This window comes from Flavobacterium pectinovorum (assembly GCF_006438875.1).
Classification (GTDB): domain Bacteria; phylum Bacteroidota; class Bacteroidia; order Flavobacteriales; family Flavobacteriaceae; genus Flavobacterium; species Flavobacterium pectinovorum_A.
Genome location: NZ_RCZH01000015.1, coordinates 1 through 57671 on the forward strand (window position 1 = coordinate 1; position 57671 = coordinate 57671).

The 57671-nt window shown below is 34.0% G+C and carries 34 protein-coding genes and 3 pseudogenes (1 of these 37 running past the window's edge); 4 read left to right on the plus strand and 33 right to left on the minus strand.

Annotated features, from left to right (window positions below):
- The 9 genes and pseudogenes from EAH81_RS19840 to EAH81_RS27755 all read right to left on the minus strand — a co-directional run.
- Positions 1-1859, minus strand: a pseudogene (locus tag EAH81_RS19840) (hypothetical protein); the annotation flags it as partial.
- Between the two features lie 586 nt (positions 1860-2445).
- Positions 2446-4302, minus strand: a complete 1857-nt coding sequence (locus tag EAH81_RS19845) for a hypothetical protein (protein ID WP_140510451.1) — start codon at positions 4300-4302, stop codon at positions 2446-2448.
- Positions 4303-4445: 143 nt separating this feature from the next.
- Entirely contained in the window at positions 4446-4799 is a 354-nt protein-coding gene (locus EAH81_RS19850; RefSeq protein WP_140510453.1) for a hypothetical protein, read from the minus strand.
- Between the two features lie 532 nt (positions 4800-5331).
- Positions 5332-5763, minus strand: a complete 432-nt coding sequence (locus EAH81_RS27890; RefSeq protein WP_241676601.1) for an IS3 family transposase — start codon at positions 5761-5763, stop codon at positions 5332-5334.
- A gap of 78 nt (positions 5764-5841) precedes the next feature.
- Entirely contained in the window at positions 5842-6012 is a 171-nt protein-coding gene (locus tag EAH81_RS28145; RefSeq protein ID WP_410501113.1) for an IS3 family transposase, read from the minus strand.
- Between the two features lie 197 nt (positions 6013-6209).
- Entirely contained in the window at positions 6210-6506 is a 297-nt protein-coding gene (locus EAH81_RS27895; RefSeq protein WP_241676602.1) for a transposase, read from the minus strand.
- 69 nt (positions 6507-6575) lie between these two features.
- Positions 6576-7391 carry a hypothetical protein gene (locus tag EAH81_RS19860; RefSeq protein ID WP_140510455.1) on the minus strand — a complete coding sequence of 272 codons (816 nt, stop codon included), beginning with the start codon at positions 7389-7391 and terminating at the stop codon, positions 6576-6578.
- A 4-nt stretch (positions 7392-7395) separates the two neighbouring features.
- Positions 7396-7992, minus strand: a complete 597-nt coding sequence (locus EAH81_RS19865) for a hypothetical protein (protein WP_140510458.1) — start codon at positions 7990-7992, stop codon at positions 7396-7398.
- Between the two features lie 460 nt (positions 7993-8452).
- Positions 8453-8578 (minus strand): annotated as a pseudogene (locus EAH81_RS27755) (ATP-binding protein); the annotation flags it as partial.
- Between the two features lie 408 nt (positions 8579-8986).
- On the opposite strand from EAH81_RS27755, the gene EAH81_RS19875 reads away from it, so the two are divergent.
- Positions 8987-12103 (plus strand): non-ribosomal peptide synthetase, encoded by a 3117-nt coding sequence (locus EAH81_RS19875; protein ID WP_140510461.1) that lies wholly within the window; start codon positions 8987-8989, stop codon positions 12101-12103.
- Between the two features lie 244 nt (positions 12104-12347).
- On the opposite strand, the pseudogene EAH81_RS19880 reads toward EAH81_RS19875, so the two are convergent.
- The 5 genes and pseudogenes from EAH81_RS19880 to EAH81_RS28075 form a co-directional block, all read right to left on the minus strand.
- Positions 12348-13025: pseudogene (locus EAH81_RS19880) on the minus strand (IS1 family transposase).
- A 601-nt stretch (positions 13026-13626) separates the two neighbouring features.
- Positions 13627-14445, minus strand: coding sequence for a class I SAM-dependent methyltransferase (locus EAH81_RS19885; RefSeq protein WP_140510463.1), 819 nt, complete (start codon positions 14443-14445; stop codon positions 13627-13629).
- A gap of 40 nt (positions 14446-14485) precedes the next feature.
- Positions 14486-14926 (minus strand): SufE family protein, encoded by a 441-nt coding sequence (locus EAH81_RS19890; protein ID WP_140510465.1) that lies wholly within the window; start codon positions 14924-14926, stop codon positions 14486-14488.
- 23 nt (positions 14927-14949) lie between these two features.
- Positions 14950-16200, minus strand: coding sequence for an aminotransferase class V-fold PLP-dependent enzyme (locus EAH81_RS19895; protein ID WP_140510468.1), 1251 nt, complete (start codon positions 16198-16200; stop codon positions 14950-14952).
- Positions 16201-16953: 753 nt separating this feature from the next.
- Entirely contained in the window at positions 16954-17187 is a 234-nt protein-coding gene (locus tag EAH81_RS28075) for an IS1-like element transposase (protein ID WP_317130506.1), read from the minus strand.
- A gap of 720 nt (positions 17188-17907) precedes the next feature.
- Here EAH81_RS28075 and EAH81_RS19905 point away from each other — a divergent pair.
- Both EAH81_RS19905 and EAH81_RS19910 read left to right on the plus strand, forming a co-directional pair.
- Positions 17908-18375 carry an N-acetyltransferase gene (locus tag EAH81_RS19905; protein WP_140510470.1) on the plus strand — a complete coding sequence of 156 codons (468 nt, stop codon included), beginning with the start codon at positions 17908-17910 and terminating at the stop codon, positions 18373-18375.
- Positions 18372-18896 carry a hypothetical protein gene (locus EAH81_RS19910; protein ID WP_140510472.1) on the plus strand — a complete coding sequence of 175 codons (525 nt, stop codon included), beginning with the start codon at positions 18372-18374 and terminating at the stop codon, positions 18894-18896. Before EAH81_RS19905 ends, EAH81_RS19910 begins: the two co-directional genes overlap by 4 nt.
- Positions 18897-19448: 552 nt before the next feature.
- On the opposite strand, the gene EAH81_RS19915 is transcribed toward EAH81_RS19910, so the two are convergent.
- The 8 genes from EAH81_RS19915 to EAH81_RS19950 form a co-directional block, all read right to left on the minus strand.
- Complete coding sequence (locus tag EAH81_RS19915; protein WP_140510474.1) at positions 19449-20948, minus strand: aminotransferase class V-fold PLP-dependent enzyme; 1500 nt, start codon at positions 20946-20948, stop codon at positions 19449-19451.
- Between the two features lie 20 nt (positions 20949-20968).
- On the minus strand, positions 20969-22972 hold the full coding sequence (locus EAH81_RS19920) for a protein-disulfide reductase DsbD family protein (RefSeq protein ID WP_140510476.1): 2004 nt from the start codon (positions 22970-22972) through the stop codon (positions 20969-20971).
- A gap of 430 nt (positions 22973-23402) precedes the next feature.
- Positions 23403-26234, minus strand: a complete 2832-nt coding sequence (locus EAH81_RS19925; RefSeq protein WP_140510479.1) for a M16 family metallopeptidase — start codon at positions 26232-26234, stop codon at positions 23403-23405.
- A gap of 138 nt (positions 26235-26372) precedes the next feature.
- Positions 26373-27506, minus strand: a complete 1134-nt coding sequence (locus tag EAH81_RS19930) for a TlpA disulfide reductase family protein (RefSeq protein ID WP_140510481.1) — start codon at positions 27504-27506, stop codon at positions 26373-26375.
- 31 nt (positions 27507-27537) lie between these two features.
- The gene (locus EAH81_RS19935; protein WP_140510483.1) at positions 27538-28731 is read right to left on the minus strand and encodes a TlpA disulfide reductase family protein; all 1194 of its coding nucleotides are present in this window, start codon (positions 28729-28731) and stop codon (positions 27538-27540) included.
- A gap of 62 nt (positions 28732-28793) precedes the next feature.
- The gene (locus EAH81_RS19940) at positions 28794-30200 is read right to left on the minus strand and encodes a RagB/SusD family nutrient uptake outer membrane protein (RefSeq protein ID WP_140510485.1); all 1407 of its coding nucleotides are present in this window, start codon (positions 30198-30200) and stop codon (positions 28794-28796) included.
- A gap of 17 nt (positions 30201-30217) precedes the next feature.
- Complete coding sequence (locus EAH81_RS19945) at positions 30218-33796, minus strand: SusC/RagA family TonB-linked outer membrane protein (protein WP_140510487.1); 3579 nt, start codon at positions 33794-33796, stop codon at positions 30218-30220.
- Between the two features lie 213 nt (positions 33797-34009).
- Complete coding sequence (locus tag EAH81_RS19950; protein ID WP_140510489.1) at positions 34010-35161, minus strand: FecR family protein; 1152 nt, start codon at positions 35159-35161, stop codon at positions 34010-34012.
- A 291-nt stretch (positions 35162-35452) separates the two neighbouring features.
- Between EAH81_RS19950 and EAH81_RS19955 the strand changes: the two genes are divergently transcribed.
- Positions 35453-36055: an RNA polymerase sigma factor gene (locus tag EAH81_RS19955; protein WP_140510491.1), complete on the plus strand. Its 603-nt coding sequence runs from the start codon at positions 35453-35455 to the stop codon at positions 36053-36055.
- Between the two features lie 322 nt (positions 36056-36377).
- On the opposite strand, the gene EAH81_RS19960 is transcribed toward EAH81_RS19955, so the two are convergent.
- The 11 genes from EAH81_RS19960 to EAH81_RS20010 all read right to left on the minus strand — a co-directional run.
- Complete coding sequence (locus EAH81_RS19960) at positions 36378-37397, minus strand: LacI family DNA-binding transcriptional regulator (RefSeq protein ID WP_140510493.1); 1020 nt, start codon at positions 37395-37397, stop codon at positions 36378-36380.
- 199 nt (positions 37398-37596) lie between these two features.
- Complete coding sequence (locus EAH81_RS19965; protein WP_140510495.1) at positions 37597-38649, minus strand: sialidase family protein; 1053 nt, start codon at positions 38647-38649, stop codon at positions 37597-37599.
- A gap of 90 nt (positions 38650-38739) precedes the next feature.
- The gene (locus EAH81_RS19970; RefSeq protein WP_140510498.1) at positions 38740-40326 is read right to left on the minus strand and encodes a SusD/RagB family nutrient-binding outer membrane lipoprotein; all 1587 of its coding nucleotides are present in this window, start codon (positions 40324-40326) and stop codon (positions 38740-38742) included.
- 17 nt (positions 40327-40343) lie between these two features.
- Positions 40344-43439 (minus strand): SusC/RagA family TonB-linked outer membrane protein, encoded by a 3096-nt coding sequence (locus EAH81_RS19975; protein ID WP_140510501.1) that lies wholly within the window; start codon positions 43437-43439, stop codon positions 40344-40346.
- 261 nt (positions 43440-43700) lie between these two features.
- Positions 43701-46361 carry a glycoside hydrolase family 3 protein gene (locus EAH81_RS19980; RefSeq protein ID WP_140510504.1) on the minus strand — a complete coding sequence of 887 codons (2661 nt, stop codon included), beginning with the start codon at positions 46359-46361 and terminating at the stop codon, positions 43701-43703.
- Between the two features lie 13 nt (positions 46362-46374).
- Positions 46375-48621 (minus strand): GH92 family glycosyl hydrolase, encoded by a 2247-nt coding sequence (locus EAH81_RS19985; RefSeq protein WP_140510506.1) that lies wholly within the window; start codon positions 48619-48621, stop codon positions 46375-46377.
- Positions 48622-48625: 4 nt separating this feature from the next.
- Positions 48626-50110, minus strand: a complete 1485-nt coding sequence (locus tag EAH81_RS19990) for an alpha-L-fucosidase (protein WP_140510508.1) — start codon at positions 50108-50110, stop codon at positions 48626-48628.
- A gap of 532 nt (positions 50111-50642) precedes the next feature.
- Positions 50643-52961, minus strand: coding sequence for a family 20 glycosylhydrolase (locus EAH81_RS19995; RefSeq protein ID WP_140510510.1), 2319 nt, complete (start codon positions 52959-52961; stop codon positions 50643-50645).
- Between the two features lie 5 nt (positions 52962-52966).
- A complete protein-coding gene (locus EAH81_RS20000; protein WP_140510513.1) occupies positions 52967-56113 on the minus strand; it encodes a glycoside hydrolase family 2 TIM barrel-domain containing protein in 3147 nt (1048 codons plus the stop codon).
- 296 nt (positions 56114-56409) lie between these two features.
- The gene (locus EAH81_RS20005; RefSeq protein ID WP_140510515.1) at positions 56410-57489 is read right to left on the minus strand and encodes a putative glycoside hydrolase; all 1080 of its coding nucleotides are present in this window, start codon (positions 57487-57489) and stop codon (positions 56410-56412) included.
- A 6-nt stretch (positions 57490-57495) separates the two neighbouring features.
- Positions 57496-57671 carry the end of a carbohydrate-binding family 9-like protein gene (locus tag EAH81_RS20010; RefSeq protein WP_140510517.1) on the minus strand. The gene runs 895 nt beyond the window's last position, so 176 of the gene's 1071 nt are visible here — the last part of the coding sequence; the start codon falls outside the window, past its right edge; its stop codon occupies positions 57496-57498.

Genomic DNA, 57671 nt, shown 5'->3' on the forward strand with positions numbered 1-57671 from the left:
ACATTGGCATCTAAAATTTTAACTGTTGTCACAGCACCGTCGGCAAGTTTAGAAGTCACGATTCCCAAATCTTTTACTAAAAAAGGACTGGCTGTTGTACCTAATCCGGAGATGGTCACCTGATCGGCAATGGCTCCAAAACTGTCTTTGTCAATCCAGGTTACTGCGCCTGTGGCATCGGTAACCAAAACTGTATTGTTTGTTCCCGGTGCTATTTTTCCAGTGGTTACATTGGCATCAGCAATCTTTGCTGTTGTCACATTGGCATCTAAAATTTTAACTGTTGTCACAGCACCGTCGGCAAGTTTAGAAGTCACGATTCCCAAATCTTTTACTAAAAAAGGACTGGCTGTTGTACCTAATCCGGAGATGGTCACCTGATCGGCAATGGCTCCAAAACTGTCTTTGTCAATCCAGGTTACTGCGCCTGTGGCATCGGTAACCAAAACTGTATTGTTTGTTCCCGGTGCTATTTTTCCAGTGGTTACATTGGCATCAGCAATCTTTGCTGTTGTCACATTGGCATCTAAAATTTTCGCTGTAGTTATTGTATTCGGAGCAATAACATTTGCATTAGCAGCACCTATAACGTCGCCACCTAAATTTATGTTTGCCGCATTTGCAATTAACTCACCATTTGTATTTATAGTTACACTTGGATTTATTGCTGATTCTTTTACAACACCTAAAGTTGTGCCATTTGCTATATTTACACCAACAATAGGGTTAGTAGGAATTGTATTATCAACCACAATAGCTCCTGCACCTGTAACACTTCCAATTTTGTTGTTGAATATTGCAAAGTCAGTGTTTTTTAGAGAACCTGTTGTTGTTGCATCGGCTGTTGCTATTTCTACTTTAACATTACCCGTTGTTGGTGCAATGGTCAGACCGTTACTATTAATACCTGTACTTACTGAAGTAACTGGCGCTAAATCCACAATAGATATAGTTTTTAATACACCCGATGTTGGATCGCTTACTACTATGTTGTCAATTGGAGTTCCAATATTTGATAAGCCAGATATTGCTATTGTATTCCCAGCTGTAGCAATTGTTGTATTACTCGTTAAAGTACCTCCAAGTCCTATTGTTTTAGATGCATCAACTGTCAAACCATTTCCGGTTTTGACTGATTCACCAACTAAATCAACTAAATTAAGTACCGTTGGAATTGTTCCTTTTTCAGCATTATAGGTTAAGGTTTTTGCTATTGGATCGTAAATAAAACTTGTTTTAGTCTCTGCATCACCTACTAAATCGACCAAATTTAATGATGTTGTGACACCTCTCTCGTCTTGGTAATTTAAAGTCTTTGCTATTGCATCGTAAGCAAATTTGGTAAGGGTTTCATTCTTACTGACAAGATCTAAATTTACCGAATTATTTACTCCTTTCTCGTCTTGGTAAATCAGTGTATTGAGAACAGGATCATAGATCAATGTAGTTAACGTTTCATTTGCTTTAACCAGATTTGAAATACTTATAACTTGTGTATTTCCCGCTTGATCGATGTAAGTAAATTGATTGCTTAGTGGATTCCAAATAACAGTATTATTTACAATATTCGCATTTGACATCAATCTTAACCATTTGTTATCTAGCCAATAATAGTAACCAGGCGTAATATCTGCTACAGAGGCTGTATTAAAAACCAGTAAACTATTTACGTTGCCGTTTAGAATTGTAGTAACATCCGTTGAACCAGTTAAATTAATTCTGGGAATTAATACACCTTTATCACTGGCTACAACTTCTAATTGGGAAGAAGCATTTGGCATTGGAGTTCCAATACCTACCTGAGAATAAGCTGCATAACTACCTAAAAATAAAAACAAGGAGAGTAATTTATTCTTCATAAGATCAATTATTAGGGTTATAAAACAATATTTATAATAAATAAAAAGTAATAAAAAGAGGATAATCAATTTTTGAATTAAAAATATCTTGATCTATCTCTGAAAAGGACTAAAAATATAAAATATTTAATGTATAGATTATATATGTTAAGAGTTGGGGATACTCTGCAAAAAAATCAAATAAAAACTCATTGTGATCTTAATAATTATTTTTTTGTAATTTTTAAGATATGTTTTTAACAAATGTTTAGTAAATTTAACAAAAAAAATAATACACAAATGTTAAATAATGTTTTTTTTTTACACAAAAACTTTTTTATTAAAATTTAAAACACCGTTTATTCCTAATGTACAAGATATAGGGCCTTTATTACAGTCCAATAAATTTGATACACAATACGTATACCCATAATCGGAAACCCTTATTTTATATAACATCCATTCCTGACGGTAGTGTTTATGCGATTCGCTTATTAAAAGGCGAGAGTTTTATTACCACTCCACTATTGCCTGATCATAACTCTTTTATCATTGGTGGTAAATAGTACTCATCGTTACCTATACACAGTAACGATGAGTAAAAGATTTACCACTGAGGAGCTGAGGTACGCAGCGCCTGGAATTGCTCATAGTAATTGGTAGGGCCAGTCGTTAATGTCGCAACATCCCCAAACGCATAATAAGAACTGGCAGCAATCGTGCAGGAAATATAAGCGCTAGGATTGTAAAAACCTAAGTACGTGGTTACTGCTGGCGTAGTCGTATTTGGGCGTCTATTTACAAAGTAACTTATATCATTTATTTTGGTTGTATAGGTCGGCAATACGCTACCTACCTTTGCATAACCTGAAGCGAACGCAGTACCTACTTTTATATTAGCAGCCGTTTGCGTGATTGCATATGTATAATGCTTAATGGCAAACCCAACCATATAACTGCTTGATGGGATGTATACATGTGTAGTAGCACCACCAGAAGTATAGCCAGGATTTCCATAGAGAGTCGCAGCGGCAGCCATATTTGCATCAGGCGCGCCCACCTTTGAACTTGTTGGCACATAGGTTGGATTAGCAACCGCGTCATATTCAGCCTTCGTTATTTCTACCCATCCATTGGTAGCTGCTCCATCATAGGTAGCGCAGCTTGTACAACCGGCAATAGCCATAGCTCCGCGAATTGCATCACCAAAAATAGCATATGGACTCACAAAACATTCCGTAATCGGGAAAACAACCGCACCTGCTGCGCTGGTGCCAGTATAGGTGCCACTAAGATTGTAAACCACATTACCGCCCACCGCATTATAGTTACCGGCTACTCGGGTCAGTGTCAGTCCGTTTATCGTCTGAATATTGGCTGTATAAGCACCGCCGTTACCGGCTGTATAAGGTAGTGTATAAGTGCCGGTATAAGACGTGCCATTTACCAATGCACCTGCTGGTGTCTGTATTCTTGTTGCGCTATTGCAGGCAAAAGTCGCAACGCTGGTGAATGTTACGCTAAAGGTACAAGTCTGGCCACCAACAGTTACCGTATATGTTTGGGTACCGGCAGCAGCACCTGCGCCAGTTGCCTGTAGTATCAGTGTTTGTGCTGCACCTACCTGGCTGGCATTAAAAGAACCTGAGGTGGCAAAGGTTACACCATTTACGGCATTGCTACTAACACTATATGCCCCAGCGGCAGAAGGTGTAATGGTAATATTCTTTGTATTGGCTGAATTCATAGAAACACCTACAGCATAAGCACCCGTAGCCACTGTACCTGTCTGGCAGTTTAATGTGGCAGCAGTGAAGACAGCTACCTTGGGTAGTGCTACAGCACATTGCCCGCCCGGCAGATTGAAAGGTATGCTTTCTGTGCTACCTGTGGTACCGGTATAAGTGCCGCTTACAGAATACACAATATTACCCGTACTGTTTGACAAAGTACCTGCTGGGTGAGAAAAAGTAAGCCCGCTCTGAATAATGGCGTCTGCCGTAAAATTTCCACCATTACCGCTTGTATAGGGTATGTTGATTGTACCGCTGTAAGCCTGACCATTTGTGAAGGTAGTGGTCTGAGGGGTAATATTTACACCAGCGTTTGCACAATTGAAGGTGGCAGCAGCATTCACGTTCGGTGCTGTTGATTGGTTAAAGTTGTACCATTGGTCTTTTTGCCAGTAGAAATAGCCCGGTATAATGGCCTCGGTGCCACCTACAGTAGCTGTGTTATAAACGATCATCCCGTCTGTAGCAGTACCTACAAGTGTCCATGTCTTTGAACCTGCAAGCGCAACTCTTGGGAAGAGCACGCCCTTATCTGGGGCAGTTACTTCTAGTTTGGCACCATCATTAGGCGTCATGGTACCGATACCAACATTGCCCGACTGGGCGATTGCATTCATTCCTAAACCCAGGAATGCACATGCTATGAGTAATTTTGTAGTTCTCTTTTTCATAAAAATAAATTTGACTATGTGTTTTGTTTGAGATTTTAAGATGAAAAACTGAGTGTATTTAACAAAGGATCAAATATCAAAGTGGTCAGAGTTTCATTTGCCTTAACCAGGTTGGAAATATTTAGAACTTGTGTATTCCCCGCTTAATCGATGTAACTAAATTGATTGCTTAATGGATTCCAAATAACAGTATTATTTACAATATTTGCATTTGACATTAATCTTAACCATTTGTTATATAGCCAATAGTAGTAACCAGACGTAATATCTGCTACAGAGGCTGTATTGAAAACCAGTAAACTATTTACGTTACCATTTAAAATTGTGGTAGCATCCGTTGAGCCAGTTAAATTAATTCTAGGAATTAAAACACCTTTATTACTGGCAACAACTTCCAATTGAGAAGAAGCATTTGGCATTGGTATTCCAATACCTACCTGAGAGTAAGCTGCATAACTACCTAAAAATAAAAACAAGGAGAGTAATTTATTCTTCATAAGATCAATTATTTAGAGTTATAAAACAATTATTTTATAAATAATATAGTAATAGAATTAAGAAAATGTTCAATTTTGAATTAAACATCTTTCAACTTTATGGATATAGAATTGATGATCGAGAATGGTAAAATATAAATAAATTATACTTTCAAATCTTATAGAGTTGGGGATACTCCTACTAAAAAAAGTCAACTGAACAATTAGTGCATTATTATAATTGTTTACTTTCAATTACTAAATTAACGTGTAATTTAGTAAATTTTATATAAATTTAATAAAAAAAAACATATGAAAAAAAAATAAATGATTTTTTTTCATATTTCTTTTTTTTTATATTATAAAATATACTTAAATGTTTTTATAATACCGAAATTTTGAGACTTAAAAAATTTGGATTCCACAATCCAAAAATACTAGGATCAATATTTATTCAGCATCTTCTATAAGTTCACTAACTATTATTTCAGTTATACTTAAAAGTTAGTTTGTGTCATGAGTGTGGATATGCAAACAAAAACTGCACATTAAGTTAAGCTACATTTTTGTAATTAATTTGATTGTTAAATTCTTCAATAGCGGCATAATTCAAAGCAGAATGTCTTCTTTTTCTATTGTACCAAATTTCAATGTATTCAAAGATTTTCAGTTTCATTTGTTCTTTAGAAATCAGTTTGTTCCCATAAATCAATTCCGTTTTCAATGATTTGAAGAAGCTTTCGGCTACAGCATTATCCCAACAATTTCCTTTACGACTCATACTGCGGGTTATTTTTTTATAGGAATCAAGAACATTTACAAACTTTTTACTGGCATATTGAACACCCCTGTCAGAATGAAAAATCAAGCCTTTTTCAATATTTCGATTTTTAACTGCCATTTTCCAAGCTCCAAGCGTAGTTTCATCAGTACTCATTCCATCACTCAAACTCCAGCCTATGATTTTTCTGTCGTATAAATCCATAATTGTTGTCAGGTATACAAATCCTTCTTTAGTTTGGATCTATGTAATATTCCGAAACCCAAACTTTTGAGGGTATTTTTACAATAATTCCCTGTTTAATATATTTTCGACAACTAAATAATTATGATTAGAGTTGGTTGTTACCCTGAACTTCTTGCTTAACTTACTTCGCAAGCCAAGTTCTTTCATATATTTTGCAACTGTAATTCTTGAAATTTTATAACCAATCCTTCGAAGTTCTAATGTTATTTATTCTAGGACTTCAATATCGTTGCTTAGATTCAAAATAAATCAATATTATCTGTTCTTTTATGGTTATTTTTAATTGTTCTCTTGCCGTGATTATATGTTTTTTCCATCGGTAATAACTTCCACTGCTTACCTATAGAACTTTGCACATTTTTTCAATCGGGAAAGCTGTTCATTGCTCTTAATGAAACTATAAATCATCGACCGCTCTTGGATAAAATACCGATTGCTTTTTTTAATATGTCGCGTTCTAACTCGGCATCTTTGAGTCTTTTCTCCAGTTCATGGATTTTTTCTTGCTCGGGAGTTAGTTTTAAATTTCCTTTTCTAGGAAAACTTCCTTCTCCAAACTCCTCGAATTCTTTACACCATTTATACAGCTGTGGGGTTGTTATTCCTAACTCTCTTGCAAGTTCTGATACATTTGTTCTATCACTCAATTGAACGGCTTTTTCCTTAAAAGCCTTGTCGTAAATTTTGTGGACTTGTTTCATAGATTAAAATTAAGATTATTTCTTAACTTTCAGTGCTGGCTAAATTAGCATGTCCAGTATATAATTGTCTTAGTTTTTAAATGTAATGAAATAATACCCGTACTGAGTTGTATTATCCGTTACTGTGCATTTATAATTTCTTAAGTTCTTTGACAAATGCATTATTTTTACGTTCACATTAAAGACCGTATTTATTGGCATTGCTTTGTTTAAAAACAATTCTAAATTATCTATTTCCAGATCAATATCAGCAGAGAACTTAAAAATATTTTTCAGAATACATTTACCAATAAATACACCCGGAACAATCTGGTAATTATCAAAATGCCCGGAACAATGATTTCGGGTGAATTCGTCAACAGTTATATTAAATTCGCTCTCACTCAAATATTCGATAGAAGTATTGGGTAATGAAGTAGTAAAATCATCGGTGTTTTCGGCATGATAATGAGACTCAAATATTCTTTTAAATGACGTCTCATCTATGATAAAATAGTCCATTTCCATTTGAAACAGCTTAGTAGTTCCGTCCATTATATCAATTATAGATTTTCCTTTTTGATCGTTTTCCAATTGAGGAGTCACTTTGGCAGTCAATAATCCGGAAGACTTAGTGTTTGAAATTTTCCTAATTCTTAATTTTTCACCCAGAAAATAATTTTTCTCATCAGTTTTTATTTCATTTGCTAAGTTTAAACTTCCCAGTGTGCAGAGTATCCTTAGAAGATCACTGAAATTTTCTTTTTCAAAAGATTCAAAAGATTTAAGTAGTGGAATTTCAGTATAACTTTGATTGAAAATAATTTTGTCTGCATTCTCAAATAAATATGGAAAAGTTTCTCCTATACGCTCTACTACTTTTTTTTGGGGCTTATCTGGTATCATCGCATTAGTTTTGTTTTATGTTATAAACTGATTTAATATTGAAATTTTGATCCGTTCTCTCGAACGTATATTCTATTTCACAATCGAACTTTACAATGTCTTTTATTCCTTCTACAAATGGTAAAAAAGTTGGGATGGTAATATGTTCCACGATGCCTAATTCAGTCAATATTTTTAAATAGCGATCTACACCGGCTAGTTCTATTATTGTATTTTTAGGCGTGTATTTTATTATTTTAAAGTTATATTCGGGACTAGAGTTGTAAATAGCATAAATTACTACCGCTGCAAAAGTTCTTGTATCCCTTTCTATTTTTGGGTTTACTTCCAAGGCTTGCATTGTTTTTAATTTTCCCAACTCATAGAACAATTTTTTCGAATGACTATCCATTTTGTCATTGCCAAAAGTTGCACCAATATTTTTTAATAATAATCCATAAAAAGCACTGGTTACATTAGATAAATTTTGCGTTAGTATGTTTGTGTTTTCAGGAAAAAAGGCATCGACTATTGCTTCTTTAATCTCAAGTGAGGGAAAAACATCTTTACTTCTGGTTTGGTTTAATATTTTTAATAATGCATCGGTCATAGTTTTTGGCATATTAAAAGGTTAGATCCTATTTAGTCCTTGAGTAAATCGATAGTATTTTTTGGAGTTATCATATCAGAAATACCTACTAACTACATAAACACCTGTTAAACTGCAGTTTAACACCTCAAATGTAGCGATTTTTTTATAAAAACAAAAATAAAAATAATTTATTTTTATTTTTTAATTGACCATTTCAGTGATTAATTGTAGTTGAATAAAAAAAACTGGAGTTCTTATCTTTTCTTGCTACAAAAAATTACGGTGCTTTAACTTTAGAGGCATATCTCAAGTAATTGTTAACGCTCGATAAAAAGAAGCCCTACCGATAAAACATTACGTGAATTTTTTATTTCTGCAGCTATTTCGTGGATATTCTGCACAAAGTGAGCACCTAATTCTGGATGAAAGTGAGCAATATAAATGAACTCAAAAAGGTGTCTAAAAAGTAGTTTAAAAATATAAAATTATTTTACTCTATGGTTGTTTTTCTATTTTCTATTTTCTTTTTTCTCATTGATTCTCCTTTTAATTCTATCCGAAGAGCATTGTGAACGATTCTATCTAAAATTGCATCTGCAATGGTTTGTTCTGCAATATATTAATTATTACCATAAAATCACACTTACATTAAATAATTTTAAACACATAACATTTAACACCTTAAACAATATATTGTATGAATAATATTACTATATTTGATCTGTTTTTATTGAAAAATAAAAATACTATACCTAAATTTAAAGTATAATTCTATTTTGGCAGAAGCAACATTGTCCTTCCAATCTATTATTCTAAAAATTTACAGCGGTAAATTCAGCCTATTATCTTCCTATCCTCCCCCCCTTTTTATGCCTATTATCAAACGAAATACATCATATATTTTATCTAAAACCTATTGAAACAAACCTAGATAAAACAAATACCTAGTTCTATAAATCATGTCTTATCTCGGCACTTATAACTTTTTTGAAGATTGTTTAATCACTATTTAAAATAAATACATATGAATGCATCAAACCAAAATCATGAAGTCTATGGATCGCAACAAAGCAGTGCTCCTACTCATCTTACAGAACAAGAAAAAAATCATTTACTTTACACCTTTAATGATACCGGCGCCTTAAATGCTGACTATCTGACATTGCCTGATCTATTTAGAGAAACTGTACATAAGTACAAAAACAATAGAGCAATTGTGTGTGGTAATGACAGTATCACTTATCAACAATTGGATGAGCAAAGTAATAAAGTGGCCAATTATCTGATGTCTATTGGTATAAGTACAGGATCTCTTGTTCCTGTTCAACTAGACCGTTCTATTGAACTGATCATTTCCATCCTGGGTATTTTAAAATCCGGCGCTGCATATATCCCGATAGACTATTCTCTACCACTCAAAAGAGTTTCTTATATCATTGCAGACTCTAATGCTAAAATCATTATAACAGACAATGCCAATAAGGATTTAATAGCTAAAGAAGTAAGTTGTATTTCTTTGTCAGACGCTGTAGTACAAGAACAATCTATCGAACCTTTATCTGTCACCATCTCTCGAGATGATCTCGCTTATATTATTTATACATCCGGCTCTACAGGAAACCCAAAAGGTGTGATGGTAGCTCATCAGTCTATTCAGCATCTGATAATCTGGCATAATAAACATTTTAATGTAACCTCCAATAGCAGTCTTAGCTTTGTGGCAGGATCTGGTTTTGATATTGCCGTTTGGGAAATATGGTCTTCACTCGTTGCAGGTTCAGTATTGTATATTGCCGATAATGATGAACGTATCAATGCCACTCAGTTATTGGACTATTATGGTCGCAATAAAATAACGCATGGATTTGCTCCAACTGTTTTAGTACCGGACATTGTAAAAGAGTCCCAACAAAAAAAACTTTCATTAATCTATTTGTTTACAGCAGGCGAAAAATTAAAACCAGTAAATACTCAGGGACTTCCCTACACATTAGTAGATTATTATGGTCCTACAGAATGTACTGTTTATGCCACTTTTTATATGGTGAACCGCACTGATGGTCTGTATGTTTCTTCTATTGGCAAGCCAATTGCCAATACACAGGCTTATGTGCTCAGCCCCCAACTAGATCTCTTGCCAATAGGCGCGGTAGGTGAATTATGCATCAGTGGTGCATGTTTGTCTAAAGGTTACTGGGGACAACCGGAATTAACCAATCAGAAATTTATAGCACATCCTTTTAAACCTGGAGAAAAATTATATAAAACAGGCGATCTTGTACGCTGGCTGGATGATGGTAATATTGAATATATTGGAAGAATTGATAATCAGGTAAAAATACGCGGCTACAGGATCGAACTGGGTGAAATAGAAAATGCGCTTGTAGGTATTCCTAATGTCAGTAAAGCAGTGGTGATTGCTAAAGAGAACAACAAGCTATATAAAACATTGGTGGCATTTATTGTGTTGGATAAAAAAATAAATAAAATGCATGAGCCAACTTCTACAAATGCCATTCGGCAACATCTTAAACAAGAATTACCTGGATATATGATCCCTGCACATTTCATTTTGACAGAAGAAATGCCGATGAATGCAAATGGTAAAACTGACCTCAATCGCCTACATGAGCTTCCTTTACAACATGATGCAAACAATGGAATAATTACAGCCCCAGAAACAGAAGCAGAAGAAATTATTACCAGTGTATGGGCAGATTTACTAGAGAGGACAGAAATTGACACAACTGATAATTTCTTTGATATCGGCGGAGATTCCTTATTGGTAGCAGTGGCTGTAACAGACATTACCAGTAAGATGAATGTCAAGGCATACATGAGAGATTTGTATCAGTATCCAACAATACAATCGCTTGCAGCTATATTAACGGAACGAAAAATCGCTGTTGCAGATATTCCCGAAGAAGATGCCGAACCGGTAATTGAATTGCAGAAAGATGTTTATTTATCACAAGATACTGTAATCACTGGTAGTTTTGATACCAATAAGCTTATCAACCCTGCACATATCTTTCTTACAGGTGTTACAGGTTTTATCGGGATTAATTTGGTAGAAGAATTACTAACAAAAACCAACGCTGCTATTTATTGCCTGATACGCGCCAAAAATGAATATGATGCACTGCTCAAAATTAATGAGCTGCTGGATAAATTTCATATTTCAATTAGTGAAGAGTTAAAAAAGAGGATTGTACCGGTAATTGGAGATCTAACGAAAAAAAACTTAGGCTTGCCAGATAAACAATTCGATATGCTCGCAGATAGCATAGATGTCATTTATCATTCTGCCAGTTCTGTAAATTTTATTCAACCTTATTCGTACATGAAAGCCACAAATGTCGACGGTCTTCGGGAAATTGTATACTTTGCAGCACATAATAAACTCAAATGTCTAGTGCTTTTATCTACCATATCTGTCTATAGTTGGGGACATGTGTTTACAAGTAAAACTGTTATGACAGAGCAAGATGACATAAAACAAAATATCCTCGCTATCAGTAAAGACATTGGTTATGTTCGAAGCAAGTATGTAATGGAAGAAATTGCAGATCTCGCCGCATCAAAGGGATTACCGGTTATTACTTACCGTCTTGGATATGCCATGTGTCATGGAACAAGTGGTGCCAGTGCGCCCTACCAATGGTGGGCAGGCCTGGTAAAGCTTTGCCTGAAGCACAATACATATCCTGCCCTTACAGAGTTACGTGAAGGCTTGATTACAGTAGATTATATGGTGAAATCAATGGTACATATTTCTAAAAATCCTGATGCTATTGGCCTTAAATTTAATCTGATTGCATCGCCGGAAACGAATCTAACCCTTGATCAATTCTTTCAATTGTTGCATAAATATTACCCGCTGCAATTAAATAAATTACCCTATAAAGAATGGCGAAAACTTTGGGAAGACAATAGCAGTTGTGAGCTATATCCGCTTACTAGTTTATTTAAAGACAATATGCATGAAGGGCTTTCTACTGTAGAACTATATCAGGATACCTATATATGGGACAACACGCAAGTGAAAACATTTTTAGAAGGAAGTGATATTAAAGAGCCCATATTCGATAAGAAAGTATTAGATGCTTATCTCCTCTATCTGGGTATAAGTTTTTCTTAATGATTTTAAACTTAATTTAATGATTTGTTTCATTAAATTTTTTTCAAATCAGCTATAAATGATTCGAGAATTGTCTTACAAGGTTACTAGAAAAATTAAAGCCTGAGAAATCTATATTTCTTAGGCTTTTTTATGGTTCGATAAATTTTGCATCAATTTAGTTAAAAATTTAAACGCCTGTATTTTCAATGAAATTTGATTCGAGTCCCGTTAAGTCAAACTTAAAAAACATACCTGTTTAAACTCAAATCCAAAAGTAAATCTTTAATATGGCAATCAAAACTACCAAACTTTTACTATAACATATCGTTCTTCGATTTAGTCTTTTAAGATGACTTCTGAGTGTCAAATTTTTCCTTTCAATATGATTAGTGCCAAAGCGTTTTACAGAATGTAATTTCTCATCAATCAGATATCTGTAGTTTTTTAACCTGTCGTTACATATCTTTTTAGCCTCCGATAATTTTAAAGTATCCAGAACACGACTTAGTGTTTTATTGGTTCGTTTCCCAACATTAAAGCTTACAACATTTTTAGAATTCCTTTCCGAAGCATAAACCAGCCAAATAAAATTTCGCTTATTTCTTATGTAAGTACACATTTCATCAACTTCATAAGTTTTTCCTTTACTGATAAATGTTTCTTGCAATTGCAACAATTCTTTTTAATAATGTAGTATTTGAAATTTTTAGTATTCTTGCCGTACTTCTTATTCCCAAACCTTCTTTTGTCAAAAAAACGATCTGTTGATTTAAATTTGAAAAATAAGCTTGATAAATATAATTTTCTATAAATCGTCTACCACAAATTTTACAATAAAATGCTATTTTTTATTTTTAGTACTTCCATTTTTAAGGGCTTTTTTCTCTTTGTATCTTGGACAGTTTATATCATCTCTAATCTCTGGAACATGAAGTGGCATTTTTGTTCATTTTAGCTGTTTTAAAAAACAGAATAAAACATAAAGGATAAGCATCACTGCTCATCCTTTATTAAATTATTTTCAATTATCATTCTTTTTCAATATGTTAGAAATATAAAATCCCATACCACTAACTCTGAAACACTACCTAAATAAATTGAATATCAATTTACTACTGTTTTTGTCATGTACTTATTTATTTTTTTAGAAAACGGCTGTCTTCAAATTTTAAGACAGTCGTTCTATTTTAAATGCTCAAAGTCAAAGACTTTACTTTGCGTAGCGAACTACAGAATAAGTTTCATATTTTAATAATTCTTTCTTGGAACTACCATTACCATAAGAATTACCATTATTATAAGTAATATGGAATAATACTAAATATCCTTTATGGCTTTATTTAAATTCATATTCTAAAAATCGCTCTTGTTTTACAAACAAAAAATTAACTGTAAGCATTATACCTGAAATTAATAAGAAAAACACACTAACAATGTATGTGTAAATAATTCCCTAAAAAGACATTGTCAATACTTGAAATATCTAAATTAATAAAACTAGAAATAATAGCCCATATCTTTTTTGAAAACTATTTAAAAAACTACTTTTTCTTTGCTGTCGTTACAATGGCCTGTAACGGAACGGAAAGATTTTCTTTACCATATAGATCAGCCAGTTTTCCACTTAATTTATTGATAATCTCAGGTAAAAGATCCTTATCTTTTTCTATGATGCTTCCATAAATGGGAGCTCCTTCCAATAGACCTGTGGCAGCGCTATCGGAATCCTTACTGTATCCGTTTGCTTTAACTAAAGAAGTTTCTATATCATCAAATCCACCTTCTTCAAGCTCTGCTGTAATGATGACCGATTCAAAATAAGAAAATGGCAGGTTATAAAAGGACGGTGGGTCTGCCGGGAAATATTCTTCCATTAATTCTTTTACCAAATGAATGACACGGTTTTCTTCCATTTTATTCCAGCTATTAAAAATATAAGTTCCTCCTTTTTTCAAAACCCGGAATGCTTCTTTATGTGCTTTAATCTTATCCTGATAAAACATCACCCCAAATTGTACAGTAATACAGTCAAAATATTCATCCCCAAAGGGTAGAGACATGGCGTCTACTATCTCCCAAGTAACATTTTTGTGATCTTTTACAATATCTTTTGCAAGATTCAGCATTGCGGAATTAATATCCGTAGCTGTGATCTGGGCATTTGGGAGCTCTTTTAAAAGTTGGTTTGTAACCCTTCCTGTTCCGCAGGCGATTTCCAGTATTTTAGATGGTGAAGTTTCTTTCACTCTTTTTGCCATATCCATAGCATAAGATTCGAAAAGTAACGGCCCTAAGTATTTCTCATATTTAAATGGGATACTACTACCTGAGAAAGAATTTGTTGTTGTTGTTGTGTCCATAAAATTTTAATTTAGTTTGAAAGTTAATAGTTAAGTGTTTTTATATAGAACAACTTCTTGGTCCTACAAGCTTACCTTCAGCTGCCAATATCTGGATATCTTTAATCATAGCCAATATTCCATTGGATTTATTTGGGGACAGATATTCTTTAAGATGTATTTTGTCAATGAAATAAAGATTCGCATTAGCAATATCTTGCTTTCTTTTACCTGATAATACGTAGAGTATCAAAGCAATTAGTCCCTTAGTGATGGCTGCGTCACTGTCTGCCTGAATATAAAGTTTTCCATCTCTTTCTATACTATGTACCCAAACAGTAGCCTGGCAACTCCATATACGATTTTCATCTGTTCGGAATGCCACGTCCATTTCCTGAAGTGCTTTTCCCATCTGAATGATCAATTTATATTTGTCCGAAAAGTTATTTCCAGATTTGCTAAACTGCTCAATTAGATCATCTTGTAGTTGATTAATAGTCATTTTAAATAAGTTTTAAAAATTATTTATGATTTTAGTATATGTATTGCGTTTTTCAAACCTCGAATCAACTCGTCGATTTCCGAATGGGTATTGTATAGCGCAAGAGAAGCCCTTACAGTTCCTTTTATATTGAATATCTCCATTAACGGCTGCGTGCAGTGGTGGCCTGTGCGTACTGCTATTCCCTGTTGATTCAGCAATTCTCCGATATCAGAATTATGGCATCCTTCAATGACAAAAGAGACGGATCCGGCATGATGTTTTGCTGTACCAATAATCCGCAGGTCATTTATTGTGTTTAACTCTCTAATAAGATAAGTGGTTAAGTCATGCTCATAGTCCGAGATCTTATCCATTCCAATACGTTTTATATAATCAACTGCTGTACCCAGCGCAATAGCGGATGAAATTGATGGAGTGCCAGCCTCAAATTTGTAAGGTAAATGGTTATATGTTGTTTTCTCAAAAGAAACCTGTTTAATCATATCTCCACCTCCCTGTGCTGGAGGCATTTTTTCAAGCCATTTTTCTTTTGCATACAGAACACCGATTCCTGTTGGGCCATACATTTTATGTCCTGAAAATACCATAAAATCAACATCCAGTTCCTGAACATCAATGCTCATATGGGCAATAGCCTGTGCAGCATCTAATAAAACAGGTATATGGTGCAGGTGAGCAATTTTTATGATTTCTCTAACAGGATTAATGGTTCCCAATGTATTGGATATATAGGTGACAGAAATTAATTTAACCTTTTCAGTGAGCATTGATTTAAATCCTTCCATATCCAGCTCACCAGAGGGTAGAATAGGAATCACACTGAGACCCACACCTTTTTCCTGACCAAATAACTGCCAGGAGACAATGTTGGCATGATGCTCCATGGCTGAGATCATTACCTTATCTCCACTTTTAAGAAACTTATTATTAAAACAGTAAGCCACTATATTAATACCATCTGTTGTACCTTTATTAAAGATAATTTCATGAATATGCTCAGCATTAATAAAATTTGCAATTTTCACACGGGCTTCTTCGTACGCTGCTGTTGCTCTTTGACTTAACTGGTGTACGCCCCGATGCACATTACTGTTATCACGGTGGTAATAGTCTGCGAGAGATTCAACTACAGATGCCGGTTTTTGGGTTGTCGCAGCATTATCCAAATAGATAAGCGGATTCCCATTGATTTCTTGATGAAGAACCGGAAATTCTGAACGGATTTCCTCGATATTCCTCTGAAGGGGATTAATAGTTTCATAGTTTTTCATATAATCTTTAGGTTTTGTGAGATTTAATTTTTTGTTATTATGAAGAATTTTGATTTAACATAATCTATAAGTGCGTGCGTAATTAAAAATATTAGGAGATCTTGTTATATTTATGCATCAGCAGGCATAGAACCTGATTTGATTTATAAGTATTCATATTGAAATAATATTCAATATATTTGATATTTTGGCTTATATCTTTTATAAATTCATTAGTAATAATCTACTTTACTAATATGTAGTTTTTTTATACTAATTATCATTGTGTTGCTTCTAAGATACTTCTCCTATTTGACCATCTCTATACTGGAGTTCTGCAGCATATACAGTATAAGAAGTTTTAGTATATGATAAAAAAATGGCAATCAAAACTACCAAACTTTTACTATAACATATCGTTCTCTGATTCAGTCTTTTTAAGATGAGTTCTCAGCGTTAGATTTTTCTTTCCAATATGATTCGTACCAAAGCGTTTTACAGAATGTAATTTCTAGTCAATTAAGTATCTATACTTTTTTAATGTGTCAGTAAATATCTTTTTAGCCTCTGATAATTTTAAAGTATCCAAAACACCACTTAATGTTTTATTTGTTCGTTTGCCGACATTAAAGCCGGCAACATTTTTAGAATTCTTTTCCAAAGCATAAACCAACCAGATAAAATTTCTTTTGTTTTTAATATAAGTACACAATTCATTAACTTTATTAGTTTTTACCTTACTGATAATTGGCTGATGAATATTGTACGCAGTTCTTATAATTCTTTTAATAATGTAGTATTTGAAATTTTTAGTATTCTTGCCGTACTTCTTATTCCCAAACCTTCATTTATCAATAAAACAATCTGTTGATTTAAATTTGAAAAATAAGCTTGATAAGTATAATTTTCTATAAATCGTATGTTACAAATTTCACAATAATAATGCTGTTTTTTATTTTTAGTAATTCTATTTTTAATGACTTTTTTTCTCTTTGTATCTTGAACAATTTATTTCATAGTCATCTCTGGAATACGAAATGGCATTTTTGTTCATTTTAGCTGTTTTAAAACAAAAAGGATGAACATCACTGCTCATCCTTTATTAATTAATTTTCAGTAATCATTATTTTTCAATATGTTAGAAATATAAAATCCCACATCACTAACTCTGAAACACGGCCAAGATTATAGATAAAATCGGCCTTTTAGAATTTTTATAATAATAATAATAATAGATTGAAATTACTATTATAACTTGCCAAAATAGAATTTGGATTCTTATTTAGAATATTGGTTTAATATCGGAAAGAACGCATAACAAATATAGTAATATAATTCATGCAAAACAAAACTTAAATACTTAAAAACATGATATTTAACAAAAAAAAAAATAAAAATGATTAAGATTTCAACAGTATTACAATGCTATCCCAGAAATCCTATATATTGTTTTGAGAAGTAAATATTTAAACAGGAGGAAACGGAAGTATCAAAAGAACTACAAACTTAAAAGTGAAGTAGGTATCAAAAACAGGAACAACACAGCACAAATATAGAGCCTGTATTTAAGCAACTCAAACATACCAATGGATTTCATTTTTCTTTGAACTAAAACAAAAAAGAGTACTAAATTAATGATACAAAGTATATTATTATCAATAAATTTAAAGTTTACAAAAATTGTAAATTATTTACATTTTTTGTATATTTGCTTGTATATCTTTATTTATGCAGAAAATTACACAAGTCAAAGACAATTCTGAATTTGAAATAATAATTGAATTGCTTACAAAGGATGATTATAAAAAAATAACGAAATCAAATTATTATTTTAATTGGAAAACTGAACAAGAAAACGATGTTTATAAATTAAGAATAATAGATAGCGAAGAAATCTTGGGGTTAATGTCTTTAATAAATTTCCCTCATGAACAAAGACTTCAAATAAGTTTATTAACTGTTTCAAAAGAGAATAGGGGGAAAAACAAAAAGTACGATCATATTGCAGGTAATTTAATTGCCTATGCTTGCAGAGAGGCTATCAAATTAGATGGACAAGATGGATGTGTTTCACTTCATCCCAAGACCAAGCTAAAAAAACATTATATGAAGAAATATGGTATGGCTGACGGCGGATTACAAATATTTCTGGAAGGCCTAGACTTATTTATATTATTAAAAAAATATAACATATGAAAACAGATAAATTAAATAACAAATATACTCCTAAAGAACAGGCAGATTCATTCGTTTTTAGAAGAAAGCTTTCTTCTAAAGAAACTAAAGATTCTGTTGATCAGTTAAATCAAGCTAGAAAGAATAAAAAAGAACAACTAGGCGAGAGCCAAGCATTATATGCTCGTGTTAAGCAATTGCAATTTCAAATGGAAGATTATGCAAAATCTGAAGTTTATAGAGAAGATCTCACTTTTGCAAACTTTCTTCGAAAATATATTAGGTTACGATATAAAATTCAGAAAGATTTTGCAAAAGATATACGAATATCTCCAACTGAATTAAGCTCAATTTTAACAAGCGGAAGATCTCCAGGTAAAAAAATGATAGTTCGTTTAGAATTACACTCCAATAATGCTATACCTGCTGTAAGCTGGTATAAATTATGGGAAAAAGAGAAAGAATATGAATTAAAAACAGATAAGAAAATTAGAACTCAAGAACAAAAAAATGTTCAAAATCGTTTGATTTATGATTTCTAACATTAATTTTAATGAATGTACTTTTTATTTATTTCAAAATATAAAGCAATAAATTTTGTGAGTGCACCAATAGGTATACCTGTTTTTAGAAAAGTTTGTAAAACCCCGTGTTTATTGGGGTTCGAAATAAGGTTTGTGGAGCCTCTTTCTCCGCTAATAAATTACTTATCAAATTATTGCTTTTTTTGCTTATTTTTACTTTTTTTAAACACGAATTATAACATTTATTTGAAACAAGTTAAACAACAAAAGTCGCTTTGAAATTGATTAAAAATCAGCCCTTTAAGTTTCGTGGCAACATCGTGGCACAAGAGGTGGAAAATTTTTAAAAACGCAGGAAATACGCAGGTTTCAAGCTTAAGGTTCGAAACCTGCTCTCCCCACAAAAAGTCCTAATGAAAATTAGGACTTTTTTTATGCTTAAATTTCACTGCTAAAAATTCTAAATTCAAACCTTCAATAAATTTAAAAAACACATAAAACCGGATCAATACGAAAACCTGTGGATTTGGAAAATTCATCAAGATCTTAAATCAGTTTGATTTAAATGTACTAGTCCATATAAAACCACTCCTTGACTTTTTCAGCAATACTCTCTTCGCCTGCCAAATGTTCGAACTCGTTGGTACGGGGATTATACTTATACATCATCTGCCATTCTGTATAGTAAACAGCAATCTTTTGTATGGCATCACAAATAAATAACAAATTGTCGTTTGACATGGTAGGATGCAGCGAAAGACGCACCCAGCCAGGTTTATTACTGAGATCTACCTGAAGTATCCCATTAGTAATTGCTTTAGACTCGATTTGATCAATTTCGAAAAGTGTATGCGCATATGTACTGGCACATGACCATCCTCCTCTTGCCTGAATTCCGAAACGATCATTTAAGAGCCTGACGATTAAATTGTAATGGATATTTTCGATTATAAATGAAACACAGCCTATTCGTTCCGTTTTAAGATCGCCTAAAATAGACAATCCTTCTATTTTTTGAAGCGAGCTGTAACAAAGGTCTAGCAGTTCTTTTTCTCTGTTTTTCATGTTCTGGATTCCCATTTGATCTTTTAATTCGAGACACAAAGCTGTTCGCATGACTTGCAAAAAACCCGGAGTTCCGCCATCTTCTTTTACTTCAATATCATTGCTATAATGATAACTGCCCCACGGATTGGTGAATTTTACATTTCCTCCACCTGGATTATCAGGAAAATTGGCGCGATACAATTTTTTATTAAAAACCAAAACACCACAAGTTCCTGGACCACCCAAAAATTTATGCGGAGAAAAGAAAATTGCATCCAATCTTTCCTCTTCATTTTCAGGATGCATATTAATTTCAACATAGGGTGCTGAAGCAGCAAAATCGACAAAACAAAATCCATCATGTTCATGCATAATTTTTGCCAGTTCATGATAAGGAGTAATAATTCCTGTAACATTCGAACAAGCCGTAAACGAACCAATTTTCAAACTTCGATTGGCATATTTCTTAAGTTCTTCCGTTAATATTTTTGGATCAACCAAATTATTATTTCCCGCTGGCAAAACCACAACATCAGCAATTGTTTCATACCAGGGAACCTGATTAGAATGATGTTCCATATGCGTAATAAAAACAACTGGTCTTTCATCATCAAATTGCAGTTTTACATTGTAAATATTATCTGGAGAACGAAGTCCCATAATTCGTTGCAATTTTGACAAAGCGCCCGTCATTCCAGTTCCTGTGGTTACCAGACAATCATTTTCATTTGCATTTACGTGTTTTTTAATTAGCGATCTTGCGTGTTGATAACCATAAGTGGATGATTTTCCGGTTTCGCTTGAAAACGAATGTGTATTGGCAATCATCGGGCCTATTTTATTGAGCATAATATCCTCAATTGGAAGATACAATCTTCCGCTGGCAATCCAGTCTGCGTATACTATTTTTTGGTTTCCATAAACCGATTCGAAAGTATGATTAATGCCAACCGTATTTTCTCTAAACTTTGAGAAATATTTTTCCAAAAGCGTTTCTGCTATTTTATCTGAAATTGTTTCCATCTCTGTCTTTTTAAAAATACCTATTTTTTAAAATTTTTGATACCGGAATTCAGCCAATTGAAATAATTCTCAATATCCGGATTGTAAGCCGAAGGTTCAGCCAGATTAGCGCTGTTGTGATCTACAATTACATAAAAAGGCTGCGCATTTGCTTTGTAAGTTTTGATTTGTAAATCACTCCATTTGTTACCAATTGTTTTGATTTTTTTTCCGGTCGTTTGAGAAACATATTGCTCATTTTCCAGTAGTTCTTTTTTATCATCAACATAAAGCGAAATAAGCACTACATCATTTTTTAAAACATTTAAAACTTTCGGATCTGACCAAACGAGTTCTTCCATTTTTCTACAATTCACACAAGCATATCCTGTAAAATCCAGTAAAACGGGTTTTCCACCTTTTTTAGCGAATTCCATTCCTTTATCATAATCATGAAAAGTGATAATATCCTGTGGGCCATATTCGGAACCTTCGGGCAAAAGGGATTCAGCTGCGTTTCCTGAATTCTTAGTAAAACCAACTCCATATGGCGATTCACTGTATTGCATTGGAGGCGCAAATCCGCTGATTAATTTTAGAGGCGCGCCCCAAAGTCCCGGAATCAAATAGATCGTAAAACTTAAAACTACCAAACCAAAACCTAATCTTCCAACTGAAATATGATTTAAAGGCGAATCGTGCGGCAAAGTAATTTTTCCGAATAAATAGAACGCCAATGTTCCAAAAACTGCAATCCAAATCGTTAAAAAAACTTCTCTTTCCAACCAATGCAATTGCAGAACCAAATCGGCATTTGATAAAAATTTGAAAGCCAAAGCCAATTCTAAAAATCCAAGAACCACTTTTACGGTATTCAGCCATCCTCCAGATTTTGGCAAAGCGTTCAACCATCCCGGAAAAGCAGCAAACAAAGAAAAAGGTAAGGCAATTGCAGTTGAAAATCCTAACATTCCAACAATTGGCGCGATTCCGCCTTTTGAAGCTGCCTCGACCAACAATGTTCCCACAATTGGACCCGTACAGGAAAATGATACAATGGCTAAAGCTAAAGCCATAAAGAAAATCCCAATTAATCCACCTCGATCAGCTTGCGAATCAACTTTATTCGCCAACGCGTTTGGCAACATGATTTCGAAAGCACCTAAAAAAGAAATCGCAAAAACAACCAATAAAACAAAGAAAATAAGATTGAACCAAACATTTGTAGAAAGTGCATTTAGAGAATCCGCGCCAAAAACGGCGGTTACAATTGAACCTAATAATACATAAATAATAATGATTGAAAATCCGTAAATCAACGCATTTCTGATTCCGGCAGCTTTCGTTTTGCTTTGTTTTGTAAAATAACTTACCGTCATTGGGATCATCGGGAAAACACAAGGCGTTAACAATGCCGCAAAACCTGATAAAAATGCGATGATAAAAATGCTTACCAAACCTCTTGATTCATTTTTTTTACCAGAAGCTACAACTGCTTTTTCAGCTTTTACTTCTTCTTTTACTGTTACGTTTTCTTCTGAAACTGAATTATTATTTACAACCGCATTTTCTTCGGCTGCAGCGATTTTTTTACCATTCGGAATTTTAAAAGATAACTCCTCAGATGACGGAGGCAAACAATTACTGTCGTCACAAACCATAAACTCAACTTCGGCAGCAATATTGGTAATTTCATCTGAATTGAATTTTACTTTCTGTGTAAAAAGTGCCTTCTCTTCAAAATATTTGATTTTCATATTGAAGATTTTATCTACCACTTCATGTCCTTTTCCTTCAGTAGTTTTTCCAACTAAATCAAAGTTTTTCTTTGGATTTTTAAAGTTAAAAGCTGTCGCCGATGGACCTCCTTCTTCAATATATTGCCCGTACAAATGCCATCCCGCCTGAATTGCAGCTTCGGCTTTTAAAATATATTCTTTATCGGATACTTTTTCTACAGAAGTAGTCCATTTTACAGGATTGTACATTTGTCCAAACATACTGCAACTTAGCAGAAACAGTAAGATTGTTATGATATTTTTCATTGTTTTATGGTTTGATATTTTTGTTTTTGTTTTAAAAAAAAGAGCTGTCGGCAAACAGCTCTTTCAGGTCTTTCACAGAAATTTGCTTACTAATTCAGTTTCTAATATTAAAAAATGAAAGACAACTATTAAAATTATTTTTGGTTTCAGGTTCTGATAACTTTGTCAAAGTTTCGAACCAAGAGCGTAAGGAAATTTATCGAAAGCCTAAACTCAAAGTTGATATACGCATTTTTGTCATTTCGACCGAAGGGAGAAATCACATAAAGTAGCTCGGCAACAGTGCGTTCTCCCCGCGTGTGATTTCTCCCTTCGGTCGAAATGACAAGATTGTGGCTACTTTGTGTGTGTTTTTTTTGAAATCTTTTCAAATTAAAGTTCCTTACACTCTTGGTTTCGAACTTTGACAAAGTTTGATCCCTACTTTAATTTATTTTAAAGGCTTGCCGTCCTTATCCAGAGAACCCGATTTAATAACAATCATTTTGTCTAACTGAATGTATTTTTTGATTGCATTGTTGACTTGTTCCAAGGTCACTTTCTCAATATCTTTTGGATATTGATCGATATAATCTGGCTCTAATCCTCTTTCAACAAAGTTCAAAATCGTTCTGGTCATTCCGTTTGTGGTTGCCATTCCTATTTTAAAACTTCCAATTAAATTGGTTTTCTTATTTTCTAATTCTTCGGGAGTAATTCCGTCGTTTACCCATTTTTGAACCTGAATCATTGTCGCGTCTAAACCTTTTTGAAACAATGTTGGATTAAAGGATGCGTTCACAAACCAATACCCTCCAGTTTGAATATTTCCGCCTAAACCTGACGAAATATTATAGGTTAATCCATCATTATCACGAACGGTTTGCATCAAACGTCCTGCAAAACCGGCACCTAAAGTATAATTGGCAATGTAAAACGGAATATAATCGGCATCTGCCCTTTTCAAACCTGTGTATTGTCCCAGGAATAATTCGGCACTTGGTTTCTCCTGAATCGTAATTACCTCCGTTTTTGAATTTGCTTTTTTAGCTTCTTCAAACTTCATATTTTCGACAACGCCGCCATTCCAATTTTTGAATGATTTTTTTAAAGAAGCACTAAAATTCGCTCCTTCAGTATCTCCAACAATTACCAAATGCATTGAAGCCGGACCAAAATACTTTTTATAAAAAGCTTTAACCTCATCCAAAGTAGCATTTTTGATATTCGCTAAATCTTCTTCAACACTTGAATCCTGATTTGGATTTCCTTTTGGATAAATGGCTTGCGTCAAGGCAATACTTCCTCTTTCGCCCGGATCATTTAAATTTTGTTGTGTATTTCCGGTATATTGCTGTTTTAGATTTTCAAATTCTTTTTGGTCAAATAAAGGATTTCGCACTTCTTCTGCCAATAACGAAACTACCTGATCCAAATCTTTTTTCAAACATTTGAAACCAATATTAATTTTAGTCGTTGAAGCATTAATATTGATATTTACTCCTAATTTTTGAAGTTTTTCAGAAAACTTAAATTTGTCATTCAGCGTTGTTCCTTTCGACAACATCGAAGCTGTCAGGGAAGGAACTATCAGATTTTTATTTTCATTAGCATAATTTCCAAGTGAAATACTTGCTGCAACAGTCACAAAATCTTTTGCCGATGTTTTTACAGAAACCACATCAATTCCGCTTACTTTTTCTCTTTTATATGAAGAAGCACTTTTTTCAAGTATAGTTTCATCAAATGAAGAAATTGTTTTTTCTCGATTTTTTTGTTCCGATGAAATCCCTGAAATCGCCTTTTCATTATTATTATTATTATTATTATTATTATTATTATTATTATTATTATGACCTGGATCTCTGTAATAAAACGGTCCATTTTCAGGCATGTATTTAGCCGCATTTGCTTCATCCTGACCTTCATTTGAGCCGGATTGTTTTGGTACAAAATAACCCGTTGTACTTTGATCTTCAACCAGATATTTTTTAGCAACACGCAAAACATCAGCCGGAGTTACTTTTTTCAATCTGTCAACTCCTGTAATGTAATCTGTCCAGTCACCGGCTGCAATAGCTTCGTTCAGCTCAGATGCAATCACGCCCGAACCGTCGCGTGCTAAAATCGTCTGTGCACTAATTTTGGCAATAACACGATTTACCTCATCCTGAGTTACTCCATTTTTTTGAACCTGTGCTACAACTTCGCTAATTTTGGCATCGATATCTTCGTGTTTTGATGTGGTTGGAAAACCTACTACAATGCTAAAAAGACCAACTTCCTTAAAATTTGTCGCACTCGAATATGTATAAATCCCCAAACGTGTGTCTACAAAAGTTTTATTTAAAATCGCCGATGGTCCTGCTCCTATAATTTCTGCCAGAATATTCAAAGCAGGCAAATCTTCGTTTAAAGCACCTGGGATTTTATAGGCTTTGTTTACAACACCCAATTCTCCCGGTTTTTTCACGACAATTTTGCGAGGTCCGTATTGTTCCGGTTCTTCGGTATAGGGCTGAGGCATTGCATTTGGAGCTTTTGTGATTTTTCCGAAATACTGCTCGATTAATTCAAAAACATTCTCTTTTTTAAAATCTCCAATAATGGTCAAAGTTGCATTATCTGGCCAATAATAGGTATTATAAAAATTACGCAATACTTCGATTGGCGCTTTTTCAATATCCGATTTCCATCCAATTGTGCTATGATGATACGGATGTCCCACATAAGCCGCTGCCCAGATTTCTTTGTCCAGTAAACTATTTGGATCGTTTTCTCCACGTTCAAATTCGTTGCGAACAACCGTCATTTCGGCTTCTTTATCTTCTTTAAGTAATAAAGAATTTCGCATTCTGTCCGCTTCAATTTGAAGTGCCAAAGCTATTTTATCACTTGGCAAGGTTTCAAAATAATTCGTACGATCGTACCAGGTTGTAGCGTTTAATTGCGCTCCGGTATTTTGAAGAACATCTGTAATAGTCGTTCCATTTTTTTTGTTAAAAGTTGGTGTTCCTTTGAACATTAAATGCTCTAAAAGATGCGTTGATCCCGTGTTTCCTAAAACTTCATTTTTAGAACCTACACGATACACAATTTGTACGGTTGCAACGGGCGATGCGTTGTCTTGCAAAAGCAAAATATTCATGCCATTTGGTTGGTACAAATACTCTTCGATTCCACCTAAAGCCTTTATTTTCTTAAAGTTACCTGATTTTTCCTGCGCTGAAATAAGCGTACAGAAAGCTAATGAGCAATAGCCCAGAAAGATGTATTTTTTCATTTTTTTAATTGAGATGTTTTTGTAGTTTTCAGTTTTCAGTCTCAGTTTTCAGTCTCAGTTTTCAGTTTACGGTTTTCTTTGATACTGAGACTGAGACTGTGACTGTGACTGTGACTGCGACTGCGACTGAAAACTGATTTAAGATTTACTGAAAATTTCTTTCAATTTTGCCTGAAGTGCTTCTTCTCTAAGATTTTTGGCGACAATTTTTCCATCAGGTCCAATTAAATAATTTGTTGGAACCAGTTTCACTCCGTATAAAATAGCAGCCTCATTTTTCCAACCTTTTAAATCAGAAACATGTGTCCAGGTTAAACCGTCTTTTTCGATGGCTTTTTCCCAAAGATTCTTTTTATCGTCAAGCGAAACACCTAAAACATTGAATCCTTTATCGTGATATGTTTTATAAGCCAAAAGTACATTTGGGTTTTCTTTACGACATGGACCACACCAGGAAGCCCAAAAATCAACTAATACATATTTACCTTTATAATCTGATAATTTTACGATTTTTCCGTTTACATCTGTTTGAGAAAATTCAGGAGCCAGAACTCCTACAGCCGTTTTATCGTTAAGATCAATTGCAGTTTTTATTTTTTTTCCGAAATAAGACTTTTGAATTTCAGGAGTCAAAATTCCATAATATTTTTTTACTTGTTCAGGAGTTCCGTACGTTACCAAACGGTCATCGAGTACTAAAGCTCCGGCAATTTTATCTTTGTGCGATTCAATAAACTTATAGGTAAGATTATCTGCAAGCGTTTGTAAATCGGTCCAACGTTTGTCCATCAGTGCTTTTTGTTCCGGAGTTGGTTTCACTTTTCCGTTTTGAGATATCGAATCAGAAGCTTTGTAAACCGGTTCTGCAATACTTTGGATTTTTTTAAATTCGTTTTTATAATATCCCGAATAAATAGAATCCTGCGTTGCACCAATCAGTTTTGCTGTGAAGATTGAGTCTTTATTTGCAGCAAAAGCAATGGTTTCATTTGACAGAATAAAAACTCTTCCGTATTCTTGTCCTTTTAATTTAATGCTGTATCGAAGTGGTTCTTCTACTTTTCCTGAAAACGTAAAATGACCGTCCAGAATTTTAGTCGAATCTTTTAAGATGTTTTTATCTCCGCCAACAAATTCCAGATAAATCATTCCGTCTTTTTGCCCCGGAATGTTTCCGTTAATAGTGTATCCTTCGTACTTTTTAGAGCAAGAAGTGATTGTGCTTATTAGCGTTAATGCCAATAAACCAGATTTTAAAATAGTACTTTTCATGTTGATATTTTTTTTAGTTTAAAAAGTCAAATTAGGACTTTAAGAGTTCTTTCAGTTTTTCTTCTAAAGCAGGACCGCGTAAATCATCAGAAATAATTACCCCTTTACTGTCAACTAAATAGGTTGCGGGAATCGTTTTTACATTAAATGCTTTACTCACTTTATCATCGTCATGTAAATTTGGCCATTGCATATTTTCCTGTACTAATGCTTTCTGCCACGCTTTTTCATCTCTATCGATCGAAATACTCAATACTTCAAATCCTTTTTCTGAATAATTGGTATAAGCGGTTTTTAGATTTGGAATTTCTTTACGGCAAGGCGCGCACCAGGAAGCCCAGAAGTCTATTAAAATATATTTTTTACCGGAAACGATGTCTTTTACACTAAGCGGATTTCCGTTTTTATCATTTAATTTAAAATTAGCAACACTGGTTCCTATCAAAGATTTAGGATTTAAGTCTTTATCAACCAATTGTCCGTAGTAACTTTTTTTGGCTGTTTCTGAAAATTGTTCAAAAACCGGTTTCTGATCTGGCGTAAAATAACTGTATTGTGTCATCATGAAAAATGGTCCCCACCAAGTCGCTTTATGTTTCGAAATTAAATTCTCTGAACTTGACTGTACTTTAGCAAAAAAAGCTTTTTCTTTTGCTTCAAAACTTTTCCATTCCGGTGTATTTGCTACAGAATCCATTAGCTTTTTATTTCCTGATACTCTTGCATTCGAATATAGTTTTGCAATTTCCTCAGTCCCTTTATGATAGTCTTCGTAATCTTTATTTAATTCTTCTCTAAAAGCAGTTTCTTTTTTTAAATAGGCATCGGCTTTAGATCCTGAAACCAATTCGTTTTTAAAAGTAATTCTATCGTCTTCCTTTTTTAAAACTTGGGCATCTGCTGTTATTTTTATTTTAGAATTTTCAACTAAAACCGGAATTAGTCCTTTATTTTTTCCAAATGAAACATAAAAAAAACGAGGTTCATTTAATTTTCCTGTAAAGGTAAATTTGCCGTCTTTTATTGTGGTTTCGGCAACTGGCGTTTCTGAGAGATGCGTTGCTCCGGGAATTAATTGAACTATTGTTCCATCTTCGATTCCACTGATGTTGCCTTCAAGCGTATAAGATGCGGGTGCGGCTTTTTTGTTCTGTGCCTGATTGCTGAAAGAAACTATAAACGCGCAAATACACAACCCTAATAATTTATGTTTAATAGTGTTCATTTTTTGATATTTTTTAGATTAAGCTTCCCTTTCAGAACTTCTGATCAGGAAGCTTTGAAATTTTATTTTGCTACGTTTTGAGTTAGAGTTCCATTTCCAGGGTTTTTTGTGGCACCTTGAGGAAACGGCATGGTCCATAAATGAGATTCCGGCGATAAAGTATAAGTTGTTCCGCCATCTATTTTTGTGAAACCTACTTTGTAAACACCTTCAGCATTTAAACGACGTGCATCTGTAAAAGGAATGAGCGTTAAAATAAGCTCGTTTCTTTTTGTTCTTAAAATTGCATTCATTGCCGTAGTAACATCTGCTGCAGTTATATCCTGATAAGAAGCTGGAAGTATGCGTGTTTTGCGTACAGTATTTAATACATCCATTGCTGTACCCAATTGACCTGCACGTGCAAGACATTCCGCTTTAATCAAATAAATTTCAACCGTTGTGATTCCGCCGTAATTAAACATTCCGGATAAAGTTCTTCTGTAATACGTTTCAGCGCCAACAGTTCTGATTTTCCAACGGGACAAGAAACGGGCATCTCCGGCTTCAAAACGTTTTGCACGATCTACCGGAATACTCATTTCTGTAGATAAACGAGTTGTGGCACCGTGGCGATATGTATAATTCTCAACATAGTCATATCCCATTGGTGAAGGTGTATTTGTATATGAATTTGGAATATCAATTACCGCTTTGTTACTGTTATAATACGCTACCCAATTGTATAGTTTATTATTTTCGGCCAAAGCCAAATCAGCGTACTTCAAGGCTTCTGTATAATTATTCATTTGCAAAAATACGCGGGAATAAAAAGCATATCCCGCTCCTAAATTTGGATGTAAAGCTGTTTGTGAAACCTTTGGTAAATAAGGTAAAGCATCTTTTACATCAGCCAGAATAAAATCATACATTTCCTGAATGGTAACTTGTTTGCTTGGCGCATTAATATCGGCACTTGTAATTAGTGGCACGGATAATTTTGTAGCTGCGGTAGAAGCCACGTAAGTATCTGCGTAGAAATTAACCAAATTATAATAGGACATGGCACGTAGCACTTTTGCTTCTGCCCAAACTATTCTTTTTTGCTCTTCGGTAGCTTCTGTGGTTTTCAGTGCATTTTCAATAATTAAATTGAATGTTGAAATTCCTGCATATTGTCCGTAGTAAGTCGTTTCATCTGCCTGATTCAGAGCGATACGATCTGCGGTTTCATCCCAGAAATAATTAGCTTTTGTTAATCGGTAATACGCCAAATCAGCTACGGTTTGATATCTGTCATTCAATAGTGTTAATGCCTGCTCAACGTTAACGCTTTGGTTGGTATATTCATCTCTTAAAAAGGCTTCAAAATCTGCCAATGCTGTTGGAACTTTAGAGCCTTTTGGTGCATCATCCAAATAATTATCACAAGATGTGAAAGTGATCGCTAATACTAATGTGCATAGAATGCTGTTATATATATTTTTCATCGTGTAGTCTTTTTAAATTAGAAATTAATATTTACACCAAAAACTAAACTTGGAGATTGAAAGCCATTTAAAAGAAATTTAGCATCTCTGCTTTTAGCCACAGTAAAAACATTTTCTGCATTAAGATTAAAGCGAACGTTTTGCAATTTTACTTTTCTAATAAGAGTCGAAGGCATTTGATAAGCCAATGAAATATTACTTAATCTCACATTTGAAGCATCAAGAATATTGATATCTGCATAAGAATAAATAGTACGGGAATCAGAACTAAATGCCGGATCGTATTCGTAAACTGCACGAGGTACATTTGTAAATGCTTCGTCTCCTGGTTGTTGCCAACGATTTGCAATATGATTGTTCACGATTCCAATATTTGCTACATAACTGCCCATTGCTGCTGAGTACTCATTATTTAACATTGGCAAAAAGTTATTTCTGATTTTGTGTCCCAATTCATAAATGAAAAGTGCCGAAAGCGAAAAGTTTTTATAAGCAAAAGAAGTATGGAATGAACCACTATGTGTTGGTACTGTCGAACCATAATCCTGTATTGCATTTAAGTCTGCCGGATTGTATTTTACCGCAGTTCCGGATGCATCATAAACCTGTGGCAAACCTGTATTACTTAGACCTGCCCATTTGTAACCATAAATAGAGTTGAAATTTTTACCCACTCTTGGATATGCCGATGGATAATCTAATTGTAAATAATAAACCGGAGCTTCAACATTTACGTACGTAACTTTATTTTTATTATTGGCATACAAAAGAGATGCATCCCAAGAGAAAGAAGGTGTTTTAACAATTGTACCTCGCAAACTTACTTCAATACCTCTATTGGTCATTTCTCCATTATTAAGTTTATAGGTCGAATATCCCCAGCCTTCTGTTGGAACACCGGTGCTGCTTGCTAATAAATCTTCTCCTTTTTTATTATAAACATCAAAAGTTCCGCTGAATCTATTGTTGAACATTGCAAAATCTAAACCTATATTGGTCGTTGTTGTTTTTTCCCAGGATAATTCTGGATTTGGTCTTGAATTAACATAACCCTGATTTCCTCCAACATTTGGATTAGCGCTGTAAGATGCTGTTAAATATGGCGCTGAATCCTTGGCAACATTTCCTCCAATACCATAGGAAGCACGAAGTTTAAGCTGGTTTACAAATGAAGATGTAAAAAACTCTTCTTTGTCAATATTCCATGCTGCACCGGTAGACCATGTAGGTTTGTTTTGGTATTTATTGTCTGTTCCCCAAAGGTTTGAACGGTCCCAACGCAAACTTCCTGTAAGAGAATATTTTTTGTCGTATGTATAACCTCCTGTTCCATAAAATGAAACATAACGGTTTACCAACTCACGTTGTGCCGAAAAATCATTTTGACTCATATAACCTCCAAAAAAAGATCCGTAAACTTTTAATAAATCAACCTGATTTACCGGAGTAAAAGATAAAGTCTGATCGTCGTAACCGTAGCGGGTATTATTGCCATATTCTATTTTTGAATGACGAATTTCCATACCGGCAATTGCTGTTACATCGTGAACATTATTAAATACTTTATCAAAATTTAATTGCTGACGAAAATTGTAAGCATTAGAAAATTGATTCGTTTCTTTTAAGACATCTCCGTATGGCAAATTATAAACAGCTGTATTTGTAGGTGAAATAGTAGCTAAACTATTTACAAGAGATCTCACATAATAAGAATCTTTATCATTTAAATTAGACGTACGATCTACGCCATATTCATACTGAAACATAGCATTATAAGAAAACGCCGGACTGAATTTAATGTTTAATTTTGCGAAAGTTCTGTTCAAAAAGTTTTTGCTTTCTATTACATTTCTTCCCAACTCATCCATTGGCGTTATGTCCATACTATACAGACCATAATTTTTGATCGATTGCTGTGTATAATTATTATAACGAGAAGCAGCAGTTGAAGTAAAATAACTTCCGTCATTATTAACTAATTGATTGTATGGCTGATATTTATAATCTGTTTGCGTAAGTGGATCATAAGTTTGTGTATCACTTTTGCCATAATTTATATAGGTTCCTAAATCAATCGAAAGCCAATTGTTGATTTCAGTTGAATTTTTAAGATTAATCCCAACAGATTGATTGTCAGAATATCGATCTTCAAATTTATTTCCTTTATAAGTCAAAGAGGCATTAAAAGTATTTGATTCTGTCGCTTTGCCTATACTTACATTGTGCTGAATAAAGTATTGATCACGTTTTGCATATTTCTCTACATCATCATAATATTTATAACCTTGAGCACCAAGTGCATCCAAACGATTATTCATATCTGTTTGCGAAATATTTCCGGCATATCCATTTAACAATGTTTGCATTCCTAAACTTGTAAATGCTGCACTTTGCAATAATGAAGTCGCATAAGTACCAGCTCCGGCACCTTGTAAATTAGGATTTCCTGCTGCCCAACCTCTTTCTAAACTAATAATATCAGCAGAGTTAGTAAGGTTTCCGGTATAATTTCTATAAGGCGTCACGGTTAAATTGCTTGAAAACGAAATATTGGTTTGCCCGGATTTGGCTTTTTTCGTTGTAATTACGACCACGCCATTTGCCGCACGCGCACCATAAATGGAAGATGCCGCAGCGTCTTTCAAAACCGTAATACTTTCGATATCTTCTAAGTTTAAATTCGGAAGATTTTCTTCTAAACTAAAATTTTGATTATATTTTGTGTTTTCTATCGGGAAACCGTCAATAACATACAACGGAGTCGTTAAACCGTTCATAGTAGTCGTTCCACGAATTTTTCCGTCTTGATATCCAACAATACGTCCTTCTAATATTTTATCTAAACTGCTTAAACGCTGTTCCTGAAAATCTTTTGCTTTTAAACTCGAGAAAGATCCTGTTGCCTGATCAGCCGAGATATTTTGATATCCTGTAGTCAATACTACTTCGCCCAATTCAAGAGTATCTTCTTTAAGTACAACGTTGATTACGCTTTTACCAGCAACTTTTATTTCTTGTCTAATAAATCCCAAGTAAGAAAAAGCTAATGTAGTTTCACTGTTCACGGCAATAATCTCGTAATCACCATTAAAATCAGTCTGTACTCCTTTTCCCGAACCGTTATCAGAAATTGCTGCGCCAACTAAAGGAACACCTTTTTCATCTGTAACTTTACCTTTTACGATAAAATCCTGCTCAGCCTTTTTTACTGCAACCGGTTTTTCTTCCGGCGCTTTTTTAGGTGTTAGAATAATATGACTTCCTGAAATTTTGTAATCCGTTCCAGTGTTTTTAAAAATTGCACTTAAAATGTTTTCCATAGAAACATCATTGAGTCTGATGTCTATTTTTCGATCTAAATCAACGGATCTTACATTGTAAACAAATCGATAATCTGTAGTGTACTCAATCTTTTCAATTACTTTTCCAACGGTCATATCGCTGGCATTAAATGACATTTTTGCTTTTTGAGAATAGCTTACCCCCGCCTGCATAACTGTCAAAGTGGTCAATAAAAATAATGTAGTCAATTTCATCTTCAAATCAAATTTCAAAAAAGGCTTGTCGAACCTGATTTTGTTCAATAGTTTTTTCATACTTTTAAATGTTTTTAATTGTGGTTGGTTAGTTTACTGATCGCATTTTATCCTACCGGAAAATGTTGGCGCATTTTCCGGTTCTTTTTTTAATAACGATCCTTTTTTTCGGACGTTTTTTACATAGGCTTTTGTTTTATTTTAGATTTTAGATTCTTTGTCGTACTTTTTCTTTCTTCTTTCTTCTTTCTTCTATTTTCTTTCTTCTTTCTTCTATTTAATCGTGATTTGATCTTCATTGATCTTATAATCAATTGCATAACTATCACTAAAATATTTCAGGACTACTTCAATAGGTTCATTATCAAAACGGGCGTTGAAAATTTCTTTTCCAAGTGTTTTATTTTTATTGATAAAAGTGACATTATAATGGCGTTCCAGTTTTTTAATAATCGATTCAAAAGAAGCATTTTTAAACACCAAACTTCCTTGTACCCAAGCCGTATAATAATCTGTATTTACAGCTTCTGTCACAATTTTTTGTTGCCCTCGTATGTTTGAACCCTTTATTCCGGGTGACAAATACACTTGATTTTCGGTTGTTTTTTTATCTTTATAAAGCGATACTTTTCCTTCGACCAAAACAACATCTGTGCTTATATCTTCTGTATACGAATTGACATTGAACTTAGTTCCCAAAACCTCCACATTTACTTCTTGCGTATTTACGGTAAACGGATGCGCTTTGTCTTTTGATACTTCAAAATAAGCTTCTCCGGTTAAATACACCTGTCGGCTTTGATTTTTCAAGAACTGAACGGGATATCGCAATGAAGTTCCGGAGTTCAAATGCACGATAGTTCCGTCTGATAATTGGACTTCAAACTTTTTTCCGTAGGGAATTTTCAAAGTATTATAAACCAATTTCCCATTTGCATAAGCATTGGAGTAAACCAATCTGTTTTTCTTTTGTTTTCCAATTATATTACCATCTTTATCTGTTACATTTCGCGTTTCAGAAGTATCAATTGTTTCTGCCGATTCGTTTCCTAATTGAAGCACAATTTCATCTTGTCTTGGCACCACGACATTTTCCTTTGGCTGAAATAAATTTGAATTTTTATAGAAATAAAAACTTCCAAAAACGACAATTAAAATGGCTGCATATTTATAATACGATGAAAATCTTCTTTTTTGAAAAACATTATTTTCTTTTTTAATTCTCTCTGAAATTTGTTTTCTCACCTCAGTTGAACCAAAACTATTCATCGCGAACTCTATGGCATAATTTGTTTTTACAAAATCATTAAAAATAATTTTATTCTCTTCTTCTTTTAGCCATTCTGTCAATTTTTCTATTTCGTCTTGACTGGCTTGATTCGTGATGAACTTCACTATTAATCGCTCTGACTTTTTCACTGTCATTTTACTCTTTTTTAATATTATTACGAAGCTAAAAAACAAAACCCTAACAATTTGATAATCTTTTTTTCATTTTGGTGATTTTTTTATTTTTTGAAACCATTTTCTTTCAATATAAAAAATAAAATACTATATTAATTACATAGAACTAATAAACAAATTAATATATCTTTGCGTTTCTAAGTGTTTTTTTATTTGTAATAAAATTCAATAGAAAACTGAAAAAGCTGTCTTTTTTAGCAAAAAAAAGATCATTTTAAGTCGTAAAAACTATAAATTTATATATTTGTTTCTATGAATAGTGAAGATTTTAACAATAACGTTATATTAATTGAATCTCTGAAAAACGGAGATGAAAGGGCATATACGTACCTGATCGATACTTACCATCATAAACTTTGCGTATATGCCAACAGCCTTGTAAAAAATATTTACAGTGCCGAAGATATCGTTCAAAATGTATTTATAAAAGTGTGGGAACAACGTACGAGATTAAAATCTGATCATGCTATAAAAAGCTTTCTTTACAAGTTGGTATACAATGAATTTATTGATTTGTACCGAAAAAATCAATCGCTGTTTTCATTAGAAAAATCCTATTACGACACCTTAAATTCAATTGTCCTTGATGATGATTCCGAGTCTTTGCAACGCGTTATAAATGTGGTAAATAAAGAAATTCAAAACCTTCCTCCAAAATGCAAAGAGGTTTTTATTTTGAGTAAAAAAGAAGGTTTAACTAACATTGAAATTGCAGAACATCTTGATGTATCGATAAAAACTGTTGAAGCCCAAATTACCAAAGCATTCTCTATTTTGCGCTCTTTGATGGAAGAAAAAATAAAAAATGTCTTGTTTCTTCTTTTTGGAAATAAAAACAAGATAAGATTAAATTGATTGTTTATTCCCTATGTATCTTTTCAAACTTCCAGTCAGTTATTGTGGCACACTATGTTTTTAAAAACAAGAAAATAAGCAAAATAAGATTATAAGAAGTTTAGGTTCTAAACTTTATAAAAAAACCTAATATCAAAAAGATACTGGGTTCACCTTCAAAAAACAAACTTTTCAAATTAATCAAAAGTAAGTGTCAACTATTGAAACAATAGAATAATAGTCTTTGGATAATAATGACCTTTTGTATTCATTAATTTAAGAATTTAAAAAGTAAAGGTGAAGTTTACTTTAGATCCAAAAGAACCTAAAAGTTTCCTATATCCTATTTCATCAAAGACGATTCACGAATAATAAGTTCTGTTTTTAGAATGATTTTTTGAGTTTCATCTGTTACCTGTTTTCTCTGTAAAAGTGGCAACAGCAATTCCATTATCTTAAAGCTAATCTCATACAGGGGTTGGGCAACACAACTAATTGAAGTTGGATAAATCTTAAACATATCATTGTCATCAAAGGCTATAATCCCAAGATCTGTTAGCAAAGAAGAATTTCGTTTCTTAAGAACCTGTAATCCATTTTGTGCAAGATAATTGGTTGCAAAAAAAACCGCATCTAAACCAACATGATTATTCATAAAATCTTCGATATAATTATTTTCTTTGAAAATTTCATTGTAAGGAATTTGCAAAATATTTGATTTCATACCATGCTTTGTAATTGCTGTCTCGTAACCAGACAAACGGTCGTTCATTTGTGTTTGATTTGAAGATGTGGTAATAAATGCAATATTTTTAAATTGATTATTTATTAAATGTGTTGTAGCATCAAAAGAAGCCTGCACATTGTCAACCACAATAATATTACAATCCAAACCTTCAAAAAACCGATCTAATAAAATCACAGGAATGTTACATTTTATTAAACGTGCAATAGTATCTTTTATTCCTGGCGAAGGAACAATAATAAAGCCATCAACCTGACTAAAATTAAACAGATCAATCAATTCTTTTGATTTCTCATCGTCGTTTTCATTACTGCAAAAAATAACTTTGTATCCTTTTTTATAAGCCAAATCTTCAAAAATTCGGGCTAATTTGGAAAAGAAGTTATTTGAAATATCCTCAACCATAAAAACTAACATTTTTGATTTTCCCGTTCTAAGACTTTGTGCCATTTGATTGGGACTATAATTGATCAATTTTGCATAGTCCAAAATCTTTTGTGTCAAGACCTCTGAAATGTGTTTTTCTTTTGCTTTTCCGTTTAAAACAAAAGAAACTGTTGTCACAGAAATCTTCAGTTCATCGGCTATGCTCCGAATAGAAACAGATTTATTTTTCATATAAAATTCTTTTTTAGATCCTATTTTTTAATATAAGATACTGTAACAATTCCCTTTCAGGAAACGTCCTTCCATCAATTCAGAAGAAAGGGATTTATCATTTTTGTAAAATATTTTGCGTTTTTTCTTTTGTATTTAAATGTTTGAATCTTTAAACTAAAAGCTTTGTACACGAATAAAGAATTAGTTTAAAACTCAATTATTTTATCAGTTCAAATGCAACATGTTTAATATATTTTCTATTATAAGTGTACAATACATGAATTTTTTGATCTGAAGTTTGAATAATGGCCGGATAACTAAATTCGCCTTCCAATTGATTTTCCAGATTAAATATTTTTGTCCAATGCACACCATCTTTTGAATATTCTACATCCAGAACATTTCTTCCATTAAACCAGTCTTTTCCCATTTTCAGCGGATTATTCACCAATAAAAATGATTTATTGGATAGCGTTACGGCGTCAACTCCTGAATTGGAATTTACAACGTTAATACTATCTGTTCGTTGCCAGGTTTTGCCGTTATCTTCAGACCAGCTTGAGATTAATTTATTATGTCTGCTTCTGGATAAAATCTGAATTTCTTTTTCAGAATGAACGAGAAAAGTAGGCTGAATAATATCAAAATTTTTCTTATCCTGAATATCGGTACTGGTCCAGCTATCTGTTGCCTCTGTATAAGTTTCTATAAAAACGCGCCATTTGTTATCGTCGATACTTTCGGTACTGCTTCCGCATAAAATAATTCCGGGACTAGTTTCGATTGGTTTATTTCGAATAGGACCTAATATTCCTTTCGGAAGATATTTAGGATTGCTCCAAGTGTTTCCGTTATCTTTTGAAACAATCATGGCACCAAACCATTCTCGCGGATTTTTGCCCACTTTATAAAACAAATATAAGTTTTGGCTTTTGCTTTTAAATAAAACCGGATTCCAGCATGGCAATGTATCGCCCTCTTTTATCAACGGTTCGATAAGCTTTTTTGGCGCAGACCATTTTTTTTCTTTATAAGATGAAACATAAATACTGACATCTTTAGCGCCTTCAAATTTTCCGCCAAACCAGGCTGCTAAAAGCATATTAGGTTCTAATTCAACCAATGTCGATGCGTGGCTTGCGGCTGTAACCGGATTTTCGACAATATAATTTTGAGTAATATTAATTGCTTTTGATTCTTTTTTTAATAATGTACAAGAAATAAAAAGTATCATTAATAAAACAAATGAGTAATAGCTTTTGTAATTCATAATCAGATTATTATATATAGAAAAAGGAGAGTTACCTCTCCTTTTTCATTTTTTGAGTAAAGAATGCGTGGGTCTTTACTCACCAAATAATTATTTAGTATCCCACCAAAGTTTTGTTCCTCCGGTATCTGGACCTTTTAGTTTTACGATTCCGTCTGTAACAGCATCTTTGTTAGAAGAATATTCGTTTGTTGTATAAATAATTCTTTTCATAAGGCTTTTACCAACTCCGGGGTCGTTGTTATCTGTATTTAAAACCGGATAAATTACTTTTGCATCACTTCGACGCAAATCTGCCCATGATTCCCAAGATTCAGGAAAAATCGCTAAGTATTTTTGAACCGCAATTTGTGTACGTTGATTAGCTATTGCAGGAGACCAAGCAACAGGCAATTTTACAGGAATATCTTGTAAATCCAAAGTTGGATAAACGGTTAAGATATTTGGTAAAGTTGGCAATGTATTTCCGGCAATATAAGCATTTATTGCAGCAGCATCTGTAACTCCCCATTGTGCTAACGAAGCTCTAATACCTGCTTCATACAGAGTCTGAGCAGTTCCGCCCATGTTCCATCCATTCAAAGCACCTTCTGCTCTGGTGAAATAGTTTTCAGAAGCCATAAATACTTCAATGTTTTTCGATTCACTTAGATTTCCGGCAGAACCATTCCCCATGATATCATTGTTGAAAGCAGAGAATTTTGTAGTTCCAAATTGATCTTCTAAACCTCCAACAGGCTGACCTCTATAAACACCGGTATCAATTTTAGCAAACCATTTTGCTAACCTTGGATCGTTATATCCAACCAAAATACTTTCCATAGAAGCTGTCATAGTATAACCCCAGCTGTTTACGATCATATTTAAATTGTTTGGCGTAATGTTACTTGCCTTAAAGAAAGCGCCTTGATCATTTGTTTGCATAACTCCCGCAGCAACAGCAGCTTCGGCTTGTATTTTTGCTTTTGCAGGATCAATATCAGAAATTCTTAACGCTAAACGCAATCTTAAACTGTTTCCGAAAACTCTCCAGTTTCCAACATTACCAGCATATAAACGGTCGTTTGGCTGAAATGATGCTACTGTTGTTACAGCTGTACCTTTTAAAGTAGTATTTGCTTCGTCTAATAATTTAAAAAAGTCTCCATAAATAAATTCTACACTATCGTAAGGAACTTTTTCTTTCTTATTTCCTGCTTCTGTGTACGGAATTGGACCGTAAGCATCAACCATTTGATTGTACATAAAGACTTTCCAGATTTTAAGAATTGCCAAAGCCTCAGGATTTCCTTCAGATGCTTTGATAGCATTGTTTAGAGCCGGAACAGCAACGGTATAAAATCTTGTCCATCCGCGTCCTTCGTAACCATTTACAAACGCATTTCTTTCTGTACCATATCCACAATTTAAGTATTGGATAAAAGTCGAAGATAAAATTCCTGTTGCAATACCCCAAGTTCCCTGATCATCTACACCAGGCGATGAATAAGATCCATTGTGAATACCGGCATAAATCGCAGAAGCAAAAGAAGGTCCCGCAAGAGTTGGATCTAACTGATCTTCTGTAAGCGAATTAGGATCTGTGTTTATTTTATCAAAGTCGTCTGTACAACTTGACAAAACAGAAACCAGTGCTAGAGCAACTCCTAATGTTTTTATTTTAAAAATATATTTCATGATATCTCTTTTTTTAATTAAAATCCAAATTTAACATTAACCCCATAATCTCTCGTTGAAGGAATGTTGAAAGATTCAATACCTTGCAAGTTTCCTGTACCAGCGCCTGCTTCTGGATCAAAATATTTAGCTTTGTTCATGAAGAAGAATAAATTTCTTCCTACCAATGAAAAGTCAATACTTGTAAAACCTGAATTGTATAACATGCGTTTTGGTAAAGAATAACCAAAAACAAGTTCTCTTAATCTAATGTTTGTAGCATCATAAACAAAAGGTTCTGCAATAGGTGTTCTTTGCCCGATTGCTGTCCAGTATTGTTCTGCATTAATACTTACAGTGTTTTGAGTATAAGTTCCGCCTGCACCTGCTACAACACCATCAACAACGATTCCGCCATCTCTTCCTGCCAAAGTTATATCACTAACTCCTAAACCAGCTTCTCTTGCCTGAGTGTATGAAATAACTTCACCACCAATTCTAAAATCAACAAGGAAACTTAAAGAGAAATCTTTGTATTTAAAGGTATTTTTCAAACCTGCAGTCCAATCCGGATTAAAGTTTCCGGCACGAACATCAAAGCTATTTGTTGCCAATGGAATACCTGCACTGTTTACAATAATTTTTCCTTCAGGAGATCTTTGGAAACCTTTAATATATAAATCTCCATATTCACCACCCTGAATTACTTTGCTTCTTACCAAACGTCCTTCACCAAGAACTAATTCTTCTCTTCCTCCATAAATAGATTTTACTTCAGATCTGTAAGTTGCAAAGTTAGCCGCTACATCCCAAGAAAAGAATTCTGTTTGAATTGGAGTTGCTGTAAGAACAACCTCGATACCTTTGTTTTGAATTTCTCCACCATTTACAACAGCTCTTGAAGTCGAAGAAGATTCTGGAGTATTGATGTAAAAAATCTGATCTTTTGTATTGGTTTGGAAATAAGTAACATCTAAACCTAAACGATTTTTAAGAAATCTAACTTCTCCACCAAATTCAACAGAACTTGACATCTCTGGTCTTAAATTAGGGTTTGCAGCTGTTGTTTGAGCATATAACATACCACCGTTACCACCAATATAGGATAATCTTGAACTTGTTTGATAAGGATCTGTATCATTACCTACTTTTGCATATGAAGCTCTTAATTTAGCAAAGCTAATAACTTCCGGAAGACTAAACATATCCGAAAGTACTCCTGAAAGACCTACAGAAGGATAAAAGAAAGATCTGTTTGCTGCCGGTAATGTAGAAGACCAGTCATTTCTAGCTGTTAAATCAAGGAACAAATAATTTCTAAAGCCAATTTGTGAAAAACCGTAAACAGAATTAATTCGTTTTTCTGAAGCTGCAGAAATGGATTGAATCGTTGATACATTTGATAGCGCAAAAAAGTTTCTTTTGCTTAAAACTCCTCCTGAATTTAATGAAGAACTATTTTGCTGCAATGCATTTGCACCGGCATTGATACCTACAGAGAAATCACCAAATTTTTCGTTATAAGAAAGTAAAGCATCTGTATTGAATTCGCTTACTGTTTCATAAGATTCGCTATAAGAACCAAGATTATTGTTAAAAGCCATTGTAGCATATCTATTTCTAACATTCTTGTTGGTCATTTGGTCTAAACCAGTTCTAACTTGTAAACTTATTGTTTTTGTAAAGTCATATTTAAGAGACGCAAGACCTATAAATCTGTTTCTTTTGTCTGTACGTGAATCATCGCGTAATGCAGACCAGTAAGGGTTTCCACCCGGAGAACCAGCTTCATCAATAAAATAGTTTTGTTGCAATTGACCAGCTGCATCTGTATATTCAAAGTTTTTGTACTCGTTGAATTTAATACTACGAGGCAATAAATAAGCCGATGTACCAATAGATTCTTCTCCTGTTCTTAATAAATTATCAATATCCTGAATGATATAATTTGTTTTTACATCCAAAGATAATTTATCCGAAACTTTACTTGTCAATCTTAAGTTAAGGTTGTGCCTGTCTAATTGATTTCCGCCAACAATACCTTCAGCTTTTGTATTAGTATAAGAAAAATAACCTTGTGCCTTTTCATTTCCTGCTGTAACAGTCAATGTATTGGCTAAATTATAACCTGTTTTATAGAAATCCATAACATTGTTTGGCTGCGGACTGTAATCTGTAGTTGCAGGTCCTGAATAGTTTGGATTACGAACAAGCTGCCATGCCGAAACTTGTCTTCCGTCTAATTTACCACCCCAGCTTGAAACCGAAGTTGGGTTGTAAGCTCCTTGCGTTCCCTGACCATATTCATTTTGAAAGTTGGTTAAATCATACGCTGTAGAAGCCATAAAATTAGAAGATAATGAAACCGACGTTTTTCCGGATTTACCTGATTTTGTAGTTATAACGATAACACCATTACTAGCTCTCGTTCCATAAAGTGCTGCTGCAGATGGTCCTTTAAGAACCGTCATCGACGCAATATCTTCAGGGTTGATGTTCGAAATACCATCTGGCTGTGTAGTTCCTCCTGTATCAATATCAGGATTTCCGGTTGTTGTTCCGTTACTAATTGGCACACCATCTACCACATACATTGGCTGGTTGTTACCTGTTAGAGATCGATTCCCTCTTAATGTAATTCTCGACGAACTTCCTACTCCATTTGATGTTGTAGAGAAGTTAAGACCTGCAACTTTACCTGAAAGTGAGTTGGCAACGTTTAGTGATCTTGCTTCTGAAAGCTCACCTACCGAAATGTTCTGAGCAGAATACGTAATAGCTTTCTTTTCTCTTTTAATACCAAGAGCGGTAACTACTACTTCACCTAACTGTTGTGTCGCTGCACCTAATGCAACATCAACAGTAGTTTGGGTTCCTACGGCTACCTCTTTTGGCGCAGAGCTCACGTAAGTAAAAACCAAAACTGAAGATTGGTTTGGAACCACAATAATGTACTTTCCATCAAAATCTGATGATGCACTTGTTCTTGTTCCTTTAACAACAACATTTGCGCCAGGGATTGGAATTCCGCTCACTGCATCTGTTATCGTTCCTTTTACCGTTGTTTGTGCTTCCAGATTTTGAAATCCGAATAAGCACAAAACAAACAGTAATTTTAGTACGTCTTTAATCATGTTTAGTTGTTTTTGAGTTAATAACATGTTAAACTTAAGCATACATTTTGTTAACAAAATATAATTTCGACAAATGACAATTTTCAAAAGGTGTAGGGAATACATTTATCTTTTAACATTACGAAAACGTTATAAATAGTAATCTTTATCTTATTTATTCCTAAAACTCATTTCGAATTAATCGAAGCATTTTATCCTTTTTTCAATAGAATTATTCTATTAAATTCTTAAACGTTAAACATTTCACTCAATTCAACCAAATTAGTTCAGAACTTTGAAATTTACTTTCAGTACATCAACTGAATTTCCTCCAACCATCACTTCAAAATCCCCAGGTTCTACAACTCTTTTCATTTCTCGGTTCCAAAGAGATAATTCGTCAGCTGTCAATTTAAATTCAACAGTTGCGGTTTCGCCTTTTTTGATATTTAATCTTTTAAATCCTTTTAAAGTTTTTTCCGGAGTCGTAACACTACTATATATATCGTGAACATATAATTGTACTACTTCATCGCCATCAACATTTCCTGTGTTTTTAACATCAACAGTAACTTTCAATTCGCCATCTGTTTTAATTTCTGCCGAATTAATTTTAAGATTTGAATATTCAAACTTCGTATAACTTAATCCGTAACCGAATGTATATAAAGGATGTTCGCTCTCTGCAACATATCTGTGAATCGCTGATGGTTTCTGGTTATAATATATAGGTAACTGCCCAACAGATTTTGGAACTGTAATTGGTAATCTTCCACCAGGGTTATAATCTCCAAATAAAACATCGGCTACAGCCTTTCCTCCTGACTCTCCAGGAAACCAGCCTTCAACAACTGCCGGAATATTTTCGCTGATCCAGTTTGTAGAAAGCGGACGACCGTTTAATAATACACAAACTACGGGAGTTCCTGTTTTTTGAATCGCTTCGATCAATTCCTGCTGCATTCCATGTAAGTCTAACGACGCAACATCTCTGTTTTCTTCAACCAATTCGTTTGATTCCCCTAAAACTACAATCGCAACATCGGCTTTTTTAGCAATGTCGATCGCAGGCTGAAAGTTTACTTTTTCTAAATTCCAACGCAAGTGCGCTCTGGCTCCCCAGCCGCCTTCCCACATTTCAATGCGGACTTTGTATTTTTTACCGGCTTCGATATTTTTTGGAGTTGTTACCATGCTTGTCGCACCTTTTGTCCAGTTGTCGATTACCAATTGATCATCAATCCACATTCTGATTCCGTCATCAGAACTTAATCCCAACCAACCGTCAAATGATTTATCTGATTTTATATAACCTGTCCAGCGAATCGAAAAATCATCATCAGTAACGCCATCGCCCGGAGACCAAGGCCAATCGAACTCTAATTGATTGTCGATACGGGTCAATGCCGGAGTTCCTTCTACTTTTCTATTATTAAAATATTCTCCTTTTAATCCGTTTTGAGATTCATCAGGAGTAAATAAATATTTCGACGGAATAATTTGTCCTTTTACAATTAATGGAACCCCTTCTTCATAAAGTACATTGGCATTTTTACCTAAAACTTGCTGAACGCCTTCTAAAACAGTTGTTCCTACTTTATTTTTAACCGCATATCCTCCTAATCTCGAAGCATTTGCATTTGGCCCAATCACAGCAATTGTTTTAATATCTTTTTTTAAGGGCAGAATATTGTTTTCATTTTTTAATAAAACAATAGATTTGTGTGCCGCTTCCAGAGCAACATCCTGATTTTCTTTGGTATGAAAACGCTCTTTAATCAGGTTTTTATCTGTGTATGGATTTTCAAATAATCCCAATAAAAATTTCAATCTTAAAACTCCTCCGGCAGCACGGTCAATTTGCTCCATTGTAAGTTTCTTTTCGTTTACCAATTCTATAATGCTGGTTTGCCAAAACTCATTTGTAAAATCATAAAACTGCATATCAACTCCCGCCGAAACAGCTTCTCTGATACTTTCTTTTGGAGAACTTGCTACATAATGTGTTACTTGCAAATATTTAATGGCACCTAAATCTGAAACTACAATTCCTTTAAAACCCCATTCTTTTCTTAAAACATCGGTTAATAACCAATGATTCGCTGCACAAGGAATTCCGTCTAGTTCAGAATACGCACACATGGTTCCCAATGCGCCGCCTTTTTTAAATGCTTTTTCAAATGATGGTAAAAAATCCTGACGAACTGAACGTTCTCCAACTAAAACCGGAGAAGAGTTTGCTCCACCTTCCGGAATACCGTGAACTGCAAAGTGTTTTGGTTCAGCAATAATAGAACGGTCAGATCTTAAATCATCGCCTTGCATTCCTTTAATCATTGCCGTCCCCATTTCGCCAATTAAATATACATCTTCACCAAAAGTTTCTGCAACTCTGCCCCAACGTGGTTCGCGACCAACATCAAGATTTGGACCCAATCCAAAATGAACTCCGTGCGCTCTGGCTTCGGTACCAATTACGCCGCCAACTTTATGCATTAAATTTGTGTCCCAGGTTGCACCCAGACCAATATTCATTGGGAAAGCCGTACTTCCATCATCCAGATAACCGTGAAGCATCTCACACATAATCAAAGCAGGAATTCCCCACTTGTTCTTTTTAATTACTTCGCTTTGAAGATCATTAATCATTTTCGCTGAACGCGGATAAATATCATGAATCGCTCCAATGCCCAGATTTCCAATTTTAGCATCTGATTTAGATTTAGAAAAATCTTCTTTTTCTTTAAAAAACTCACCTTTGTACATGTCCATTTGGCGTACTTTTTCTTCAAGGGTCATTCGGCTTAACAAGTCTTTTACCCGATCTTCAACCGGTGTTTTTGGATCTTGATACGGGTATTTTTTTTGGGCGTAGGCATGGTTAAAAAAACCTACAGCCATTACACAAATAATGGCTGTTTTTTTGATTTTAAGTTGTAACATAATTGTGTTGTTTTTAATTTTGAATCACTTTCAGCTTTGTTCCATTCACAAAATCTTCATGCGAAATAAAAAAGCTATTAAGTGATTTTCCGTCTATCTCAATCGAATTGATTTTTCCGTCATTATTTTCTTGTCTTTCAATTACAATGCTTTCTTTTTTATAATATCTTGGATCTAGTTTGATTGTTATTCTATGAAACATTGGCGTTGTAATGGTGTAAATTGGATCTCCCGGCGATATTGGATAAATTCCCATCATCGAATAAACCAACCAGGCAGACATTGTTCCGGTATCATCATTTCCCGGTAACCCTTTCGGTTTGTTTTGGAAATATTCCTGTACCAGTTTTTTAACCATTTCCTGACTTTTCCATTCTTGTCCTTTTACATAATTGAATAAATACGGATAAGCAATATCCGGCTCGTTTGCCATATCAAATTGTTTGAGATCAAAGACTTTTTGCAATTGCTCTGAGAAAACTTTATCGCCGCCCATTAATTTTATATATCCTCTCATATCGTGTGGCACCATAAAAGCATATTGCCAGGCATTGCCTTCAATAAAACCAACATTCGCCTGAAAATTAGATCCTGCTTCGGGATCAAAAGGTTCATACCATTTTCCGTTAGCTGTTCTTGGTCGAAGTAATTTTAAATCTTTATCATATAATTTTTGGTAGGATAAGGAACGTTTAGCAAAACGCTTATAATCATCCTTTTCACCCAACGCTTTCGCTAAAAGTGAAATGGCATAATCCGAAGTATTATATTCTAATGTTGTAGAAACCGGACCAGAATAATTGGTCGATAAATATCCTTTTTCGATATATTCTTTAAGTCCCGGACGCAACGGATTATCTTCTGTTTTATCAGCACCTTTTAGCATGGCATAATAGGCTCTGTAAATATCAAAATCCTGAATTCCTTTTAAGCAAGCGTCAACTATTACGATACTTGCGGGATCTCCTACCATGGTAAATGTTTCAGTCGAATTTAATTCCCATTTTGGCAGCCAGCCATTTTCATCATACATTTCCAACATGCTTTTTATCATATCAGATTGTTGTTTGGGATAAACCAAAGACGTTAACGGATGCATATTTCGATACGTATCCCACAACGAAAATACGGTATAACGTGTGCCATCGGTTTTACCAATTTTAGTTCTCTTAATTTCCGGATATTGTCCGTTAAAATCATTTAAAATATTTGGATGAATTAAAGTGTGATACAAAGCCGTATAAAAAATCGTTCTGTCATCATTTGAACCGCCTTCAACCATAATCTTCGAAAGTTCTTCATTCCATTCGTTATAGGTTTCTTTATAAACGTCATCAAAAGATTTCTTTCCGGTTTCTTTTTCTAAATTTTCACGGGCATTTTCGATACTTACGTACGAGATTCCAACTTTAACTTCTACTGTTTCCTGTTTCTCGAATTTATACGTAAAATAACTTCCAATACTATCGCCAACAACCGTTTTAATGGTATTTTCCATCATTCTGGTTTTTCCATTATATCCCATCCATTGCGCTTCGGTACCATTGTATTTTGCCGTTTTTTTCCAAACACCAAATTTGTTTGCAGGCTTAGAAAATTTCGCTACAAAATAAACGGGATAAGCATCTTCCGGACTATTATAACAAAATGAACCAACGCTTTTCATTCCTTCAATTTCTGTTGATGAAACGACTTTTATCATCGCTCCTTCTTCATTGGTTAATCCCAAACCAAGATTTAATAAAATATTCGATTGCCCTTTCGGGAAAGTGAATCTGCTTACGCCTACTCGCGTTGAAGCTGTAAATTCGCCTTTTACTTTATACTTGTCAATGTTTACGCTATAAAAAGCTGCTTTAGCAATTTCATTCGAATAATTTGAACCGTATTTTAAATGATCGATTTCTACTTTTCCTGTTGTAGGCATTAGTAAAATAACACCCAGTTCAGGACAACCAACTCCACTTAAATTAACCTGACTAAATCCGGTTAAAAAATTATTTTCATTTACGTAAGGATTCGACAACCATTGGCTGTCTTTTTCCATTGGCGTATTTTTTACCCCAGCAACATTAAACGGGCTAATACTCGCCATTCCGCGTGGTGCGATTGGGCCGGGAAAAGTAGCTCCAAAATTAGACGTACCAATAAACGGATTTACATAATCCACCGGACTCTGTTGTGCAAAAATGCTTATGCTAAAAAACAGCATGCAAAAAATACATGCTGTTTTGTGTGATTTTTTTTTTATCGAAAACATATTTCTATTTGTTAATAGCTTCAATTTTTAAAGTCCATGCTTCTTTTGCAGGTAAGTTATTTCTAAGGCTTTCCGGAATTACAACTTTAAATCCTTGTGCTTCTTTTGTCCATTTAAGTGCCGTTTTTGAACCCAACATCGTGATTTTTGTTCCTTTTTTAGGGCTGATAGATTTCACTGTAACCGTTGCAGGAATTTTATCTTCTCCGTCTTTTGCTAAATAAAATGCAAATACATTTCCGGCATTATTTTGAGTAAAACAAATGTTCTCTTCTTTAAAAGGAGCAATTGGTTTTGTATCATAAATTGCTGTACTATTTATTTTCATCCAATCTGCGTAAGCTGATAATAAATCGTAAGCTCCTTTTTGCCATTCTCCTTCCGGACTTGGTGCAATATTCAACAACAAGTTTCCGCCTTTTGCAACCACATCAACAAGCATATGAATACCTTGTCTTCCGGTTAAATAAGTAGCATCCGGAGTATATGACCAGCCGCCGCCAGATGTAATACAAGATTCCCAAGGATAAGGCAATGTTTTTTCAGGAACTCTGTTTTCAGGAGTTAAATAGTTTTGGTTTTTTCCGTGAACCGCTCTATCAACTACAATTAATCCCGGTTGTTTTTGACGTGCTTTGATTACCAATTCGTCCATTTTAGGATCTTGCTCTACTACTCTGTGCTTGATGAAACCGTTTTTAGATTCGTTTTCTGCAAATTTCTCTTCGTAATTTTCTTTGATATTTTGTTGGTCTCTTTTTCTAACCCATCCACCATCAAGCCATAAAATATCAACTTTACCATAATTGGTCAGAATTTCTAAAATTTGGTTGTGTGTAAAATCAACATATTTTTGCCATTTTTCAGGATATAAAGTCGGATCGTAATTTACGTTTCTGTCGAAAGGCGGAAAATAAGGATCCCAGTAATTTTCGTTATGCCAGTCTGGTTTAGAAAAATATGCTCCGGTTGAAATATTCTCAGCTCTAAAAGCATTAAAAACTTCTTTCAAAATATCTGCTTTCGGATTTGTACTAAAAGGACAATCCTTATCAGTCACTTTATAATCAGAATATTTAGTGTCGTACATATTAAATCCGTCATGATGTTTTGTAGTGAAAACCATGTATTTCATTCCGGCTGCTTTTGCTGCTTTTGCCCATTTTACCGGATCAAATTTGGTTGGATTGAATGATTTTTTTAAGCCCTCATACTCTTTTACATATTCATTATAATTGCCTGAGTTGCTTCCTTTTTTACGCTCACACCATCCATAATCTTCCGGACAAATAGACCATGATTCTACAATTCCCCATTGGCTGTAAGTTCCCCAGTGCATTAACAATCCAAACTTTTTGCCTTGCCATTGCTCTAAATTTTTCAACACTAACGGATCCGTTTCCGGTACATAGCGCTCATCTTCATAAATGGCCTGCGAAAACATTTGAACGGAAAATAATAATGCGATTATAAATATTCCTCTTTTCATCTTTATTCTATTTTATGGTTTTGTTTTTTGTTTTTTGTTTTGTCTTTATTTTTAAACACATAGCAACATAGCTTTTTGGAATGCAAAAGGCGTTTCACTTTGCATTAACACATCCAGATAGCTATCGGGACTATGTGTAAAAAACTAGTTTTTTTTTAAAATCTCTTTTTTATACACTTCAACAAATAAATCTATGTTTCTATGTGTTTAAATTTTATGCGTAATCTAACTTTCTTTAATTTATTCTCATTTTTGTCATTTCGACGAAGGAGAAATCTTCGTAAGAAACTCCTCAACGAAAACCCAATCTTTGTCGAGTTTCTTGGGGAGATCCCTCGTTCCTCGGGATGACAATATTGGGGCTACTTTGAGCGTAAAGCTTTGTCAAAGTTTTAACCACGTTAATTAACCAACATAGCTATGTGTTAAAAATTAGTTTTTTTTTAAATCTCTTTTTATACACTTCAACAAATAAATCTATGTTTCTATATGTTTAAATTTTATGCGTAATTCAACTTTGTCTACTTTATTCTCAATTCACTAAAATTTCATCCACGAATAACCATGAACTTTCTCCTTTAGGACTTTTCTTTAAGTTAACCGCTATTACTTTTATGTAACGTACATTTTGTTTCTGAAAATTAATTTTGAAATCCTTCAATTCCGGAATTGGGTTTACAGCATAAGGTCTTGATAGCTTTCCAACTTGTTTGTATGTAATTCCGTCTGTCGAAACCAATACTTTGACTTCTACAGGAAAATTAACTCCGGCGCCCTGACTTTCAAGAGTTCCAACACTTACGTGCTCAATATTTTCCAATTTTTCAAGATCAATGACAAGTTCCATATCATTAACAATCCAGGCTTGCCATTGTCCGTCATGGAAATTTTTACTTCCTCTGATACTGTTTATCATGGTATTGGCATCTCCTTTGTAATTTTCATTAAATGGAGTTAGATATTTAACTTTGTGAGCAAATGCTTTATGAAAAATAATGGTATCCGTAAATGTTTTTCCAACTGGTTTTTCATCTTGAAACAGAGAAGCTTTTAAGATAGTAGTTTCTCTAAATTCAATTGGATTAATATATTTTACAGCATTATGATCGATGTTTTTATCGCCCAAAACATATCGAATATCCGGATTTGGAAATTCATTTTTCAACTCAACTTTGATTTGCTTATTGGCTAAATCAGCTGTAGAAGAAGCGGTTACCAAATAAGCACTTTTCGCATAATTGATTCCTAAATAATCATAACGCTTTAATAATGTAAACAATCTTGTTGTGAAATCATTCCAGTTACGGCTTTCTTTTGAGCTCCATAAAGTTTCTGATAATGCCGCCAATCTTGGAAAAATCATATATTCAGAATCTTTTGGTAATGCTAAATGTTCTGCCCATAAATTGGCTTGACCACCTAAAACATGTGCCGCTTCCTGAGGCGTCATAGTAGAAACTACAGGATCAAATTTGTACACTTCATTTAACGGATTGTAAGCATCAAAGGCTAATGGTTCTTCGTTTTGAGGGCCTTGATAAAAATTAAAATAACAAGGCGATTCCGGAGTCATAATGACATCATGCCCCTGATCTGCTGCTTCAATACCGCCTTTTGTTCCTCTCCAACTCATTACAGTTGCTTCCGGAGCTAAGCCTCCTTCTAATATTTCATCCCAGCCAATTACTTTTTTGCCTTTAGAATTGATGTATTTTTCGATTCGTTTTACAAAATAACTTTGCAATTCGGCTGTGTTTTTTAACCCCAGATCTTTGATTCTTTTTTGGCAATACGGACATTTCTCCCAATTGGTTTTCGTAGCTTCATCTCCTCCAATATGAATATATTTAGAAGGAAAAATAGCCATTACTTCGTCTAATACATTCTCTAAAAATGTGAATGTCGTTTCTTTTCCTGCACAATAAATATCCGTTATTGGCCATAATCCGCCTGACGGAACACCAATACGCTGATCAAAACAAGCCAATTCAGGATACGATGCAATTGCAGAACTTACGTGTGCCGGCATTTCGATTTCCGGAATTACTTCGATGTTTTTGCTTGCTGCGTATTTTACAATTTCTTTTAATTCTTCCTGAGTCAAAAATCCGCCGTAAGTTCCTTTTTCATCCGGATTTGTGGTTAATCTTGCATTCCACGAAACGTTTTCCTGATCGACTCTCCAGGCTCCAACTTCGGTTAATTTTGGATATTTTTTAATTTCGATTCTCCAGCCCTGATCATCCACCAAATGCAAATGCAAAACGTTCATTTTGTGCATCGCCAAACGATCGATTGTAGCCAGAATATAATTTTTATCGAAAAAATGACGCGATAAATCCAACATCAAACCTCTCCATTTAAAACGCGGTTCATCCGTAATCGTTACGTTCGGAATTTGCCATTTTGCAGATGTTATCGCATATTTACTTTCGATCACAACCGGAAGTAATTGTCTGATGGTTTCTAATCCGTAAATAAAACCTGCATTTCCGTTTGCTGTAACGGTGATCGTATTATTGTTTACTTCTAATTTGTAGGCTTCTTTATGGAATGTTGCATCAATTTTAAATTGAACAAAATTTGCTGAAGGTGCTTTTAATCCCAAAACCGGACGAAAACCTGCAGCAGCTTCAAACTTGCTGATTAACGCATTCGAAATCTCTTTTTGAAAATCAGTATTGGCGACAAAAACGGTATTTTTAGAAAACTCAAAAGTTCCGGGCTGAATCAGCAATTGATTCGGTTTCGGAATAATTTGAATGTCTTTCTCAGTAAAAACTTTTTGGCTATAACCCGAACTTAAAACAGCAAAGAAGATTAAGACGAATATGGGTTTTAATGATCTCATAATTATTATTTAAAAGATGGTGTTATTTTAAATTGATACTGATAATTTTTGTCTCTCAAAAGATATTTTTCCATTGGCCAGGCTTGCCAACTGTCGATTCCGCCAACTCCCATTTGTTTAGAATCGATTTTTAAACTTGTTAAATCTCTTTCTTTCAATTCAGCGGCATGTCTTTGGTCTTTCTGCAAACCATCGTCTAAATCTTCATTTAAAAAATGTAAAGCTGTAATCGCTAATAAATTATCTGATGTTACCATTAATTTTAATTTATCGCTAACTAATTCTAAAAAGCGAACATCTGTTTTATTTCCTGTTTCCTGCGGACGGATGTATGGATAATATTGTTCTGAAACCGTTTGCGTGTAAAGACCAACTTGCGAACTGTAATTTCTGTCAATGTAATTTTCGTGTGGACCTCTTCCGTAATAGGTCATATTGCTAAAATCTTTCTGAAGGATAATTTCCATTCCAAATCTTGGTAAAATAGGCTGTTCTTTGGTTTTATCAAGATTTAATTCTTCTTTAACCGTTAATTCTCCGTTGCTGTTAAACTCATAATTCAGTTCTAATGTCGACGAAACCTGAGGTAAATTGTACGTTGCTTTTACTTCTATTTTATTATCTTTTGTAGCAGTGTAACTCCAATTTATAAGTATTGGATTTTCTGTTGCTTCTTTCCATGCCACTAAATTTTTCTGAAAATTAGCTCCAAAATCATTATCGTTTGGTGCTCTCCAAAGATTCGGACGCAATTGATAACCTTCTTTTATTATTGGAAAATTATTGAAGGAATATCCACTAATAAATCCTGTTTTTTTATCGAAAGTAATTTCGGCTTTATCACTTTTAAAAACCGTGCTGTTTACTTTTTTGTCTACAGAAATTTTTGATGCACCTTCGATCTTAATATCATTTTTCCAGGTTCCTTTGTATGCCAATTGTTCTGTGGCAATTTCGAAACCTTTTGGTAAAAACGGCTCGTCTTGTTTTAGCTGATAACTTATATTTATAAAAGCTTCCTGAAACTTTTTATCGCCTAATTTAATTGGTAAAGTATATGTTTTAGACTGCTTTGAATCTATTGCCAGATAATCAATAACTCCCGTGTCTTGTGCAACTCCGTCCAGAATTAGTTTCCAATGCAAGGTCACATTACTTAAATCTTTAAACGAAAATTCGTTGTAAACTTTAATCGTTGCCGTTTCCTGATTTTCCCATGAAGTTAAAATGTTTTGCATCACATTTTTTACTTCAAAAGCATGCGGATTTGGTTTTCTCTCTACCGTAAATACACCATTATTTACAAAATTATTATCACTTCTCACGTCTTTTGGTCCAAAATCTCCTCCGTAAGCCAAAATGCGTGTTCCGTCCGGAAGTGTTTTATATACCGACTGATCAATCATATCCCAAATAAATCCTCCCTGAAAGTTTGGATGTTTACGATATACATCCCAATAATCTTTAAAATTTCCCATCGAATTCCCCATTGCATGCGCATATTCACACTGAATATAAGGTCTTGACGGATTTGGGTTTGCGAGAATATATTCTTCCATTTTGTTTGGAGAACTGTACATTGGATCGATAATATCTGAATCCCATTCGAATTTTAAATCCTTTCCGTCCCAGCCGCCTGCGGTGGCTCTTTCGTACTGAATTGGTCTTGATTTATCGCGGTTTTTAATCCACAAATATCCTCTGTAAAAGTTATATCCATTTCCGGCTTCGTTCCCCATACTCCAGATAATAATCGAAGTATGATTTTTATCTCTTTCAATCATACGCTGCATACGCTGAATGTGTGCCAACTCCCAATCTGGTTTATTCCCCAGCGTTTTGGTAATATCATATCCCATTCCGTGCGATTCTATATTAGCTTCATCGACAACATAAATTCCGTATTTATCGCATAATTCATAAAAATATTCATCGTTTGGATAATGCGACATTCTCACCGCATTGATATTAAATTGTTTCATGATTTTAATATCTTCTTCCATGCGTTCTCTTGAAATCGTTTGTCCCGTTACCGGATCGACTTCATGACGGTTTACTCCTTTTATGTAAATCGCCTTTCCGTTTACTAAAAGTTGCCCGCCTTTAATTTCTACTTTTCTAAAACCAACATTTTGATTGATTACTTCAATTACAGTTCCTTTTTTATCTTTTAAAATAAAACTTATTTGATACAAATTCGGAATTTCAGCACTCCATTTCTTCGGATTATTTGCAGCAAAATCAAAACTCAATTTTTTAGTTTCTGATGATAAAGCTACTTTTTTAGAATCGATAATTTTTCCGTCGTCTTTCAGTTGAACTTCAAAACTATAACTGTCATTTTTATTTAAATCAGAAAATTCCGTTGAGATTTTTAAACTTCCATTTATATAAGAAGCATCAAGATCCGGAACGATTTCATAATCTTTTAAACGCGCTTTATTTCTGGCAACCAAATACGAATCACGAGTAATTCCGCTCATTCTCCACATATCCTGACATTCTAAATACGAACCGTCATTCCATTTCATAACTTGCAAAACGATGGTGTTTTTACCCATTTTTACATATTTATTTAAGTTGAATTCAGAAGGTAATTTTCCATCTTCACCATAACCCACATAAACGCCATTTACCCAAACGGTAAGATTTGATTTTGCAGTTCCAATATGCAGAAAAATATCTTTTCCTTCCCACGATTTATCAATTGTAATTTCTCTTCTGTAAACTCCCGTTGGATTGTATTTTACAGGCACAAACGGTGGATTTGGCGCCATCAGATAATCAAAATCATAAGTTGTGTTTACATAAACCGGATATCCGTAACCATTTACATCCCAACTTGCCGGAATTCTAAAATTATCCCACGATTTATCATCAAAATTGGTTTTTTCAAAATCTTTTGGAAGCGCGCCTGGACTGTCAACATATTTAAATTTCCAGGCTCCGTTAATATCCAGATAATTTTTTGATTGTCTCCATTCGTTTTTGGCTGCCAATGCTTCATTTTCAAAAACATAATAAGCAGCGTGCATCGGCTCTCTATTATCTTCATTGATTTTTTCATTTTGCCAAAACGGAACTTTTTCCTGAGCATTTATAGTTACTACAGAAACAATTAATAATGATAATATGGATATTGTTTTTTTCATTCTTTATTTTTTTATTCTTGCCTTTTTATTCTGAATAGATAGATTCTGTGTAGATCTCCAAATTCGAGCTATGTGGTGAACATTTTTTCACGCAGATTGAGCAGATTTTCTTTTTTAATCTTTTTAATCCTTTAATCATTGGCTTTGATTTATGAACACATAGAAACATAGATTTTAAAGATAAAAAAAAGACGTTTAAATCATATTAATTCACAGAGCAATGTGAAAATTGTGTCCAAAATTTTAATCTTGTGAGAGAAAAAAAATCTATGTTTCTATGTGTTAAAAATAATCTGTTACTTTAAACTGGCTTTTGTTTCTTTGATGGTTTTCAAATTACTTTCGGTCAATGCATTTCCGTCGAAGAAAGAAACACCAACTGCACCGTTTTCTTTCGCAAGTAAAATAGCTTCTTTTAGTTCTTTGTCATTTTTCAATCCCGGAATATAAATTCCTGTATTGATTTTCGTTTTTTTATCTTCAAGATCAGCAACACCTTGTTTTGTAGCATATCCAACCCAGTCAATTTCTTCATCATAAAAACTATGATAAATCATTGGATAAACTTCATCAATATTCCATTTATCCCAACGTTGGCGCACCATATGATCAGCCATTTCAGGATAAGGAAATACGGCTGCAGTTAATTTTTTATTGTGTTGGTGTACAATTTTGTAAGCATCATTTACGACAGCCTGAATCGCATTTAATCTGAAATTTTTCCACTCCATATCGATCGAAGTATTATGGCTGTTTTTTGGATTTTTGTGATGGATTTTTTCGAATGCTTTGATACATTCATCACAATAACAGAAATCGAATTGAGGCAATTCTGTATCCTGAACCAAATTGTATTTTGGCAGTAAACTAATTGGTAAAAAGATGTCCGGAAAACGTATATAATCTAAGTGAATGCTTTCGATTCCGTCTATTTTTGCCAGTTCTTCAACCAGATGTAAAATGTGTTCTCTTGATTCTTTTCTGGTTGGGCATAACCATTGGTAATAATCTACATAAGGGCGGTTATCAAAACATGATTTTCCTTCTTTGCTAACCATGTACCAATCCGGATGTTGCAATGCAATTGAATCATCCGGTCTGTTCATCGCCATGATCCAGGCATGTACTTTCAAGCCTTCTTTTGTGGCAAGAGGCACTAATCTTTTCAAGAGTTTTGGATCTGTTTTAGTATTGATTAATACTTCATCGATGCCGCCATCTTTATATTTTTTGAATTCTTTTGAGTAATCTGCGTCTGATTTTTTGGCATCTGCGGTTGTCCAGACTCCAAATTTAAAAGTGGTTTGTTCTTCTTTTTTGGCACAAGAAAAAATACTAAATGCCAATAAAAAAAAGAATAGTTTTGGTAGTTTCATAGTGGTTTATTTTTGTATTATTTTACCATCTTGTCTGATAATAAAGGTTTGATTAGAAAATGGACTTTTAACTCTAATGTTGTATCCTGTTGTATGATTTTCTAAGAATGGTTTTAATATTTTACCGTCGACACTAATTGGTTCTTTTGTGAGATCAGTTATTGATTTTGCCCAACTTTTAT

Bases quoted from the DNA above. Each gene is read 5' to 3' on its own strand.
- EAH81_RS19895 (WP_140510468.1), bottom strand. From the start codon at position 16,200: ATGAAAAACTATGAAACTATTAATCCCCTTCAGAGGAATATCGAGGAA.
- EAH81_RS19930 (WP_140510481.1), bottom strand. From the start codon at position 27,506: ATGAAAAGTACTATTTTAAAATCTGGTTTATTGGCATTAACGCTAATA.
- EAH81_RS19955 (WP_140510491.1), top strand. From the start codon at position 35,453: ATGAATAGTGAAGATTTTAACAATAACGTTATATTAATTGAATCTCTG.
- EAH81_RS19850 (WP_140510453.1), bottom strand. From the start codon at position 4,799: ATGAAGAATAAATTACTCTCCTTGTTTTTATTTTTAGGTAGTTATGCA.
- EAH81_RS19935 (WP_140510483.1), bottom strand. From the start codon at position 28,731: ATGAACACTATTAAACATAAATTATTAGGGTTGTGTATTTGCGCGTTT.
- EAH81_RS19990 (WP_140510508.1), bottom strand. From the start codon at position 50,110: ATGAAAAGAGGAATATTTATAATCGCATTATTATTTTCCGTTCAAATG.
- EAH81_RS19995 (WP_140510510.1), bottom strand. From the start codon at position 52,961: ATGAGATCATTAAAACCCATATTCGTCTTAATCTTCTTTGCTGTTTTA.
- EAH81_RS19960 (WP_140510493.1), bottom strand. From the start codon at position 37,397: ATGAAAAATAAATCTGTTTCTATTCGGAGCATAGCCGATGAACTGAAG.
- EAH81_RS19925 (WP_140510479.1), bottom strand. From the start codon at position 26,234: ATGAAAAAATACATCTTTCTGGGCTATTGCTCATTAGCTTTCTGTACG.
- EAH81_RS19865 (WP_140510458.1), bottom strand. From the start codon at position 7,992: ATGCCAAAAACTATGACCGATGCATTATTAAAAATATTAAACCAAACC.
- EAH81_RS19890 (WP_140510465.1), bottom strand. From the start codon at position 14,926: ATGACTATTAATCAACTACAAGATGATCTAATTGAGCAGTTTAGCAAA.
- EAH81_RS19940 (WP_140510485.1), bottom strand. From the start codon at position 30,200: ATGAAAAATATATATAACAGCATTCTATGCACATTAGTATTAGCGATC.
- EAH81_RS19985 (WP_140510506.1), bottom strand. From the start codon at position 48,621: ATGTTTTCGATAAAAAAAAAATCACACAAAACAGCATGTATTTTTTGC.
- EAH81_RS19845 (WP_140510451.1), bottom strand. From the start codon at position 4,302: ATGAAAAAGAGAACTACAAAATTACTCATAGCATGTGCATTCCTGGGT.
- EAH81_RS19975 (WP_140510501.1), bottom strand. From the start codon at position 43,439: ATGATTAAAGACGTACTAAAATTACTGTTTGTTTTGTGCTTATTCGGA.
- EAH81_RS27895 (WP_241676602.1), bottom strand. From the start codon at position 6,506: ATGAAACAAGTCCACAAAATTTACGACAAGGCTTTTAAGGAAAAAGCC.
- EAH81_RS19915 (WP_140510474.1), bottom strand. From the start codon at position 20,948: ATGGAAACAATTTCAGATAAAATAGCAGAAACGCTTTTGGAAAAATAT.
- EAH81_RS19970 (WP_140510498.1), bottom strand. From the start codon at position 40,326: ATGAAATATATTTTTAAAATAAAAACATTAGGAGTTGCTCTAGCACTG.
- EAH81_RS19980 (WP_140510504.1), bottom strand. From the start codon at position 46,361: ATGTTACAACTTAAAATCAAAAAAACAGCCATTATTTGTGTAATGGCT.
- EAH81_RS19905 (WP_140510470.1), top strand. From the start codon at position 17,908: ATGCAGAAAATTACACAAGTCAAAGACAATTCTGAATTTGAAATAATA.
- EAH81_RS19950 (WP_140510489.1), bottom strand. From the start codon at position 35,161: ATGACAGTGAAAAAGTCAGAGCGATTAATAGTGAAGTTCATCACGAAT.
- EAH81_RS19875 (WP_140510461.1), top strand. From the start codon at position 8,987: ATGAATGCATCAAACCAAAATCATGAAGTCTATGGATCGCAACAAAGC.
- EAH81_RS19860 (WP_140510455.1), bottom strand. From the start codon at position 7,391: ATGATACCAGATAAGCCCCAAAAAAAAGTAGTAGAGCGTATAGGAGAA.
- EAH81_RS19945 (WP_140510487.1), bottom strand. From the start codon at position 33,796: ATGAAAAAACTATTGAACAAAATCAGGTTCGACAAGCCTTTTTTGAAA.
- EAH81_RS20005 (WP_140510515.1), bottom strand. From the start codon at position 57,489: ATGAAACTACCAAAACTATTCTTTTTTTTATTGGCATTTAGTATTTTT.
- EAH81_RS19920 (WP_140510476.1), bottom strand. From the start codon at position 22,972: ATGAAAAATATCATAACAATCTTACTGTTTCTGCTAAGTTGCAGTATG.
- EAH81_RS19910 (WP_140510472.1), top strand. From the start codon at position 18,372: ATGAAAACAGATAAATTAAATAACAAATATACTCCTAAAGAACAGGCA.
- EAH81_RS19885 (WP_140510463.1), bottom strand. From the start codon at position 14,445: ATGGACACAACAACAACAACAAATTCTTTCTCAGGTAGTAGTATCCCA.
- EAH81_RS27890 (WP_241676601.1), bottom strand. From the start codon at position 5,763: ATGGATTTATACGACAGAAAAATCATAGGCTGGAGTTTGAGTGATGGA.
- EAH81_RS20000 (WP_140510513.1), bottom strand. From the start codon at position 56,113: ATGAAAAAAACAATATCCATATTATCATTATTAATTGTTTCTGTAGTA.
- EAH81_RS19965 (WP_140510495.1), bottom strand. From the start codon at position 38,649: ATGAATTACAAAAGCTATTACTCATTTGTTTTATTAATGATACTTTTT.